General features: G+C 73.0%; 55 protein-coding genes (2 of these 55 cut by a window edge). 42 read left to right on the forward strand and 13 right to left on the reverse strand.

The genetic code is table 11. The features are described from left to right. A protein-coding gene (locus Sfr03f_RS12115; RefSeq protein WP_108953848.1) for an AAA family ATPase crosses the window boundary here: on the reverse strand, positions 1-124 show its start. 860 nt of this gene lie to the left of the window's left edge; the window shows 124 of its 984 coding nt (coding positions 1-124); the start codon lies at positions 122-124; the stop codon falls past the left edge of the window. A 270-nt stretch (positions 125-394) separates the two neighbouring features. Then, positions 395-946 (reverse strand): beta-class carbonic anhydrase, encoded by a 552-nt coding sequence (locus tag Sfr03f_RS12120; RefSeq protein WP_108953849.1) that lies wholly within the window; start codon positions 944-946, stop codon positions 395-397. Between the two features lie 428 nt (positions 947-1374). Here Sfr03f_RS12120 and rsmH point away from each other — a divergent pair, with 428 nt between their 5' ends. From rsmH to Sfr03f_RS12200, 16 genes are all read left to right on the forward strand, one after another. Next, a complete protein-coding gene (gene rsmH / locus Sfr03f_RS12125; RefSeq protein WP_108953850.1) occupies positions 1375-2340 on the forward strand; it encodes a 16S rRNA (cytosine(1402)-N(4))-methyltransferase RsmH in 966 nt (321 codons plus the stop codon). Between the two features lie 25 nt (positions 2341-2365). Further along, a complete protein-coding gene (ftsL, locus tag Sfr03f_RS12130; RefSeq protein WP_245967529.1) occupies positions 2366-2929 on the forward strand; it encodes a cell division protein FtsL in 564 nt (187 codons plus the stop codon). Continuing rightward, positions 2926-4908, forward strand: coding sequence for a peptidoglycan D,D-transpeptidase FtsI family protein (locus Sfr03f_RS12135; RefSeq protein WP_108953851.1), 1983 nt, complete (start codon positions 2926-2928; stop codon positions 4906-4908). Before ftsL ends, Sfr03f_RS12135 begins: the two co-directional genes overlap by 4 nt. Positions 4909-4952: 44 nt before the next feature. Further along, positions 4953-6626 carry a UDP-N-acetylmuramoyl-L-alanyl-D-glutamate--2,6-diaminopimelate ligase gene (locus Sfr03f_RS12140; RefSeq protein WP_174721574.1) on the forward strand — a complete coding sequence of 558 codons (1674 nt, stop codon included), beginning with the start codon at positions 4953-4955 and terminating at the stop codon, positions 6624-6626. A gap of 4 nt (positions 6627-6630) precedes the next feature. Further along, complete coding sequence (locus tag Sfr03f_RS12145) at positions 6631-8049, forward strand: UDP-N-acetylmuramoyl-tripeptide--D-alanyl-D-alanine ligase (protein ID WP_108953852.1); 1419 nt, start codon at positions 6631-6633, stop codon at positions 8047-8049. Beyond that, a complete protein-coding gene (gene mraY, locus Sfr03f_RS12150; protein WP_174721583.1) occupies positions 8049-9119 on the forward strand; it encodes a phospho-N-acetylmuramoyl-pentapeptide-transferase in 1071 nt (356 codons plus the stop codon). Before Sfr03f_RS12145 ends, mraY begins: the two co-directional genes overlap by 1 nt. Further along, positions 9101-10561: a UDP-N-acetylmuramoyl-L-alanine--D-glutamate ligase gene (gene murD, locus Sfr03f_RS12155; protein ID WP_108953854.1), complete on the forward strand. Its 1461-nt coding sequence runs from the start codon at positions 9101-9103 to the stop codon at positions 10559-10561. Before mraY ends, murD begins: the two co-directional genes overlap by 19 nt. A gap of 149 nt (positions 10562-10710) precedes the next feature. Next, positions 10711-12084: a putative lipid II flippase FtsW gene (gene ftsW / locus Sfr03f_RS12160; RefSeq protein WP_108953855.1), complete on the forward strand. Its 1374-nt coding sequence runs from the start codon at positions 10711-10713 to the stop codon at positions 12082-12084. Between the two features lie 6 nt (positions 12085-12090). Then, positions 12091-13185, forward strand: coding sequence for an undecaprenyldiphospho-muramoylpentapeptide beta-N-acetylglucosaminyltransferase (gene murG / locus Sfr03f_RS12165; protein ID WP_108953856.1), 1095 nt, complete (start codon positions 12091-12093; stop codon positions 13183-13185). Positions 13186-13252: 67 nt separating this feature from the next. Further along, on the forward strand, positions 13253-14071 hold the full coding sequence (locus Sfr03f_RS12170) for a cell division protein FtsQ/DivIB (protein WP_108953857.1): 819 nt from the start codon (positions 13253-13255) through the stop codon (positions 14069-14071). Positions 14072-14350: 279 nt separating this feature from the next. After that, positions 14351-15589 carry a cell division protein FtsZ gene (ftsZ, locus tag Sfr03f_RS12175; RefSeq protein WP_108953858.1) on the forward strand — a complete coding sequence of 413 codons (1239 nt, stop codon included), beginning with the start codon at positions 14351-14353 and terminating at the stop codon, positions 15587-15589. A gap of 10 nt (positions 15590-15599) precedes the next feature. Further along, entirely contained in the window at positions 15600-16340 is a 741-nt protein-coding gene (gene pgeF / locus Sfr03f_RS12180) for a peptidoglycan editing factor PgeF (RefSeq protein WP_108953859.1), read from the forward strand. An 11-nt stretch (positions 16341-16351) separates the two neighbouring features. After that, positions 16352-17071 (forward strand): YggS family pyridoxal phosphate-dependent enzyme, encoded by a 720-nt coding sequence (locus Sfr03f_RS12185; RefSeq protein ID WP_108953860.1) that lies wholly within the window; start codon positions 16352-16354, stop codon positions 17069-17071. A 128-nt stretch (positions 17072-17199) separates the two neighbouring features. Next, the gene (locus Sfr03f_RS12190; protein WP_108953861.1) at positions 17200-17859 is read left to right on the forward strand and encodes a cell division protein SepF; all 660 of its coding nucleotides are present in this window, start codon (positions 17200-17202) and stop codon (positions 17857-17859) included. Positions 17860-17906: 47 nt separating this feature from the next. Beyond that, positions 17907-18191, forward strand: coding sequence for a YggT family protein (locus tag Sfr03f_RS12195; protein ID WP_108953862.1), 285 nt, complete (start codon positions 17907-17909; stop codon positions 18189-18191). A gap of 55 nt (positions 18192-18246) precedes the next feature. Further along, on the forward strand, positions 18247-19455 hold the full coding sequence (locus Sfr03f_RS12200) for a DivIVA domain-containing protein (RefSeq protein WP_108953863.1): 1209 nt from the start codon (positions 18247-18249) through the stop codon (positions 19453-19455). A 248-nt stretch (positions 19456-19703) separates the two neighbouring features. Here the strand turns inward: Sfr03f_RS12200 and ileS are convergent, their stop codons facing one another. Then, positions 19704-22856, reverse strand: coding sequence for an isoleucine--tRNA ligase (ileS, locus tag Sfr03f_RS12205; protein WP_108953864.1), 3153 nt, complete (start codon positions 22854-22856; stop codon positions 19704-19706). A 648-nt stretch (positions 22857-23504) separates the two neighbouring features. Between ileS and Sfr03f_RS12210 the strand changes: the two genes are divergently transcribed. The 4 genes from Sfr03f_RS12210 (at position 23505) to Sfr03f_RS12225 (ending at position 26118) form a co-directional block, all read left to right on the forward strand. Further along, complete coding sequence (locus tag Sfr03f_RS12210; protein WP_108953865.1) at positions 23505-23960, forward strand: TraR/DksA family transcriptional regulator; 456 nt, start codon at positions 23505-23507, stop codon at positions 23958-23960. A 68-nt stretch (positions 23961-24028) separates the two neighbouring features. Further along, positions 24029-24607, forward strand: a complete 579-nt coding sequence (gene lspA, locus Sfr03f_RS12215; protein ID WP_108953866.1) for a signal peptidase II — start codon at positions 24029-24031, stop codon at positions 24605-24607. 87 nt (positions 24608-24694) lie between these two features. After that, positions 24695-25639, forward strand: coding sequence for an RluA family pseudouridine synthase (locus Sfr03f_RS12220; RefSeq protein WP_108953867.1), 945 nt, complete (start codon positions 24695-24697; stop codon positions 25637-25639). Then, positions 25636-26118, forward strand: a complete 483-nt coding sequence (locus Sfr03f_RS12225; protein ID WP_245967531.1) for a GNAT family N-acetyltransferase — start codon at positions 25636-25638, stop codon at positions 26116-26118. Before Sfr03f_RS12220 ends, Sfr03f_RS12225 begins: the two co-directional genes overlap by 4 nt. A 40-nt stretch (positions 26119-26158) precedes the next feature. Here the strand turns inward: Sfr03f_RS12225 and Sfr03f_RS12230 are convergent, their stop codons facing one another. After that, entirely contained in the window at positions 26159-27280 is a 1122-nt protein-coding gene (locus Sfr03f_RS12230) for a mechanosensitive ion channel family protein (RefSeq protein ID WP_108953868.1), read from the reverse strand. Positions 27281-27340: 60 nt separating this feature from the next. On the opposite strand from Sfr03f_RS12230, the gene Sfr03f_RS12235 reads away from it, so the two are divergent. Next, positions 27341-27910, forward strand: a complete 570-nt coding sequence (locus Sfr03f_RS12235; RefSeq protein ID WP_108953869.1) for a dienelactone hydrolase family protein — start codon at positions 27341-27343, stop codon at positions 27908-27910. A 19-nt stretch (positions 27911-27929) separates the two neighbouring features. Here the strand turns inward: Sfr03f_RS12235 and Sfr03f_RS12240 are convergent, their stop codons facing one another. The 4 genes from Sfr03f_RS12240 to Sfr03f_RS12255 all read right to left on the reverse strand — a co-directional run bounded on the left by Sfr03f_RS12240 (position 27930) and on the right by Sfr03f_RS12255 (position 32772). After that, the gene (locus tag Sfr03f_RS12240) at positions 27930-28907 is read right to left on the reverse strand and encodes a zinc metalloprotease (protein WP_108953870.1); all 978 of its coding nucleotides are present in this window, start codon (positions 28905-28907) and stop codon (positions 27930-27932) included. 331 nt (positions 28908-29238) lie between these two features. After that, positions 29239-30918 (reverse strand): alkaline phosphatase D family protein, encoded by a 1680-nt coding sequence (locus Sfr03f_RS12245; protein WP_108953871.1) that lies wholly within the window; start codon positions 30916-30918, stop codon positions 29239-29241. A gap of 123 nt (positions 30919-31041) precedes the next feature. Next, positions 31042-31866 carry a thioredoxin domain-containing protein gene (locus tag Sfr03f_RS12250; RefSeq protein ID WP_108953872.1) on the reverse strand — a complete coding sequence of 275 codons (825 nt, stop codon included), beginning with the start codon at positions 31864-31866 and terminating at the stop codon, positions 31042-31044. Between the two features lie 216 nt (positions 31867-32082). Continuing rightward, on the reverse strand, positions 32083-32772 hold the full coding sequence (locus Sfr03f_RS12255; protein WP_108953873.1) for a hypothetical protein: 690 nt from the start codon (positions 32770-32772) through the stop codon (positions 32083-32085). Positions 32773-32949: 177 nt separating this feature from the next. Between Sfr03f_RS12255 and dnaE the strand changes: the two genes are divergently transcribed. Next, a complete protein-coding gene (gene dnaE, locus Sfr03f_RS12260; RefSeq protein WP_108953874.1) occupies positions 32950-36489 on the forward strand; it encodes a DNA polymerase III subunit alpha in 3540 nt (1179 codons plus the stop codon). 90 nt (positions 36490-36579) lie between these two features. Here the strand turns inward: dnaE and Sfr03f_RS30610 are convergent, their stop codons facing one another. Continuing rightward, entirely contained in the window at positions 36580-36747 is a 168-nt protein-coding gene (locus tag Sfr03f_RS30610; protein WP_170145068.1) for a hypothetical protein, read from the reverse strand. Between the two features lie 263 nt (positions 36748-37010). On the opposite strand from Sfr03f_RS30610, the gene Sfr03f_RS12265 reads away from it, so the two are divergent. The 4 genes from Sfr03f_RS12265 to Sfr03f_RS12285 all read left to right on the forward strand — a co-directional run bounded on the left by Sfr03f_RS12265 (position 37011) and on the right by Sfr03f_RS12285 (position 41318). Continuing rightward, positions 37011-38330 (forward strand): NYN domain-containing protein, encoded by a 1320-nt coding sequence (locus tag Sfr03f_RS12265; protein ID WP_108953875.1) that lies wholly within the window; start codon positions 37011-37013, stop codon positions 38328-38330. A gap of 130 nt (positions 38331-38460) precedes the next feature. Next, complete coding sequence (locus tag Sfr03f_RS12270) at positions 38461-39432, forward strand: ABC transporter ATP-binding protein (protein ID WP_108953876.1); 972 nt, start codon at positions 38461-38463, stop codon at positions 39430-39432. A gap of 214 nt (positions 39433-39646) precedes the next feature. Continuing rightward, positions 39647-40489 carry an ABC transporter permease gene (locus tag Sfr03f_RS12280; protein ID WP_108953878.1) on the forward strand — a complete coding sequence of 281 codons (843 nt, stop codon included), beginning with the start codon at positions 39647-39649 and terminating at the stop codon, positions 40487-40489. A 34-nt stretch (positions 40490-40523) separates the two neighbouring features. Further along, the gene (locus Sfr03f_RS12285; protein WP_174721575.1) at positions 40524-41318 is read left to right on the forward strand and encodes an AAA family ATPase; all 795 of its coding nucleotides are present in this window, start codon (positions 40524-40526) and stop codon (positions 41316-41318) included. 376 nt (positions 41319-41694) lie between these two features. Here the strand turns inward: Sfr03f_RS12285 and ybaK are convergent, their stop codons facing one another. The 3 genes from ybaK to Sfr03f_RS12305 form a co-directional block, all read right to left on the reverse strand. Beyond that, a complete protein-coding gene (gene ybaK / locus Sfr03f_RS12295; RefSeq protein WP_108953879.1) occupies positions 41695-42195 on the reverse strand; it encodes a Cys-tRNA(Pro) deacylase in 501 nt (166 codons plus the stop codon). 153 nt (positions 42196-42348) lie between these two features. Next, entirely contained in the window at positions 42349-43089 is a 741-nt protein-coding gene (locus Sfr03f_RS12300; protein WP_108953880.1) for an LON peptidase substrate-binding domain-containing protein, read from the reverse strand. Positions 43090-43233: 144 nt separating this feature from the next. Beyond that, a complete protein-coding gene (locus Sfr03f_RS12305) occupies positions 43234-44826 on the reverse strand; it encodes an oxidoreductase (protein ID WP_174721576.1) in 1593 nt (530 codons plus the stop codon). A gap of 190 nt (positions 44827-45016) precedes the next feature. Here Sfr03f_RS12305 and hisD point away from each other — a divergent pair, with 190 nt between their 5' ends. The 8 genes from hisD to hisF are packed head-to-tail and all read left to right on the forward strand — an operon-like array spanning position 45017 to position 50812. Beyond that, complete coding sequence (gene hisD, locus Sfr03f_RS12310; RefSeq protein ID WP_108953881.1) at positions 45017-46342, forward strand: histidinol dehydrogenase; 1326 nt, start codon at positions 45017-45019, stop codon at positions 46340-46342. Next, positions 46339-47487, forward strand: coding sequence for a histidinol-phosphate transaminase (locus Sfr03f_RS12315; RefSeq protein WP_108953882.1), 1149 nt, complete (start codon positions 46339-46341; stop codon positions 47485-47487). Before hisD ends, Sfr03f_RS12315 begins: the two co-directional genes overlap by 4 nt. Beyond that, the gene (hisB, locus tag Sfr03f_RS12320) at positions 47487-48080 is read left to right on the forward strand and encodes an imidazoleglycerol-phosphate dehydratase HisB (protein ID WP_108953883.1); all 594 of its coding nucleotides are present in this window, start codon (positions 47487-47489) and stop codon (positions 48078-48080) included. The genes Sfr03f_RS12315 and hisB overlap by 1 nt, the downstream gene beginning before the upstream one ends. A 4-nt stretch (positions 48081-48084) precedes the next feature. Beyond that, positions 48085-48240 carry a CG2302 family histidine operon protein gene (locus Sfr03f_RS30615; RefSeq protein ID WP_170145069.1) on the forward strand — a complete coding sequence of 52 codons (156 nt, stop codon included), beginning with the start codon at positions 48085-48087 and terminating at the stop codon, positions 48238-48240. Between the two features lie 4 nt (positions 48241-48244). Beyond that, positions 48245-48886 (forward strand): imidazole glycerol phosphate synthase subunit HisH, encoded by a 642-nt coding sequence (gene hisH / locus Sfr03f_RS12325; RefSeq protein ID WP_108953884.1) that lies wholly within the window; start codon positions 48245-48247, stop codon positions 48884-48886. 2 nt (positions 48887-48888) lie between these two features. Beyond that, positions 48889-49623 (forward strand): bifunctional 1-(5-phosphoribosyl)-5-((5-phosphoribosylamino)methylideneamino)imidazole-4-carboxamide isomerase/phosphoribosylanthranilate isomerase PriA, encoded by a 735-nt coding sequence (gene priA / locus Sfr03f_RS12330; protein WP_108953885.1) that lies wholly within the window; start codon positions 48889-48891, stop codon positions 49621-49623. Next, positions 49620-50015, forward strand: coding sequence for a RidA family protein (locus Sfr03f_RS12335; RefSeq protein ID WP_108953886.1), 396 nt, complete (start codon positions 49620-49622; stop codon positions 50013-50015). The genes priA and Sfr03f_RS12335 overlap by 4 nt, the downstream gene beginning before the upstream one ends. Before the next feature lie 41 nt (positions 50016-50056). Beyond that, positions 50057-50812 (forward strand): imidazole glycerol phosphate synthase subunit HisF, encoded by a 756-nt coding sequence (hisF, locus tag Sfr03f_RS12340; protein ID WP_108953887.1) that lies wholly within the window; start codon positions 50057-50059, stop codon positions 50810-50812. A gap of 75 nt (positions 50813-50887) precedes the next feature. On the opposite strand, the gene Sfr03f_RS12345 is transcribed toward hisF, so the two are convergent. After that, positions 50888-51520 (reverse strand): TIGR03085 family metal-binding protein, encoded by a 633-nt coding sequence (locus tag Sfr03f_RS12345; RefSeq protein WP_108953888.1) that lies wholly within the window; start codon positions 51518-51520, stop codon positions 50888-50890. A gap of 106 nt (positions 51521-51626) precedes the next feature. Here Sfr03f_RS12345 and hisI point away from each other — a divergent pair, with 106 nt between their 5' ends. The 8 genes from hisI to trpB all read left to right on the forward strand — a co-directional run. Beyond that, positions 51627-52046: a phosphoribosyl-AMP cyclohydrolase gene (hisI, locus tag Sfr03f_RS12350; protein ID WP_108954085.1), complete on the forward strand. Its 420-nt coding sequence runs from the start codon at positions 51627-51629 to the stop codon at positions 52044-52046. An 11-nt stretch (positions 52047-52057) separates the two neighbouring features. Continuing rightward, positions 52058-53551 (forward strand): anthranilate synthase component I, encoded by a 1494-nt coding sequence (locus Sfr03f_RS12355; RefSeq protein WP_108953889.1) that lies wholly within the window; start codon positions 52058-52060, stop codon positions 53549-53551. A gap of 78 nt (positions 53552-53629) precedes the next feature. Beyond that, a complete protein-coding gene (locus Sfr03f_RS12360) occupies positions 53630-54283 on the forward strand; it encodes a TIGR02234 family membrane protein (protein WP_108953890.1) in 654 nt (217 codons plus the stop codon). 99 nt (positions 54284-54382) lie between these two features. Then, positions 54383-54613, forward strand: a complete 231-nt coding sequence (locus tag Sfr03f_RS12365) for an HGxxPAAW family protein (RefSeq protein ID WP_108953891.1) — start codon at positions 54383-54385, stop codon at positions 54611-54613. Between the two features lie 384 nt (positions 54614-54997). After that, on the forward strand, positions 54998-55378 hold the full coding sequence (locus tag Sfr03f_RS30940) for a DUF2752 domain-containing protein (RefSeq protein ID WP_108954086.1): 381 nt from the start codon (positions 54998-55000) through the stop codon (positions 55376-55378). A 158-nt stretch (positions 55379-55536) separates the two neighbouring features. Continuing rightward, entirely contained in the window at positions 55537-56346 is an 810-nt protein-coding gene (gene trpC, locus Sfr03f_RS12375; RefSeq protein ID WP_108953892.1) for an indole-3-glycerol phosphate synthase TrpC, read from the forward strand. A gap of 62 nt (positions 56347-56408) precedes the next feature. Continuing rightward, positions 56409-56666, forward strand: coding sequence for a tryptophan biosynthesis modulator TrpM (gene trpM / locus Sfr03f_RS31795; RefSeq protein ID WP_372514422.1), 258 nt, complete (start codon positions 56409-56411; stop codon positions 56664-56666). Between the two features lie 13 nt (positions 56667-56679). Then, positions 56680-57008, forward strand: partial view of a tryptophan synthase subunit beta gene (trpB, locus tag Sfr03f_RS12385; protein WP_108953893.1) — the start only. 958 nt of this gene lie beyond the right edge of the window; only the first 329 of its 1287 coding nucleotides appear in the window; its start codon is at positions 56680-56682; its stop codon lies off the right edge, out of view.

A 57008-nucleotide genomic window follows, 5' to 3' on the forward strand; every position in this document is an offset into this window, starting at 1 on the left:
GCACCGTCAGCGCCAGCCGCACGACGTCCGGTTTGCCCTCGATCACCCGCTCCACCGCGCCGCGAATCCGCTCCGTCGTCGCGGTCAGATCGGAAAGGTTCCCTCGGTCGTCGTACGTCGTCACCCCGGCCCCCTTCGGCCCCAATGTCGTGTCCCCTGAGCAACGGCCGGTTCCCGTGCCCCCGTCCGCATTCTTGTTCGCCGGAGTCCTGCCTGTCAGGGCCTGTGGACAAGACCGGTCCGGACCAGGGGCGGCCTGTGGACAACTCGGGCGACTTTCGCAGGATTTGCCACCCGTACGGGGGACGCCGAACGCCCGGCCCGGGAAGGATCCCGGACCGGGCGCTGCGGAAACACGGAGGCACGGGGCGGACGGGACGCCCGCACCGGGCCGTCAGGCGGCGTCGATCTCCCGCAGCAGACCCGTCTTCACGTCGAAGACGAAGCCGCGGACGTCGTCGGTGTGGAGCAGGAACGGCGAGGTGCGCACCTTCTGCATGGACTGCCGGACGTCCTGGTCGACGTCGCGGAAGGCCTCCACCGCCCAGGTCGGACGCTGGCCGACCTCCAGTTCCAGCTCGTGCCGGAACTCCTCGGTCAGGGACTCCAGGCCGCAGCCGGTGTGGTGGATCAGCACGATGCTGCGGGTGCCCAGGGCGCGCTGGCTGATGGTCAGGGAGCGGATCACGTCGTCGGTGACCACGCCGCCCGCGTTGCGGATGGTGTGGCAGTCGCCCAGGTCGAGACCGAGCGCCGCGTGCAGGTCGAGGCGCGCGTCCATGCACGCGACGACTGCCACGCGCAGCACCGGACGGGCGTCCATTCCGGGGTCGGTGAAGGCCGCGGCGTAGTTCTGGTTCGCCTCGACCAGGCGGTCGGTCACGGAGCCGGAGGTGTCGGCACCGGGGGAGGGGGCGGCGGAGCCGGCGGAAGCAGAAGTCGACATGAGGAAGACGTTACTGGCCACTTCCCGCCCCGACACTTGCGGAAGGGGACAAACGGAACCGTCGATCTTCTGTGTGAGGTAACCCACAGGGGTGGAGTGCACTGCGCCGCACGGGTGATTCCTGTAGGGCGGGGACGGCCCCGCCCCTCCGCTGGACGACGCGCAGGGCAGTTGATTGACCGGCAGACAGGGTGGACTAAAGTGACGCGAAGCGGGAGGCGGGACACGCCACGCCCTCCCCGCTGGACCGAATTCCGGAGAACCCGGGCCGAGGACGCCCGGGACCTCCCCACGTGCGCGGCGCGTACGTGCGGCTCGGCCTCCTCCCGCTCCCGGCCGGCCGACGCTCCTGGCGCCGGCAGGCCTCCCCTTCGCGGGCGGGCGGGGACCCGGTTGCGCGTATCGCCACGCGGACCTGAGAGGGCCCCTTGAGCGAGAGCCGACATGTCCCTGTGATGCTCCGGCGGTGCCTGGACCTCCTGGCGCCCGCCCTGGAGCGGCCGGGAGCGGTCGTGGTCGACTGCACCCTCGGCCTCGGCGGGCACAGCGAGGCCATGCTCACCCGGTTCCCCGAGGTCCGGCTGATCGGCCTGGACCGCGACAAGGAGGCGCTGCGCCTGTCCGGCGAGCGGCTCGCCCCCTTCGGCGAGCGCGCCACCCTGGTGCACGCCGTCTACGACGAGCTCCCCGAGGTCCTCGACCGCCTCGGCATCCCCCGCGTGCACGGCGTCCAGGGCGTCCTCTTCGACCTCGGCGTCTCCTCCATGCAGCTGGACGAGGCCGACCGGGGCTTCGCCTACGCCCAGGACGCCCCCCTGGACATGCGCATGGACCAGAGCACCGGCATCAGCGCCGCCGAGGTCCTCAACACCTACCCGCCGGGCGAACTGGTGCGGATCCTGCGCGCGTACGGCGAGGAGAAGCAGGCCAAGCGGATCGTCTCCGCCGTGGTGCGCGAGCGCCAGAGGGAGCCGTTCACCAACAGCGCCCGGCTGGTCCAGCTGATCCGCGACGCCCTGCCGCAGGCCGCCAAACGCACCGGCGGCAACCCCGCCAAGCGGACCTTCCAGGCCCTGCGCATCGAGGTCAACGGCGAGCTGAGCGTCCTGGAGCGGGCGATCCCCGCCGCGGTGAAGGCCCTCGCCGTCGGCGGCCGGATCGGCGTGCTGTCGTACCACTCGCTGGAGGACCGGCTGGTCAAGCAGGTCTTCGCGGCCGGCGCCGCCTCCACGGCACCGCCCGGACTGCCGGTCGTCCCCGAGGAGTACCAGCCCCGGCTGAAGCTGCTCACCCGCGGGGCCGAGCTGCCCACCGAGGAGGAGATCGCCGAGAACCGGCGGGCCGCCCCGGCCCGGTTCCGCGGGGCGGAGCGCGTCAGGGAGGACGTCAAGTGACCACCGAGGGCCAGGGGGAGGTCGGATGAGCGGGAAACCGCAGCTGCGGGGACGCGCCGCACGGCTGGCGGCGCTGCTGCCCACCCGGGGCAGCCAGGCCGCCCGCACGCCGTTCGTGCTGCTGGTGGTCGCCCTGCTGGGCGGCGGGCTGATCACCCTGCTGCTGCTCAACTCGGCGCTCAGCGAGGGCTCGTTCCGCCTCTCCGACCTGCGCCGCGAGACCAAGGCCCTGACCGACGACGAGCAGGCCCTGCAGCGCGACGTCGACGCCCACGCGGCGCCCGACGCGCTGGCCCGCCGCGCCCAGGAACTCGGCATGGTCCCCGGCGGCGACCCCGCCTTCCTGCAGCCCGACGGCACCGTCCGCGGCAGGCCGCAGGCCGCCACCGGCATCCCCTCGCCGCCCGCCCAGGCCTCGCCGTCCGTCTCCGCGACGGCGGCCGCCACCCCGGTCTCCCCCTCCGGCAGCGGGGAACCGGCGGCCTCCGGCCCGGCGTCCCCCACCGCGCCGGGAGCCGCGGCCGGGGCGGCCACGTCCTCCCCGGACGCCGCCTCCACCGACCCGAGTTCTCTTACCCCCGGCAGGTGACGGAAGTGCCCGACAGGCAAGCCCAGCGACGCCGCGTCCCCGCGCCCGGCCGGCAGGCCCGGTCCGCCGGGCAGGCCGGCCGCCGCCCGTCCGGGTCCGGCGGCCGCGGCGGCGGACGGCCCACGCCCCCGCGCCGCCCGTCCGGCCCCGAGCCGCTGCGGCTCGGCAGCCCGCGCCCCCGGCTCCGCCTGATCGGCCTCGCCCTGACCCTGGTGCTGTCCGCCTTCCTGGTGAGGCTGCTCCAGGTCCAGGCGGTGGACGCCAGCACCTACACGGCCAAGGCCCAGCAGAACCGCTACGTCGACCAGAAGGTCGAGGCGCAGCGCGGCGACATCACCGACCGCAACGGCGTCGCCCTCGCCAGCAGCGTCGACGCCGACGACATCACCGCCGACCCGACGATGTTCACCCGCAAGGCCACCGGCATCGACGACGCCCCCGAGCGGGCCGCCGAGCTGCTGGCCCAGGTGCTGGGCGGCGACGACGAGGAGCAGGCGGAGATCGCCCGCAAGCTGCGGACGAAGAACACCATGTACGTGCTCCTGGCCCGCCGCCGCACCCCGCAGGAATGGCAGCAGATCGCCGACCTGAAGGCCGAACTGGCCCGCCAGGAGAGTGAGGACTCCGGCGTGGTCAACGTGCTGGCCGGCGTCTTCTCCGCGCCCAGCAGCAAGCGCGTCTACCCCAACGGCGACCTGGCCGCCTCGGTGCTGGGCTGGGTCGACGCCGAGGGCGCCGGCAGCGGCGGCATCGAGCGGCAGATGCAGGAGACCCTGGCCGGCCGGGACGGGAAGATCCGCTACGCGCAGTCCGGCGGACGGCAGGTGCCCACCGCGGGACTGAGCGAGAAGCCCGCCGTGCCCGGCTCCACCGTCGAGCTCACCATCGACCGCGACATCCAGTGGGCCGCCCAGAGGGCCATCGGCGACCAGGTGGCCGCCTCGAAGGCCGACCGCGGCTACGTCATCGTCCAGGACACCCGCACCGGCGAGATCCTGGCCATGGCCAACGCTCCCGGCTTCGACCCCAACGACCTCTCGAAGGCCGACCCCGAGGCGCTGCGCAACGCCGCCGTGGAGGACGCCTTCGAACCCGGCTCCACCGCCAAGGTGATCTCCATGGCGGCGGTGCTCGACGAGGGCGTGGCCACCCCGGGCACCCACGTCACGGTCCCCAACCGGCTGCACCGCGGCGACCGGCTCTTCCGCGACGACATCGACCACGAGACCTGGCACCTCACGCTCAACGGCGTGCTCGCCAAGTCCAGCAACATCGGCACCATCATGGCCACCGGCCAGCTCGGCGACACGCAGAAGGAGGCCAACGAGGTCCTCCACTCCTACCTGCGCAAGTTCGGCCTCGGGCAGCCCACCGGACTCGGTCTGCCCGGCGCCACCTCCGGCATCCTCGCCCCGCCCGGGGACTGGTCCACCTCGCAGCAGTACACGATCCCCTTCGGCCAGGGCGTGTCCGTCAACGCCCTGCAGGCGGCCTCCGTCTACTCCACGGTCGCCAACGACGGCGTGCGGGTGCAGCCCACCCTGGTCCGCGGCACCCGCGGCCCCGACGGCAGTTTCACCCCGGCGGAGGAGCCCGAGAAGACCCGGGTGATCAGCGCGAAGACCGCCAGGACCCTCGCCCGGATGCTGGAGTCGGTGGTCGACGACGAGGAGGGCACCGGGACCAAGGCCCGCATCCCCGGCTACCGGGTGGCGGGCAAGACGGGCACCGCCAACCGGGTGGATCCCAAGACCGGGAACTACAGCGGCTACACGTCCTCCTTCGCCGGGTTCGCCCCCGCCGACAAGCCGCGGATCACCGTCTACTGCGTCATCCAGAACCCCACCGAGGGCAGCCACTTCGGCGGACAGATCTGCGGCCCCGTGTACAAGCAGGTCATGGAGTTCGCCCTGAAGACCCTCCAGGTCCCGCCCACCGGGAAGGAACCCGCCCGACTGCCCGTCACCTTCGAGCCCTGAGCCGCCGCACACCGTCAGCACGACCCAGAACAGCAGGAACGCCCGTGACGACGATCACCTCCGGTCCCGGCCCCGCCGACGGATCCGGTCACGCCCCGCCCGGCCCCTCGCTTCGCTCCGGAACCCCCGCGCCCGGTACGCTCACCGCCGTGCCACAAGCTGATCAGTCCCCCCACAACCAGAAACCCGCGGGGCCGCCGAGGCCCGCGCGGGTCGCCGCGACCCCCCTCGGCGAGCTGGCCCGGGCGCTCGGCGCCCCGGACCCGGCGAGCGGCGCCGAGGTCACCGGCATCACCCACGACTCCCGTGCGGTGCGGCCCGGCGACCTGTACGCGGCCCTGCCGGGCGCGCGCGCCCACGGCGCGGACTTCGCCGCCCAGGCCGCCGCCCTCGGCGCGGCCGCAGTGCTCACCGACCCGGCCGGCGCCGACCGCGCCGCGGCCACCGGGCTGCCGGTCCTCGTCACCGAGGACCCGCGCGGCCGGATGGGCGAACTCGCCGCCACCGTGTACGGCCGCCCGGGCGACGCCCTGCTGCAGATCGGCATCACCGGCACCTCCGGCAAGACCACCACGGCCTACCTGGTCGAGGGCGGCCTGCGCACCGCGCGCTCCACCGGGCTGATCGGCACGGTCGAGATGCGCATCGGCGACGAGCGCATCAAGTCCGAGCGCACCACCCCCGAGGCCACCGACCTGCAGGCCCTCTTCGCGGTGATGCGCGAACGCGGCGTCGAGGCCGTCGCCATGGAGGTCTCCAGCCACGCCCTGGTGCTGGGCCGGGTGGACGGCTGCGTCTTCGACGTGGCCGTCTTCAACAACCTCAGCCCGGAACACATGGAGTTCCACCGGGACATGGAGGACTACTACCAGGCCAAGGCGAGCCTGTTCACCCCGGAACGCAGCCGGCTGGGCGTGGTCAACACCGACGACGAGTACGGCCGCCGCCTCGCCCGTGAGGCCGGCGTCCCGGTGATCACCTACTCCGCCGACGGCAGCCCCGACGCCGACTGGCGCGCCGAGGACGTCCGCACCGGCGCCATGGACTCCGTCTTCACCGCGGTCGGCCCCGAGGGCGAGCGGATCACCGCCCGCGCCCCGCTGCCGGGCTGGTTCAACGTGGCCAACACCCTCGCCGCGATCGTGGCGCTGTCCGCCGCCGGACTCGACCCGCAGGCCGCCGCCGACGGTGTCGCCGCGGTGCCCGGCGTCCCCGGCCGCCTCGAGCGCGTCGACGCCGGCCAGCCCTACCTGGCGGTCGTCGACTACGCCCACAAGACCGACGCCGTCGAGTCGGTGCTGCGCGCCCTGCGCCAGGTCACCGAGGGCCGCCTGCACGTGGTCATCGGCTGCGGCGGCGACCGCGACGTCACCAAGCGCGGCCCGATGGGCGCCGCCGCGGCCCGTCTCGCCGACACCGCCCTCCTCACCTCCGACAACCCCCGCTCCGAGGACCCCCTGGCGATCCTCGCCGCCATGCTGGAGGGCGCCGCCTCGGTGCCCGCCCACGAGCGCGGCGAGGTCCGGGTCTTCGAGGACCGGGCCGCGGCCGTCGAGGCCGCCGTCGCCCTCGCCGGGCCCGGCGACACCGTGCTGGTCGCCGGCAAGGGCCACGAGCAGGGCCAGGACATCGCCGGGGTCGTCCGGCCCTTCGACGACCGCCAGGTCCTCCGCGAAGCCGTCCAGAAGACCCAGGCACCCCAGAAGACCCAGGGATGAACCAGTGATCGCCCTCTCCCTCGCCGAGATCGCAGAAGCCGTCGGCGGGCAGACGCACGACATACCGGATCCGTCCGTCCAGGTCACCGGACCGGTCGTCCGCGACTCCCGTGACGTGACGCCAGGAAGCCTCTTCGCCGCCTTCACGGGCGAACGCGTCGACGGCCACGACTTCGCGGCGCAGGTCGTCGAGGCGGGTGCGGTCGCCGTCCTGGCGTCCCGTCCCGTCGGCGTGCCCGCGGTCGTGGTGGACGACGTCCAGGCCGCCCTCGGCGCGCTCGCCCGCCACGTCGTGACCCGCCTCGGCGCCACCCTGGTCGCCCTGACCGGATCCGCCGGGAAGACCAGCACCAAGGACCTCATCGCCCAGGTGCTCGGCCGCAAGGCGCCCACCGTCTGGACGCCGGGCTCGCTCAACAACGAGATCGGACTCCCGCTCACCGCGCTCAGCGCCACCGAGGAGACCCGTTTCCTGGTGCTGGAGATGGGCGCCCGCGGCATCGGCCACATCCGCTACCTCTGCGGCCTCACCCCGCCCCGGATCGGCGTCGTGCTCAACGTGGGCAGCGCCCACATCGGCGAGTTCGGCGGCCGGGAGCAGATCGCCCAGGCCAAGGGCGAGATGGTCGAGGCGCTGCCGTCCGCCGAGGACGGCGGGATCGCCGTGCTCAACATGGACGATCCGTACGTCAAGGCCATGGCCTCCCGGACCACGGCGAAGACGGTCTTCTTCGGCGAGTCGGACGAAGCGGACGTCCGTGCCGAGAACGTCCGACTCACGGACACCGGACGCCCCGCGTTCCGTCTCCACACACCCTCCGGGTGCAGCGATGTGACAATGCGCCTGTACGGTGAGCACCACGTGTCGAACGCGCTCGCCGCGGCCGCCGTCGCCCATGAGCTGGGCATGTCCGCGGAAGAGATCGCCCTCGCGCTCTCCGAGGCGGGCTCCCTCTCCCGCTGGCGGATGGAGGTCACCGAGCGCCCGGACGGCGTGACCGTCGTCAACGACGCCTACAACGCGAACCCCGAGTCCATGCGAGCCGCCCTGCGCGCGCTCGTCGCCATGGGTGAGACCGCACGGGCCAAGGGGGGCCGTACGTGGGCGGTGCTCGGCCAGATGGCCGAGCTCGGGGACGAGGCTCTCGCCGAGCACGACGCCGTCGGACGGCTCGCCGTCCGGCTCAATGTCGGCAAGCTCGTCGCGGTCGGTGGCCAGGAGGCCCGCTGGCTGCAACTGGGCGCATACAACGAGGGTTCGTGGGGTGAGGAGTCGGTGCACGTGTCCGACGCAGAGGCGGCGATCGACCTGTTGCGCAGCGAGCTGCGACCGGGGGACGTCGTCCTGGTGAAGGCTTCCCGGTCGGTGGGGCTCGAGAAGGTCGCCGAGGCGCTGCTCGAGGGTGAGGTCGCCGCCCGATGATGAATCAGATCCTGTTCGCGGGAGTCATCGGCCTCTTCCTGACTCTGATCGGCACCCCGCTGCTGATCAAGCTGCTGGCCAAGAAGGGCTACGGCCAGTACATCCGCGACGACGGGCCGCGCGAGCACCACAGCAAGCGCGGTACGCCGACCATGGGCGGCATCGCCTTCATCCTGGCGACGATCGTCGCGTACTTCGCGGCCAAGCTGATCACCGGCAACGAGCTCACGCTCTCCGGTCTGCTGGTCCTCGGCCTGATGGCCGGCATGGGCCTGGTCGGCTTCCTCGACGACTACATCAAGATCGTCAAGAGGCGTTCGCTCGGCCTGCGGGCCAAGGCGAAGATGGCCGGCCAGCTCATCGTGGGCGTCGCCTTCGCGGTGCTCTCGCTGCAGTTCGCGGACATCCGGGGCAACACCCCCGCCTCCACCCGGATCTCGTTCGTCGAGGACTTCGGCTGGTCGATCGGCCCGGTGCTGTTCGTGGTCTGGGCGCTGTTCATGATCCTGGCCATGTCGAACGGCGTGAACCTCACCGACGGCCTCGACGGCCTCGCCACCGGCGCCTCGGTGATGGTCTTCGGCGCCTACACCTTCATCGGCATCTGGCAGTTCCAGGAGTCCTGCGCCAACGCGGAGACGCTGACCAACCCCGGCGCCTGCTTCGAGGTACGGGACCCCTTGGACCTCGCGGTGGTCGCCGCGGCCCTGATGGGCTCGTGCTTCGGCTTCCTGTGGTGGAACACCTCGCCGGCGAAGATCTTCATGGGCGACACCGGCTCGCTGGCCCTCGGCGGCGCGCTGGCCGGCCTCGCGATCTGCTCCCGCACCGAGCTGCTGCTCGCGCTGCTGGGCGGTCTGTTCGTCCTCATCACCATGTCGGTGGTCATCCAGGTCGGCTCCTTCAAGCTGACCGGCAAGCGGGTCTTCCGGATGGCGCCGCTGCAGCACCACTTCGAACTCAAGGGCTGGTCCGAGGTCCTGGTCGTGGTCCGGTTCTGGATCATCCAGGGCATGTGCGTGATCGTCGGACTGGGTGTCTTCTACGCGGGATGGGCGGCCAACAAGTGACCCACGGCCAGGAGCGGCGGGGCCTGCGGCAGGGAGAGGATCTCCGGGGGAAGAACGTCACGGTCGCCGGGCTCGGAGTCTCCGGCGTCCCGGCGGCCAAGGTCCTCGCGGGCCTGGGCGCGCACGTCACCGTCGTCAACGACGGCGACGACGAGCGCGCCCGCGCCCAGGCGGCCGAGCTCGCCGGGCTGGGCGTCACCGTCCGCCTCGGCGACGGCGACACCCTGCCGGACGGCGCCGAACTGATCGTCACCGCGCCCGGCTGGCGGCCCGACAAGCCGCTGTTCGCCGCCGCCCGCGAGGCCGGCGTGCCGGTCTGGGGCGACGTCGAGCTCGCCTGGCGCCTGCGCGACCTCGACGGCCGCACCCCCGCCCCCTGGCTCTGCGTCACCGGCACCAACGGCAAGACCACCACCACCCGGATGCTCGCCTCCATCCTGGAGGCCGCCGGACTGCGCACCGCCGCCGTCGGCAACATCGGGGTCTCCCTGCTGGACGCCGTCCTCGGCGACACCGAGTACGACGTGCTCGCCGTCGAGCTCTCCAGCTACCAGCTGCACTGGGCGCCCTCGCTGCGCGCCCACTCCGCCGCCGTCCTCAACCTGGCGCCCGACCACCTCGACTGGCACGGCTCCATGGAGGCGTACGCCGCCGACAAGGGCCGTGTCTACGAGGGCAACCAGGTCGCCTGCGTCTACAACGTGGCCGACAAGGCCACCGAGGACCTGGTGCGCGAGGCCGACGTCGAGGAGGGCTGCCGCGCCATCGGCTTCACCCTCGGCACCCCCGGTCCCTCCCAGGTCGGCGTGGTCGACGGCATCCTGGTCGACCGGGCCTTCGTCGAGAACCGGCAGAAGAACGCCCAGGAACTCGCCGAGGTCTCCGACGTGAGGCCGTCGGTGCCGCACAACATCGCCAACGCGCTGGCCGCCGCCGCGCTGGCCCGCGCCTTCGGCGTCCCGGCCGGCGCGGTCCGCGACGGGCTGCGGGCCTTCCGGCCCGACGCCCACCGCATCGCCCACGTCGCCGACGTGGACGGCGTCGCCTACGTCGACGACTCCAAGGCCACCAACACCCACGCGGCGGAGGCATCCCTGGCCTCCTACGAGTCCGTGGTGTGGATCGCCGGCGGACTCGCCAAGGGCGCCACCTTCGACGAGCTGGTCACCAGGGCCGCGAAGCGCCTGCGCGCCGTGGTGCTGATCGGCGCCGACCGCGCGCTGATCCGCGAGGCGCTCGAGCGTCACGTGCCCGAGGTGCCGGTGGTCGACCTCGACCGCACCGACGAGGGCGCGATGGCCGCCGCGGTCGCCGAGGCCCGCGCCCTCGCCCAGCGGGGCGACACGGTGCTCCTGGCGCCCGCCTGCGCCTCGATGGACATGTACGCCAACTACAACGCCCGGGGCGAGGCGTTCGAGAGGGCCGTCGGCGAACTGGCCTGATCCGGAGGGCGGCCGCGGGGACTTCCCGGCCGCCCTCCGCTGTTCGCCGCGCCGGCCGGAGCCGGCCGGCGCCCACCGCGCGTCCGGCGGGTCGGGCACGGGCGCCGGGGAAGGCGTGGTTGGATCGGTCGCCGATCGGAAGGGGTGCCATGGAACGCAACGGGACGAAGCGGCCCGCGGGCCCGGGCCGCGGCAGCGCCCGCGTGCCGGCGCCCGCCGCCAGGCCCGTCGAGCCGGTGCGGGAGAACCCGGTGCGCCGCGCCGTGGGCCGCGCCCGCAAGGCCTGGGACCGGCCGCTGACCGCCTACTACCTGATCCTGGGCGGCAGTTCGCTGATCACCGTGCTCGGCCTGGTGATGGTCTACTCGGCCTCCCAGATCACCGCGCTGCGCTACTCGCTGCCCGGCGCCTACTTCTTCCGCAAGCAGCTGCTCGCCGCCGTCATCGGCGGCGTGCTCCTGCTCGCCGCCTCCCGGATGCCGGTGAAGCTGCACCGGGCGCTCGCCTACCCGATCCTCGCCTGCTCCGTCGCCCTGATGGTCCTGGTGCAGATCCCCGGGATAGGGGTGGCGGTCAACGGCAACCAGAACTGGATCCCGCTGGGCGGCAGCTTCCAGATCCAGCCCAGCGAGGTCGGCAAACTGGCCCTGGTCCTGTGGGGCGCCGACCTGCTGGCCCGCAAGCAGGACAAGCGGCTGCTGACCCAGTGGAAGCACCTGCTGGTCCCGCTGGTGCCGGTGGCCTTCCTGCTGCTCGCCCTGATCATGATCGGCGGGGACATGGGCACCGCCATCATCCTCACCGCGGTCCTCTTCGGCCTGCTGTGGCTGGCCGGGGCGCCCACCCGGCTGTTCGCCGGGGTGCTGTCCGTCGCGGGCGCCATCGGCGTCTACTTCATCACCAGCAGCGACAACCGGATGGCCCGCCTCGCCTGCCTCGGCGCCACCGATTCCGGCCCCGGCGACCGGTGCTGGCAGGCGCTGCACGGCCTCTACGCCCTCGCCAACGGCGGCCTGTTCGGCTCGGGCCTGGGCGCGAGTGTGGAAAAATGGGGACAACTGCCGGAAGCCCACACGGACTTCATCTTCGCCGTCACCGGCGAGGAACTGGGTCTGGCGGGGACGCTGTCGGTGCTCGCCCTCTTCGCCGCTCTAGGCTATGCGGGCATCCGCGTGGCCGGACGCACGGAGGACCCCTTCGTACGGTACGCCGCGGGAGGCGTGACCACCTGGATCACGGCCCAGGCCATGATCAACATCGGTGCGGTGCTCGGCCTGCTGCCGATCGCCGGCGTCCCCCTCCCGCTGTTCTCCTACGGCGGATCCGCCCTGCTGCCGACCATGTTCGCCGTCGGGCTGCTGATCGCGTTCGCGCGTGACGAGCCCGCCGCGCGGGCGGCGCTTGCGATGCGCCAACCCCGCTTTGGTAAAAAGCGTGCGGGGAAGAACCGGCCCGTCCGGGAACCCCGTAGATGGAACACGATGCGACGGCGCGCCACGGCGCGTTCGTCCGGAGAGCGGTGAATTTCGGTGCATGTCGTACTCGCCGGCGGAGGAACCGCGGGCCACATCGAGCCCGCGCTCGCCCTCGCGGACGCCCTGCGCAGGCAGGACCCGACCGTGGGCATCACGGCCCTGGGCACGGAACGCGGTCTGGAGACGCGCCTGGTGCCCGAACGCGGCTACGAGCTGGCGCTGATCCCGGCGGTCCCGCTGCCGCGCAAGCCCACCCCGGAGCTGATCACCGTCCCCGGCCGGCTGCGCGGCACCATCCGGGCCGCCGAGGAGGTCCTGGAGGGCACCAAGGCGGACGCCGTGGTCGGGTTCGGCGGTTACGTCGCGCTGCCCGGCTACCTGGCCGCCAAGCGCCTGGGCGTGCCGATCGTCATCCACGAGGCCAACGCCCGCCCGGGCCTGGCCAACAAGATCGGCTCCCGGTACGCCTCCCGCGTCGCCGTCGCCACCCCGGACAGCAAACTGCGCGGCGCCCGCTACATCGGCATCCCGCTGCGCCGCTCCATCGCCACCCTGGACCGCGCCGCCGTGCGCGCCGAGGCGCGCGCCGCGTTCGGGCTCGACCCCAACCTGCCCACCCTGCTGGTGACCGGCGGCTCCCAGGGCGCCCGCCGGCTCAACGAGGTGGTCCAGCGGATCGCCCCGCGCCTGCAGCAGTCCGGCGTCCAGATCCTGCACGCCGTCGGCCCGAAGAACGAACTCCCGCAGGTCCAGCAGATGCCGGGGATGCCGCCGTACGTCCCGGTGAGCTACCTGGACCGGATGGACCTCGCCTACGCGGCCGCGGACATGATGCTCTGCCGCGCCGGCGCGATGACCGTCGCCGAGCTCTCCGCCGTCGGGCTCCCGGCCGCCTACGTCCCGCTGCCCATCGGCAACGGCGAACAGCGGCTCAACGCCCAGCCGGTGGTCAAGGCGGGCGGCGGCCTGCTGGTCGACGACGCGGAGCTGACGGAGGACTGGGTCCTGCAGAACGTCATGCCCGTGCTGACCGACCCGCACCGGCTCTACCAGATGTCCCGCGCCGCCGCCGAGTTCGGCCGCCGGGACGCCGACGAACTCCTCGTCGGCATGGTGTACGAGGCCATCGCCGAGGCCCGCCGCGCCTGACCGCCCGCGGGCGGTGGGGCGGGCAGCGGACCGTACGCACGACGCAGCACGACGGAGGGCAGGGAGCGTGGCCGCACCGACGACCGAGGCCGAACGCGGTGAACGCCGCCCGGGCCGGGCCGGGGACGTCCCGCCGGGCGGGACGTCCTGGCGCGGCCGCCTCCCCGCCCCGCCGAGCCGGCGCACCCTGGTGGTCGCCGGCGCGGTGGCGGCGGTGCTGGCCGCCGGCATCGTCTGGCTGCTGTACGGCTCGTCGTGGCTGCGGGTCGGCGAGGTGGGCGTCGCCGGCACCCGCGTGCTCGGCGAGGACGAGGTGCGCCGCGCGGCCGCCGTCCCCGACGGGCTGCCCCTGGCCTCCGTGGACACCGAGGAGGTCGAGGCGCGGGTGCGCCGGGCGCTGCCCCGGGTGAAGTCGGTGGAGGCGGACCGGGACTGGCCGCACGGCGTCACCCTGCGGGTCACCGAGCGCACCGCCGTGCTGATCCTCGCCGAGCGCGGCGGCTTCACCGAGGTCGACGCCACCGGCGTCCGGTTCGCCACCCTGCCCGAGGCCCCCGGCTCCGTGCCGCGGCTCGAACTCGACCCGGCCTCCGCGCGGTCCGCCGCCGCCACGTTGCGCCGCTTCGGCCGGGACCGGCTGGTGCGCGAGGCGGTCCGGGTCGCGGGCGACCTGCCGGACCCGGTCGCCCGCTCCACCCGGACGGTCAAGGTCCGTACCTTCGACGCCTACTCGCTGGAACTGAAGGACGGGCGCACCGTCCGCTGGGGCAGTCCGGAGGGCGGCCCGGCGAAGGCCCGTACCCTGCTGGCCCTGATGAAGGCAACCCCGCAGGCCCGCCACTTCGACGTCAGCGTCCCCTCCGCGCCTGCGTCATCAGTGAGTTGACGCACATCAGCGCAGGCCAGCACCCGGACTGGGCAGTCGCGCGCTTGATCACATAGGGTGAAAAGAAAAGCGGGAGGTTCGGCGTGTTCGTTGAACGTGCGCCACTTGTCGACCTAGTGTCCTGTTCGGAATAGTCCAGGGAACAGACACACTGGTAACCCTAAACTTCACCGTTAGGGTTCGGGTCGGCGTTCGGACCGTCCCATTCGGCATCAGCCGGCGCTTCGCGGGGAACCTGCGAGGCGTCCGGCACGTAACTCGAGGCGAGAGGCCTTCGACGTGGCAGCACCGCAGAACTACCTCGCAGTCATCAAAGTCATCGGTGTCGGCGGCGGTGGTGTCAATGCCATCAACCGGATGATCGAGGTCGGTCTCAAGGGCGTCGAGTTCATCGCCATCAACACGGACGCTCAGGCGCTGTTGATGAGCGACGCCGACGTCAAGCTCGACGTCGGCCGCGAACTCACCCGCGGACTCGGCGCCGGCGCCAACCCGGCGGTCGGCCGCAAGGCCGCCGAGGACCACCGCGAGGAGATCGAGGAGGTCCTCAAGGGGGCCGACATGGTCTTCGTGACAGCCGGCGAGGGCGGCGGCACCGGCACCGGCGGCGCGCCCGTCGTGGCCAACATCGCGCGTTCGCTGGGTGCGCTGACCATCGGCGTGGTCACCCGCCCGTTCACCTTCGAGGGGCGCCGGCGCGCCAACCAGGCGGAGGACGGCATCGCCGAGCTCCGCAACGAGGTGGACACCCTCATCGTCATCCCCAACGACCGGCTGCTGTCCATCTCGGACCGCCAGGTCTCGGTCCTGGACGCCTTCAAGTCGGCCGACCAGGTCCTGCTCTCCGGTGTCCAGGGCATCACCGACCTGATCACCACCCCGGGTCTCATCAACCTCGACTTCGCCGACGTCAAGTCCGTGATGTCCGAGGCGGGCTCCGCCCTGATGGGCATCGGCTCCGCCCGCGGCGACGACCGCGCGGTGGCCGCCGCCGAGATGGCGATCTCCTCGCCGCTGCTCGAGGCGTCCATCGACGGCGCCCGCGGCGTCCTGCTCTCCATCTCCGGCGGTTCCGACCTCGGCCTGTTCGAGATCAACGAGGCGGCCCAGCTGGTCAGCGAGGCGGCCCACCCCGAGGCGAACATCATCTTCGGCGCGGTCATCGACGACGCGCTCGGCGACGAGGTCCGGGTCACCGTGATCGCGGCCGGGTTCGACGGCGGCCAGCCGCCCGCCAAGCGGGAGAACGTCCTCGGCTCGGCCTCCGCCAAGCGCGAGGAGCCGGCCGCCCCGTCGCGGCCCGCCGAGCCGGCGCGCCCCTCCTTCGGGTCGCTCGGCAGCGTGACCCCCAAGGAGGAGACCCCGGCCCCCGCCGCCCCGGCCCCCGCCCCCGAGCCGGTGGCCGAGCAGCGTCCGGCCCCCGCCCCGGTGACGCCGGTCGTCCCCCCGCTTCCGCAGTCCCGCACCTACCCGGACAGCATGGCCGAGGAGCTGGACGTCCCGGACTTCCTGAAGTGACACGCCAGAAGTGATAGATCAGCGCGAGAGCGTCAGCGGCGCGCACTTCGCCTTCACCGACAGGTGGGGCGGGGTGAGCGCCGCTCCGTATGAGGAGCTCAACCTCGGCGGCGCGGTCGGCGACGACCCGGCCGCCGTCCTTGCCAACCGCGGCCGGGCCGCGGACCGTCTCGGTCTCGACGCCGGCCGGGTGGTCTGGATGAACCAGGTCCACGGCGCCGACGTGGCCGAGGTCGGCGGACCCTGGGGCGAGGACACCGACATCCCGTCGGTCGACGCCCTGGTCACCGCCCGGGCCGGCCTGGCCCTGGCGGTCCTCACCGCCGACTGCGTCCCCGTGCTGCTCGCCGACCCGGTGGCCGGCGTCGCCGCCGCGGCGCACGCCGGACGGCCGGGCATGGTGGCGGGCGTCGTCCCGGCGGCGGTCGAGGCGATGACGAAGCTGGGCGCCGACCCGTCCCGGATCGTGGCCCGCACCGGGCCGTCGGTGTGCGGGCGGTGCTACGAGGTGCCGGAGCGGATGCGCGAGGAGGTCGCCGCCGTCGAGCCGGCCGCGTACGCCGAGACCTCCTGGGGCACGCCCGCGGTCGACGTGGCCGCCGGGGTGCACGCGCAACTGGCGCGACTGGGGGTGCGTGACGCCGGGCGTTCCCCGGTGTGCACCATGGAGTCGCGTGATCATTTCTCGTACCGCCGCGACCGGACCACCGGTCGGCTCGCGGGGTACGTCTGGCTGAGCGAAGAGGCATGACGGAACGCGGTATGAGCGAACGCGGCGAGGAACTCGCGGCGAACCTGGCCCGGGTGCGGGACCGGATCGCCGCCGCGTGCGACGCCGCGGGGCGGGCACGTGAAGAGGTGACCCTGATCGTGGTCACCAAGACCTATCCGGCGAGCGACGTGCGGATCCTGGCGGAGCTCGGGGTCCGGCAGGTGGCCGAGAACCGGGACCAGGACGCCGCCCCGAAGGCGGCGGCCTGCGCCGATCTGCCCCTTTCCTGGCACTTCGTCGGTCAGTTGCAGACCAACAAGGTCCGATCCGTGGCCGGTTATGCCGACATGGTGCAGTCCGTCGACCGCGCCCGGCTCGTCACCGCCCTCTCCAAGGAGGCGGTGCGCCGCGGCCGGGAGATCGGCTGCCTGATCCAGGTGGCGCTGGACGCGGAGGAGCGGGAGCGCGGGGAGCGCGGCGGCGTGGCGCCCGGCGGGATCGAGGAGTTGGCCGCGCTCATCGCCTCTTCCGAGGGTCTTCGCCTCGGCGGACTGATGACCGTCGCCCCGCTCACCGGACAATATGCGGGGCGTCAACGGGCCGCGTTCGACAGACTGATGGATTTGTCGACTGCGCTGCGCCGGGCCCATCCGACTGCAACCATGGTGTCGGCAGGGATGAGTGCGGACCTGGAGGAAGCCGTGGCCGCCGGAGCGACACACGTACGCGTCGGCAGCGCGGTGCTCGGAGTCCGTCCGAGGCTCGGGTAACGTCGCCAAGAGTCGGACCACAACAGAAAATATGGTCTTTACCGCCGAATGGCGGGCAGAACGACCTCGTGGATCGCGGGGACGTGGCAGTCGTCAGCCGATCCACCACAGAGCGGAGGACTCAGAGCATGGCCGGCGCGATGCGCAAGATGGCGGTCTACCTCGGCCTCGTGGAGGACGATGGGTACGACGGCCGGGGTTTCGACCCCGACGACGACTTCGAACCGGAGCTCGATCCCGAGCCGGAGCGTGACCGTCACCGACACGAATCAGTACACACGTCGCACAGTTCACACTCGTCCCATGGTTCGCACCAGCCCCAAAGGGAAGAATCGGTGCGAGTGGTGCAGCCCCCGGCACCGCGTGAACCGGCTCCGGTGACCGTCGCCCCCGCGGCGGAAACCAGCCGACCGGCGCGGATCGCCCCCGTGGCGTCCATCACACAGGAACGTCAGAGTCTGGAGAAGAGCGCGCCGGTGGTCATGCCCAAGGTCGTGTCGGAGCGGGAGCCCTACCGGATCACCACTCTTCACCCGCGGACCTACAACGAAGCCCGTACCATCGGGGAACACTTCCGTGAGGGCACGCCGGTGATCATGAATCTGACTGAGATGGATGACACAGACGCGAAGCGACTTGTCGACTTTGCGGCCGGTTTGGTGTTTGGTCTTCACGGCAGCATCGAGCGGGTGACGCAGAAGGTGTTCCTCCTGTCTCCTGCTAACGTCGATGTCACGGCGGAGGACAAGGCCCGCATCGCAGAGGGCGGGTTCTTCAACCAGAGCTGAGACATATCGGGTGACGCAGGACACAGGGGAGAGGGAAGCAGCAAATCATGAGCGTGTTCTGGGACGTGGTCTACATCGCGCTGATGTGCTTCCTCCTTGTGCTGATCTTCCGGCTGGTCATGGACTACGTGTTCCAGTTCGCCCGCTCGTGGCAGCCCGGAAGGGCGATGGTGGTCGTTCTGGAGGCCACCTACACTGTCACCGATCCACCGCTCAAGCTTCTGCGGCGGTTCATCCCGCCGTTGCGTCTCGGGGGCGTGGCGCTCGATCTGTCCTTCTTCGTACTGATGATCATCGTCTACATCCTGATCTCCGTCGTGAGCCGGCTGTGAGCGCGATGTGAATGACGTTCCTGCCGAAAGCCGACGACTACGTTGAGGTGAAGAGATGCCGTTGAGCCCCGAGGACGTGCGGAACAAGCAGTTCACGACCGTCCGCCTCAGGGAAGGCTACGACGAAGACGAGGTCGATGCCTTCCTCGATGAGGTCGAAGCCGAACTGACCCGACTGCTCCGGGAGAACGAGGACCTGCGCGCCAAGCTGGCCGCGGCGACCCGTGCCGCCGCGCAGAACCAGCAGGGCATGCGCAAGGGTCCCGACGGACCCGGCGGCCCGCAGGGCCCCGGCGGCCCCCAGGACCAGGGTCAGGGCATGCGCGGTCCGGGTGGGCCTGTTCCCGCCGGGATATCAGGACCCCCGCAGCAGCACGGCGGCCCCATGGGTGGCCCGCCGCAGCTGCCGAGCGGTGCCCCGCAGCTTCCCGCCGGCCCGGGCGGCGGCCCTCAGGGCCACGGCGGTCCCCAGGGCCACGGCGGCCACGGTCCGCAGGGTCCCGGCCCGATGGGCCAGGGCGGCCCGGGGCCGATGGGCCAGGGTGGTCCCGGCCCCATGGGTCAGCCGATGCACGGCCCCGGTCCGATGGGCGGCCCCATGGGCGGTCCCGGCGGCCCGATGGGCGGCCCCGGCCAGGGTCCCGGTGGCGACAGTGCCGCGCGCGTCCTGTCGCTGGCCCAGCAGACCGCCGACCAGGCGATCGCCGAGGCCCGCTCCGAGGCCAACAAGATCGTCGGCGAGGCCCGCAGCCGCGCCGAGGGTCTGGAGCGTGACGCCCGTGCCAAGGCCGACGCGCTGGAGCGGGACGCGCAGGAGAAGCACCGCGTCGCGATGGGCTCCCTGGAGTCCGCCCGCGCCACGCTGGAGCGCAAGGTCGAGGACCTGCGCGGCTTCGAGCGCGAGTACCGCACGCGGCTGAAGTCCTACCTGGAGTCGCAGCTGCGTCAGCTGGAGTCCCAGGCGGACGACACGCTGGCTCCGCCGCGGACGCCGGCTCCGACGGGCGCCCCGTCGCTGCCGCCTCCGCCGCCGGCCCCGTCCATGGCTCCGGCCGGTGCCGGGTCCGCGTTCGGCGGCGGTCCGGGGATGAACGGCGGTCCGGGTCCGTCCTCCGCCTTCGGCGGTGGTCCGGGCAACGGGCAGCCGCAGATGTCCCCGGCGATGACGCAGCCGATGGCGCCGGTGCGGCCGCAGGGTCCCGGCCCGATGGGCCAGGCTCCCTCGCCGATGCGCGGGTTCCTGATCGACGAGGACGACAACTGACGGCCCGCGGTTAGCGGTACGGCACGCCTGTCGTCGGCGTAAAAAGGGCGGTGCCCCGAACCCTGGTGGTTCGGGGCACCGCCCTTTCGCCGTGCGGGTGGAACACCCTGCGGGCCATCGTGCCGCTGGGGCGGCACGGGTGGGCGCAGGCCCTCGCGTTCACGCGTGACGGTGCGCTCAGTGGGCCCGGAGTGCGGCGAGGCCCGGCCCCCCGGGCGGGGAAACCGGGCCTCGGTGCAGCGGGAGGGTTACGCCTTGCGGAGGCGGAAGGTGAGGGAGAGGCCCTCGTCGGTGAAGTCCGCGCCGAAGGTGTCGTCGGCCTCACCCCGGGCGAAGTCCGTGGCCAGCACCTCGTCGGAGACCAGCCCCGCGTGGGCGGTGAGCGCCTCGACGACCGCGGCGTCCGCGGAGGTCCACCGCAGCGCGATGCGGTCCGCGACGTCCAGGCCGCTGTTCTTGCGGGCCTCCTGGATCAGCCGGATCGCGTCACGGGCCAGGCCCGCACGCCGCAGCTCCTCGGTGATCTCCAGGTCCAGGGCGACCGTCGCGCCGGAGTCGGACGCCACCGACCAGCCTTCACGCGGGGTCTCGGTGACGATGACCTCCTCGGGGGAGAGGGACACCGTCTCGCCCTCGACGTCCACCGAGGCGGTGCCCGTCTCCCGCAGCGAGGCGGACAGCGCCGCCGCGTCCGCCGCGGCGATCGCCTTGGCGACCTCCTGCACCCGCTTGCCGAACCGCTTGCCCAGCGCGCGGAAGTTGGCCTTCACCGTGGTGTCGACCAGCGAGCCGCCCACCTCGGACAGCGAGGCCAGCGCGGCCACGTTGAGCTCCTCGGTGATCTGCGCCCGCATCTCCTCGCCGAGCCGCTCGAAGCCGGAGACCGCGACCAGCGCCCGCGAGAGCGGCTGGCGGGTCTTGACGCCCGACTCGGCGCGCGTGGCGCGGCCCAGCTCCACCAGGCGGCGCACCAGCGTCATCTGCTGGGAGAGCTCGGCGTCCACCGCGTCCAGGTCGGCCTCGGGCCAGGCGGACAGGTGGACCGACTCGGGGGCGTCCGGGACCACCGGGACGACCAGGTCCTGCCAGACCCGCTCGGTGATGAACGGGGTGAGCGGCGCCATCAGCTGGGTGACCGTCACCACCACGTCGTGCAGGGTCCGCAGGGCGGCCTTGTCGCCCTGCCAGAACCGGCGGCGGGAGCGCCGGACGTACCAGTTGGACAGGTCGTCCACGAAGGCCGACAGCAGCTTGCCGGCCCGCTGGGTGTCGTAGGCCTCCAGCGCCTTCGTCACGCCGTCGGTGAGCGCGTGCAGCTCGGACAGCAGCCAGCGGTCCAGGATCGGCCGCTCGGCCGGCGCCGGGTCCGCCTCGCTCGGCGCCCAGCCGGCGGTGCGGGCGTACAGGGCCTGGAAGGCGACGGTGTTCCAGTAGGTGAGGAGCGTCTTGCGGACGACCTCCTGGATGGTGCCGTGGCCGACCCGGCGGGCCGCCCAGGGGGAGCCGCCGGCCGCCATGAACCAGCGCACCGCGTCGGCGCCGTGCTGGTCCATCAGCGGGATCGGCTGGAGGATGTTGCCCAGGTGCTTGGACATCTTGCGGCCGTCCTCGGCGAGGATGTGGCCCAGGCAGACCACGTTCTCGTACGAGGACTTGTCGAAGACGAGCGTGCCGACCGCCATCAGCGTGTAGAACCAGCCGCGGGTCTGGTCGATCGCCTCGGAGATGAACTGCGCCGGGTAGCGGCTCTCGAACAGCTCCTTGTTCCTGTACGGGTAGCCGTACTGCGCGAACGGCATGGAACCCGAGTCGTACCAGGCGTCGATGACCTCGGGGACGCGGACCGCGGTGTGCCCGCAGCCTTCCTCGGGGCAGCCGAAGGTCACGTCGTCGATGTACGGGCGGTGCGGGTCCAGCCCGGACTGGTCGGCGCCGGTGAGCTCGGACAGTTCGGCGCGGGAGCCGACGCAGGTCAGGTGGCCCTCCTCGCAGCGCCAGATCGGCAGCGGGGTGCCCCAGTAGCGGGAGCGGGAGAGCGCCCAGTCGATGTTGTTGTTCAGCCAGTCGCCGAAGCGGCCGTGCTTGACGTTCTCGGGGAACCAGTTGGTCTTCTCGTTCTCCTCGATCAGCCGGTCCTTGACCGCGGTGGTGCGGATGTACCAGGACGGCTGCGCGTAGTAGAGGAGCGCGGTGTGGCAGCGCCAGCAGTGCGGGTAGCTGTGCTCGTACGGCAGGTGCAGGAAGAGCAGGCCGCGCTCCTGCAGGTCCGCGGTGAGCGCCTCGTCGGCCTTCTTGAAGAACACGCCGCCGACCAGCGGCAGGTCCTCCTCGAAGGTGCCGTCGGGGCGGACCGGGTTGACCACCGGCATGCCGTAGCCGCGGCAGACCTTGAGGTCGTCCTCACCGAAGGCGGGGGACTGGTGGACCAGACCCGTGCCGTCCTCGGTGGTGACGTACTCGGCGTTGACGACGTAGTGGGCCTCGGACCCGGCCGGGAACTCCACCAGGTCGAAGGGCCGCCGGTAGGTCCAGCGCTCCATCTCGGCGCCGGTGAAGCGCTCGCCGGTGGTCTCCCAGCCCTCGCCGAGCGCCTTGGCGACCAGCGGCTCGGCGACGACCAGCTTCTCCTCACCGTTCGTGGCGACCACGTAGGGCACCTCGGGGTGGGCGGCGACCGCGGTGTTGGAGACCAGCGTCCAGGGGGTGGTCGTCCACACCAGGAGCGAGGCCTGGCCGGCCAGCGGGCCGGAGGTCAGCGGGAAGCGGACGTAGACGGAGGGGTCGACGACCGTCTCGTAGCCCTGGGCCAGCTCGTGGTCGGACAGGCCGGTGCCGCAGCGGGGGCACCAGGGGGCGACGCGGTGGTCCTGGACCAGGTGGCCCTTCTTGAAGATCTCCTTCAGCGACCACCAGACGGAGTCGACGTACTCCGGGTCCATGGTGCGGTACGCGTCGTCGAGGTCGACCCAGTAGCCCATGCGGGTCGTCAGCTCGGTGAAGGCGTCGGTGTGGCGGGTGACGGACTCGCGGCACCGGGCGTTGAACGCGGCGATGCCGTAGTTCTCGATGTCCTTCTTGCCGGTGAAGCCGAGTTCCTTCTCCACCGCGAGCTCCACGGGCAGGCCGTGGCAGTCCCAGCCCGCCTTGCGGGCCACGTGGTAGCCGCGCATGGTGCGGAAGCGGGGGAAGACGTCCTTGAAGACGCGGGCCTCGATGTGGTGGGCGCCGGGCATGCCGTTCGCGGTGGGCGGGCCCTCGTAGAACACCCACTCCGGGCGGCCCTCGGACTGCTCCAGCGACTTGGCGAAGATCTTCTGGTCCTGCCAGAAGTCGAGCACGGCGTGCTCGAGCGCGGGCAGGTCGACCTGTGCGGGAACCTGGCGGTACGTCGGCGCTGTCATCAGCGGCTTCCTCCAACGGACATTGCTGCCTTCCGTCGGAGGGACGAGAGCCGTGCGCCGTCGGCGCGGTCCCGCGGTACCACCCTCCTTGGCCGCCGGTGCCCGCTCACGCGCGCCCGGTGACCCCCTCATTCGGGTCACGACTGCCGGGTCTACCGGCCCGGGCCCCTTCGCACTGTCCGCGGGGTTCCGGGCGTTCTTCCGGCGGCTCCGGGGTGATCTTCACGTCGTGCTCGCCCCCGGGCTCCCACCGTCCCCGGGTCGCTCTGGGCTGCGGGCGACGCTACTCGTCCCATCCACGCCTTGTCGCTGGGGCCAGTGTAAGGGGCCACGGCGGGTGACGGTGACGGCTTTTCCGCGGGCCCCGGGGGCGCCCGCCGGCCGGGGCACCCGTTCGGCCCCCGTGCCGCGCATACCGGGGCCGCAGATGGGCACAACGCATGCAGCGGCGAGCCCCGTTGCCGCCGGTGCCGGGCCGATCTATGGTCCCAGCACGATGCGCGAGCAGGATCACAGCACGTGAGGGGGCCGCGGACGACTGAACCGCGGCAGGGCGGGAAGAAGGGCGCCGCCGCGTGAGCGGCGGCCGGCGAAGCGGGTCGGCAGCGTGGTGCGGCGTCCGCCGCGCCCGGGACGAGAGGCAGGCGCGTGACCAACGGGAAGAGTGCGGCCACGGCGGCGACGGTGGCGAAGGCGCCGGTGGAACCGGGAGACCTGGCGGTCCGCCCCGGCGAGGACCCGTGGACCCGGGAAGAGGTCGAGGAGGCCCGCTCGGAACTGGAGGGCGAGGCCGCGAGACTGCGCGAGGAGATCGCCTCGGCGGAACGCGCCCTGGCCCGGCTGATGCGCGACTCCGGCGACGGGGCCGGCGACGACCAGGCCGACACCGGGGCGAAGAACATCACCCGCGAACACGAACTGGCGCTGGCGTCGGCGGCCAACGAGACGCTGACCCAGACCGAGCACGCCCTGGAGCGGCTGGACGCCGGCGCCTACGGCCTGTGCGAGAGCTGCGGGAACGCCATCGGCAAGGCCCGCATGCAGGCCTTCCCGCGCGCCACCCTGTGCGTCGAGTGCAAGCAGAAGCAGGAGAGGAGGCACTGACCACAGCGGTCGCCGCGGCCGTGCCGTACGCTCTCCTTCCAGTCAGGTAACCAGGCCGAAGGACTCACGTGGCAGAGGCGGAGCGCATCATCGGTACGCCGGAGACTCCGGACGAGGCGGCAGCCCCACAGGAGAGCGAGGAGCAGCAGCCCCCGCGGGGCAAGCGGCGCATCACCGTGCTCGTCCTCGTGGCCGTGCTGGCGTACGTCCTCGACCTGGTCAGCAAGCTGATCGTGGTGGCCGAGCTGGAGCCGGGCAACCGGTCCGTCGAACTGCTCGGCGAGTGGCTGCGCCTGGACGTGATCCGCAACCCGGGCGCCGCCTTCGGCTTCGGCGAGGCGTTCACCATCATCTTCACGGTGATCGCGGCCGCCGTGATCGTGGTGATCTTCCGGCTCGCCCGCAAGCTCTACAGCGCGCCGTGGGCGGTGGCCCTCGGCCTGCTGCTGGGCGGCGCGCTGGGCAACCTCACCGACCGCATCTTCCGCTCGCCGGGCGTCTTCGAGGGCGCGGTGGTCGACTTCGTCGCCCCCAAGCACTTCGCGGTGTTCAACCTGGCGGACTCGGCGATCGTCTGCGGCGGCATCCTGATCGTGCTGCTCTCCTTCAAGGGCCTGGACCCGGACGGCACCGTCCACAAGGACTGAGGCGCGAGGCGGCGGCCGCCCTCCCGCGGGGAGCGGCCGCACAAGGCCGCGCGCCGTTCGCCGTCACCCGTCCGGCATACTCGACGGGTGAGCACGATTCCCGAGATCCGAAACCTGCCCGTGCCGGACGGCCTGGAGGGCGAGCGCGTCGACGCCGCCATCTCCCGGATGTTCGGCTTCTCCCGCACCAAGGCGGCCGAGCTGGCCGCGGCGGGCAAGGTGCAGGTCGACGGGGTGGTCGTCGGCAAGTCCGAGCGGGTCTCCGGCGGCGCCTGGCTCGAGGTGGAGATGCCCCAGGCCCCGGCGCCCGTGCAGGTGGTCGCCGAGCCCGTCGAGGGCATGGAGATCGTGCACGACGACGACGACATCGTCGTGATCGTCAAGCCGGTCGGCGTGGCCGCGCACCCCTCGCCCGGCTGGAACGGCCCCACCGTGATCGGCGGGCTGGCCGCGGCCGGCTACCGGATCTCGACCTCCGGCGCCGCCGAGCGCCAGGGCATCGTGCACCGCCTGGACGTCGGCACCTCCGGCCTGATGGTCGTCGCCAAGTCCGAGCACGCGTACACCTCGCTCAAGCGCCAGTTCAAGGAGCGCACGGTCGACAAGCGCTACCACACCCTGGTGCAGGGCCACCCGGACCCGACCAGCGGCACCATCGACGCCCCCATCGGCCGTCACCCCAGCAGCGACTGGAAGTGGGCGGTCACCGCCGAGGGCAAGCCGTCGGTCACCCACTACGACCTCATCGAGGCCTTCCGCGCGGCGTCCCTGCTGGACGTCAAGCTGGAGACCGGGCGCACCCACCAGATCCGCGTGCACATGTCGGCCCACCGGCACCCCTGCGTCGGCGACCTCACCTACGGGGCGGACCCGACGCTGGCCAGGCGGCTCGGCCTGACCCGTCAGTGGCTGCACGCCGTGCGGCTCGGCCTGGAGCACCCCGGCACCGGCGACTGGGTCGAGTTCGCCAGCGAGTACCCGGAGGACCTGCGCAAGGCCCTCGACAAGGTGAGTGAGGAGACCTACGCGTGAGCGCCCCCGCCGCAGGGTCCGTCGTGGTCCGGGTCGCCGAGGACCCGGGCGGGCGTGAGGCCTGTTTCCGGGTCCGCAACCAGGTCTTCGTCGTCGAGCAGGGCGTCCCCGAGGACATCGAGTACGACGCGCTGGACGCCCACGCCGTGCACGTGCTGGCCGTCCGCGAGGAGGACGGTCTTCCGCTGGGCACCGGCCGACTGCTGTACGGCGAGGTGGCCGCGAAGAAGACCGGCGGGGACCCGTCGGTCGGCTCGCTGGGCCGGCTCGCGGTACTGCCCGAGGCACGCGGTCTCGGCGTCGGCGTGGCGCTGGTGCGGGCCATCGAGGACGCGGCGCGGGAGCGGGGGCTGGGCGTGGTCGACCTCGGCGCGCAGGTGCACGCCCTGGGCTTCTACGAGCGGCTCGGCTACCAGGCCTACGGGCCGGTCTTCGAGGACGCCGGCATCCCGCACCGGTCGATGCGGCGCACGCTGTAGCCCGACGGGGCCGCCCCGGGGCGGCCCTCCCGGCCCCGGCTCACTTCTCGAGCCGGGGCCTCGGCACGCCGTCGCGCGCGGCGGGGGCCGGCTGCCCGGCCCGCTCGGCGGTGGGCAGGGGCAGGCTGATCGGCGTCTCCGGCGTGGCCGTGACGATGCGCGGCAGCGCGTAGGGGTGCTCGGCCGCCAGCCAGCGCAGCATCTCCTCGCGGACGGTGACCCGGACCGTCCAGATGTCGTCCGCGTCCTTGGCGGTGACCAGCGCCCGGACCTCCATGGTGGTCGGCGTGGTGTCGGTGACCTGCACGCCGTGGGCCCGGCCGTCCCAGGCGGGGCAGTGCCGCAGGATGTCGCGGAGCTTGTCGCGCATCGCCTCCACCGGGGCCCGGTGGTCCAGGTGCCAGTAGACGACGCCGGTCATCCGGCTGCCGCCGCGGGACCAGTTCTCGAACGGCTTGGACGTGAAGTACGACACCGGCATCGTGAAGCTGCGCTCGTCCCAGGTGCGCACGGTCAGGAAGGTCAGGGTGATCTCCTCGACGGTGCCCCACTCGCCCTCGACGACCACGGTGTCGCCGATGCGGACCATGTCGCCGAAGGCGATCTGCAGACCGGCGAAGACGTTGCTCAGGGTGGACTGGGCGGCGACGCCGGCGACGATGCCGAGGACTCCGGCGGAGGCCAGCAGCGAGGTGCCCGCCGCGCGCATCGCCGGGAAGGTCAGCAGCATCGCCGAGACGGCGACCACGCCGACGATCGCGGTGACCACCCGCATGATCAGCTCGACCTGGGTCCGCACCCGGCGGACCCGTGCCGCGTCGTGGTGGACCCTGGCGTACCGGTCGTAGGTGGCCTCCACGATCGCGGCCGCGATCCGGATCAGCAGCCAGGCGGTGGCCCCGATGAGGACCAGGGTGATGCCGCGGCCGATCAGCACCCGGTACGGGCCGCCGATCTGCGCCTCGTCGTAGGTGGCGCGCAGCAGGGCGACGCACAGGGCGATCTGGTAGGGGATACGGGCACGCCTCAGCAGACCCCAGGCCGGGGTCTCCGGGTGGCGTTCGTCGGCCTTGCGGAGCAGCAGGTCCGTGGCCCACCCGATGACGAGGGTGAGGAGGACCGAGCCGCCGAGGACGATGAGCGGGCGCATGACGTTCTCCATTCGGCGCGCTTATCCCGGACCGGGAGGAGCCGAACGCGAAGGTCGTGTGAGCATTGACTCATGAACGTGATGCTCTTCCACTCGACCTACGGCCTGCGCCCCGCCGTCCACGAGGCGGCCGACCGGCTGCGCGCGGCGGGCCACCAGGTGTGGACCCCGGACCTCTTCGGGGGCAGGGTCTTCGACACGGTGGAGGAGGGCATGGACCACCATGCCGCGATCGGCGCGGACGAACTGCTGAAGCGGGCGGTGCTGGCGGCGGCGCCCTACTCGGAGCGCGGGCTGGTGTACGCCGGCTTCTCGCTGGGAGCGGCCACCGCGCAGACCCTGGCGCTGGGCGACGACAAGGCGCGCGGTCTGCTGCTCCTGCACGGAACCTCCGACCTCGCGGCGAACACCGCGGTGGACGAACTGCCGGTGCAGCTCCACGTGGCGGAGCCCGATCCGTTCGAGACGGACGACTGGCTGAGCTCCTGGTACCTGCAGATGCGCCGGGCCGGCGCGGACGTCGAGATCTACCGGTATCCCGGGGCCGGTCATCTCTACACCGACCCCGGTCTTCCGGACCACGACGCCGAGGCGGCCGAGGCCACCTGGAGGGTGGCGCTCGGCTTCCTCGACGCGCTCTAGTCCGCGCCCGGGCGCTGGGTCAGCCCGCGCGGTAGGCGGTCCACGCCTGCTGCATGCGGGTCACCTGGCCGGCGGTGAACTGGTACATGCAGGAGTCGTAGGTGTAGTCCATGAAGTTGTGGATCGGGTCCGCGCCCGCGGACTTGGTGCAGGTGTCGCGGCCGGTCGGGCACTCGTAGGCCGGGCTGGCCTCGGGGGCGGTGTCGGAGACGTAGTCGCCGTTGCCGTTGCAGCCGCCCTGGAAGGTGTGGTAGAGGCCCAGCCAGTGGCCGACCTCGTGGGTGGCGGTGTCGCCCTGGTTGTAGTTGGCCGCGGAGCCGCCCGGCAGCGACTCGTCCAGGAGGACGACGCCGTCCTGCGAGCCGATGTTGGAGGTCGGGAAGGTCGCCCAGCCGAGCAGGCCGCCGCCGAGGTTGGCGGAGTAGATGTTGAGGGCGTTCTTGCCGCCCTTGCGCAGGGCCGTCTTCATGGCCTTCTCCGCGGCGGAGCCGGAGCTCACGTTGTACCAGGTCGCGTTGTTCGTGTAGTCGACGCCGGCCAGCGAGAAGGAGAAGCCGGTGGCGACGTTGCCCGTGCCCTGCCCGGCGTAGGCGTTGTTCAGCACGCTGATCTGGTTGTTGATCTCGGTCGACGTCAGGTTGCCCTTGGTGCCGTCGGTGATCACGTGGAAGTACACCGGGATGGTGGCGGAGACCGCGGCGGCCGACGGGGCGGTGCGCTTGTCGGCGAGCGCCTTCTCCAGGTCGGCCTGCATGGCCTTGGCCTTGGCGGCGGTGACCTGGTTCGGGTCGGCGGCGCCGTGCTCGTGGCCCTTCGCCTGACGGGCCGCGGAGGCCGTGGTGTCCTCGCAGTGGTCGGCGGTGGCGACCTTGGCGGCGGGGGCCGCGGCCAGCGTCGTGGGGGCGGAGACCGGGGCGAGGACGAGAGATCCGGCCACGGCGGCGGCACCGAGGAGACGGCGGCGCGTCTGGGGGGATATCCGGGCGAACGCACGCATGGTGAGCTCCTTGCTCGTGCGGAGGGACGGGGCGCGCGCAGGGGTCTACCTGGCCGCTGCCCGGACATTACGTGGACATGGCGAGACGACGAGAGTGCGGATCCGGCCTGATGAGGCGGGGTGCAGACCGGGGCAATCGGGCACGCCGGACGCCGCCGCCCCCCGTGGAGGGAGGCGGCGGCGTGACGTGGAGCGCACGCGGGCGGTCCAAGTGTCCGGATTGGTTCGGTGACGACGGAAAGCTGGTCCGGACCTGCTGTGCGCCCGCGCCGGACGAAGCGTCCTCGGTCTCAGTGGCTGAAAATCGCTCCTGGCGTGTTACGCGCGTCGACTACACCGGGTCATAGGTCCGCTCCGCCTTCTGCGTGCCGCTGAGCGTGCGGTACGAGCGCACCCAGTGGGAGGTGGCGGCCGGATCCGTGCGGTCGGAGACCCGGTAGTAGTCCATCTGCGCCCGCTCGGGCGTCACCGAGAACACGCCGTAGCCGTGCTGGTCGGTGTCGACGAACTTCACGTGCCGGTTCAGGGTGCGGATGGCCGGGGCGGCGACCGACGTGATCGCCCCCTCCGCCACCCCCACGTAGTCGTTCAGGTTGTCCGAGGTCACCGAGGTGACCACGAACTCGGTGGCCGCGGAGGCGGTCAGCGGGTAGGTGGTGGCGTTGACCGGCACGTCGTTGGCGAAGGCCATGTGGACGTCGCCGGTCAGGAAGACCGTGTTGCGGATGGAGCCGGCGCGCAGGTGGGAGATGAGCTCCTTGCGGTCGGCGGTGTAGCCGTCCCACTGGTCCACGCTGATGGCGAGGTCCGGCAGGCCCAGCAGCTCACCGAGCGGCTCGCGCACGAACTCCGGCAGCTGCGCCACCGAGAACGGCGCGATCATCACGGAGTTGCCCACCAGCCGCCAGGTGGTGTCCGAGGCGGAGAGGCCGGATTTCAGCCAGTCCATCTGGGCGCGGCCGGTGAGGGTGCGGTCCGGGTCGTCCACCGCGCCGCCGGTTGAGGACACCTGCTGGGAGCGGAAGCTGCGCAGGTCCAGCAGCGAGAGGTCGGCGAGCTTGCCGAAGCGCAGCCGGCGGTAGGTGGTCCCGGCGATCGCGGGCCGGACCGGCATCCACTCGAAGTAGGCCTGTTTGGCGGCGGCCCGGCGGGCCTCCCAGGTCCCCTCGGCGCCCTCGGTGTGGTTCTCGGCGCCGCCGGACCAGGTGTCGTTGGCGATCTCGTGGTCGTCCCAGATGGCGACGCAGGGTGCGGCCGCGTGCAGCGCCTGGAGGTCCGGGTCCGTCTTGTACCGGGCGTGGCGCATCCGGTAGTCGGCGAGGGAGAGGATCTCGTGCTCGGGCCGGTGCGGGCGGACCACCCCGCCGAAGGCGTAGTCGCCGCTGGCGTACTCGTAGATGTAGTCGCCCAGGTGCAGCCAGGCGTCCAGGTCACCGCGGCCGGCCAGGTGCCGGTACGGCGAGAAGTAACCGGACTCGTAGTTCGCGCACGAGACCACGCCGAAGCGCAGGCCGGTCACCGCGGCGTCGGCGGCGGGCGCGGTGCGGGTGCGGGCGACGGGGGAGTGGACGCCACCGGCGGTGAAGCGGAAGAAGTAGTCGGTGGCCGGGCGCAGCCCGCGTACGTCGGCCTTCACGGTGTGGTCGGAGGCGGCCGTGGCGGTGACCGTGCCGCGGGCCACCACCCCCGACAGCGCCCGGTCGGTGGCGATCACCCATTCCACCGGGGTGTCCGCCCCCGCCCCGGACCCGGGCGTCGCGTCGGGCGAGGGGGTGACCCGGGTCCACAGCAGGACGCCGTCGGGCAGCGGGTCGCCCGAGGCCAGGCCGTGCAGGAAGGCGGGGGCGGCGGTGGCGGCCCGGGCCGGCACGGCGGCGGCCAGGGGCGCGGCCAGCACGGCGCCCGCCGCGGCCGCCTTGACCACCGTGCGGCGGCTGGGCGAGAGGGCGGCGGAGGAGTGCGGGAGGACGGCGGAGGGGGAGGCGTCGGAGGTCGGTCTCTGTCGGCTCATGGGCCGGAGGCTACTGACGCGTACATGCAAGAGCGAGCGAACTCACAAGAGTTCGCCCGATCTTCCACAGCTATTCGGCCACCGGCCGCGGCCGGCCCGGAATCAGCCCTTCAGGACCTCGTCTCAGCCCTTCAGGGCCTTGTCGATGGCAGTGGTGAAGTCCTCGGCCGTCATCGGCGCGTTCTGGCCGTTGGCGTCGGTGACGATCTTGCCGTCCATGACGAGGGACGGGGTGCCCTTGAAGCCGTACTTCTCGCCGTCGGAGTTGAACTTCTTGCTCATCTCCAGCGCCCAGCGGTCGAAGGTGCCGTCCGTGACGTCCTTCTCGAAGTCCTTGTTGCCCTTGAGGGCGTCCACCGAGTTGGCGATCTTGACCAGGTAGTCGTCGTCGGCGAACTTGTCGGTGGACTCCTCCGGGTGGAACTTGGCGGAGTACAGGGCGGCCTTGTAGTCGAGGAACGCCTCCGGGCTGACGTCCAGCGCGGCGCCCAGGGCGCTCAGGGCGTTCTTGGAGCCCTCGCCCGTGAGGTTGCCGTCGAGGAAGGTGGCGCCGACGAACTGCACCTTGTACTTGCCGTCCTCCATGCCCTTGCGGAGCGTCTCGCCGACGCTCTGCTCGAAGGCGGCGCACACCGGGCAGCGCGGGTCCTCGTAGACGGCCAGGGTCTTCTTCGCCCCGGCCTCGCCGATGACGACGTTCAGGCCGTTCTTGCCCTCGGTGTTGGCGGGCGCGACCAGCTTCGCGGTCTCGGCCGCCTCCCAGGCGGAGGGCTTGTTGGCCTGGGCGATGCCGTAGGCGACGCCGCCGGCTATCGCGAGGCCGGCCACGACGGACACGGCCACGACGACCTGGCGCTTGGTCTTCGCGCGCTTGGCCTCGCGCTCGCGCTCCTGACGCAGGCGCTCGCGGGCGGCGGTCTTGGCGGCCTGGGAGTTGCGCTGGCTCATGGGGTTCTCCTGGTAAGTGGGAAAGAAGACGCTGAGAAAACTGGAAAAGGCTGAAAGCGGGACAAGCCGAAGACCCGCGGAAGCGGAGGAGGCCGACGGGGCACGCGGGCGCGCGGGCACGTCACGGGGCGCTCGCGGGCGGCAGGCGGCACGGGGCCCGAACTCCGGCGGCGGGGCCGGGCCGGGGAACCGCGAGAGGCCCGCGGGCGCCGCGGGTCAGGCGGCGGCGACGGCGGCGTGCGGGGCGGGAGGCCCGCGCAGCCCCAGGGAGCGCACCAGGTACCGGATCCGCGGCGCGGCGGCCGCGGTGGCGCGGACGGCGGGCCGCGGCACGCGGACGGCGGGCGCGGCGACGGTGGCGAAGGCCACCAGCAGCGGGCGGAAGGTGGTCGCGGCGACGGCGCGCAGCACCTGGGCCAGCGCGCGCTCGCCGCGGCTCAGCCAGGCGGCGGCCAGCAGCCCCACCCCGACGTGGCAGGCGAGCAGCGCCCAGGCCGCGCCGGGCCCGCTCTCGGCCAGCACCGCGGCGGCGCCCTCCGGGGAGGCGGCGGGCGTCAGGGACGTGCCCACCGGGGTGCCGGCGCAGAGCAGGTCGAGGCCGACGGAGTGCAGCGGACCGGTCACCGGGCCGCCGGCCGCGCCGTAGCAGGCGTGCTGGCCGGAGGTGAAGACCGTGTCGACGGCCAGTTCGAGGGGGACGAGCAGGGCCGCGATCGACCCGAAGCGGCGCTCCCGGCCGGCCAGCGCCCAGGCCGCCACGAAGACGGCCGCGCAGACCGCGGCCACCGTGGACAGCGGGAGCGGCGCGCCCGAGAGCAGCACGTGGGACGCGCTGCCGACCGTCACGGCCAGTGCCGTGAACAGCACCGCGCGCGCGGCTCTCAGGGGGGCCCGGGACATGTCCATCTCGCGGAAAGTCTGGCACGCCGCAGGTTAAAGGACTGGTAAAAGGTGACGGCGGCCACCGGCCCGGGCCGGGAAGGTTCCCGATGCCCCGGCTTGTCGGCGGCGGGGCATAGACTTCGAGACCGACAAGCGGACCACGCGCACCCCCCGACCCGTGCTCCTCAGGAGGCCCCACCCGTGTCGAAGCCGCCCTTCACGCACCTGCACGTCCACACCCAGTACTCCCTGCTGGACGGTGCCGCGCGGCTCAAGGACATGTTCCAGGCCTGCCAGGACATGGGGATGACGCACATCGCGATGTCCGACCACGGCAACCTGCACGGCGCCTACGACTTCTTCCACACCGCGAAGAAGTCCGGGATCACGCCGATCATCGGCATCGAGGCGTACGTCGCCCCCGAGTCGCGGCGCAACAAGCGCAAGATCCAGTGGGGTCAGCCGCACCAGAAGCGCGACGACGTCTCCGGTTCCGGCGGTTACACCCACAAGACCATCTGGGCGGCGAACGCCACCGGTCTGCACAACCTCTTCCGGCTCTCCTCGGACGCCTACAAGGAGGGCTGGCTGCAGAAGTGGCCCCGGATGGACAAGGAGACCATCTCCCAGTGGTCCGAGGGCCTGATCGCCTCCACCGGCTGCCCCTCCGGCGAGGTCCAGACCCGGCTGCGGCTCGGCCAGTTCGACGAGGCCGTCAAGGCGGCCGCCGACTACCAGGACATCTTCGGCAAGGACCGGTACTTCCTGGAGCTGATGGACCACGGCATCGACATCGAGCACCGGGTCCGCGAAGGCCTCCTGGAGATCGGCAAGAAGCTCGGCATCCCGCCGCTGGTCACCAACGACTCGCACTACACCTACGCGCACGAGGCCACAGCCCACGACGCGCTGCTGTGCATCCAGACCGGCAAGAACCTCTCCGACCCCGACCGCTTCAAGTTCGACGGGACCGGCTACTACCTGAAGTCGACGGACGAGATGTACGCCATCGACTCCTCCGACGCCTGGCAGGAGGGCTGCCGCAACACCCTCCTGGTCGCCGAACAGATCGACACCACCGGCATGTTCGAGAAGCGCGACCTGATGCCGAAGTTCGACATCCCGGAGGGCTACACCGAGGTCACCTGGTTCCAGGAGGAGGTCCGCCGCGGCATGGAGCGCCGCTACCCGGGCGGCATCCCCGAGGACCGGCAGCGGCAGGCCGACTACGAGATGGACGTCATCATCCAGATGGGGTTCCCCGGCTACTTCCTGGTGGTCGCCGACTTCATCAACTGGGCCAAGGACAACGGCATCGCCGTGGGCCCCGGCCGAGGCTCCGCGGCCGGTTCGATCGTCGCCTACGCGATGGGCATCACCGACCTCGACCCCATCCCGCACGGCCTGATCTTCGAGCGCTTCCTCAACCCCGAGCGCGTCTCCATGCCCGACGTCGACATCGACTTCGACGAGCGCAGGCGCGTCGAGGTGATCCGGTACGTCACCGAGAAGTACGGCGCCGACAAGGTCGCCATGATCGGCACCTACGGCACCATCAAGGCCAAGAACGCCATCAAGGACTCCGCCCGCGTCCTGGGCTACCCGTACGCGATGGGCGACCGCATCACCAAGGCGATGCCCGCCGACGTCCTCGGCAAGGGCATCCCGCTCTCCGGCATCACCGACCCCAAGCACCCCCGTTACTCGGAGGCCGGCGAGGTCCGGTCGATGTACGAGAACGAGCCCGACGTCAAGAAGGTCATCGACACCGCCAAGGGCGTCGAGGGCCTGGTGCGGCAGATGGGCGTGCACGCCGCCGGCGTCATCATGTCCAGCGAGACCATCACCGACCACGTCCCGGTCTGGGTCCGGCACACCGACGGCGTCACCATCACGCAGTGGGACTACCCGAGCTGTGAGTCGCTCGGCCTGCTGAAGATGGACTTCCTCGGCCTGCGCAACCTGACGATCATGGACGACGCCGTCAAGATGGTGAAGGCCAACAAGGGGATCGACATCGATCTCCTGAGCCTCCCGCTCGACGACCCGAAGACCTTCGAACTGCTCCAGCGGGGCGACACCCTCGGCGTCTTCCAGTTCGACGGCGGCCCCATGCGCTCCCTGCTGCGCATGATGAAGCCCGACAACTTCGAGGACATCTCCGCCGTCTCGGCCCTGTACCGGCCGGGCCCGATGGGCATGAACTCGCACATCAACTACGCGCTGCGCAAGAACAAGCAGCAGGAGATCACGCCGATCCACAAGGAGCTGGAGGAGCCCCTCGAGGAGGTCCTCGCGGTCACCTACGGCCTGATCGTGTACCAGGAGCAGGTGCAGAAGGCCGCGCAGATCGTCGCCGGCTACTCGCTCGGCGAGGCCGACATCCTGCGCCGCGTGATGGGCAAGAAGAAGCCCGACGAACTGGCCAAGAACTTCACCATCTTCCAGGCCGGCGCCCGCAAGAACGGCTACAGCGACGAGGCGATCCAGGCGCTGTGGGACGTGCTGGTGCCCTTCGCCGGCTACGCGTTCAACAAGGCCCACTCCGCCGCCTACGGCCTGGTGTCCTACTGGACGGCCTACCTCAAGGCCAACCACCCGGCCGAGTACATGGCCGGTCTGCTCACCTCGGTGAAGGACGACAAGGACAAGTCCGCGGTCTACCTCAACGAGTGCCGCCGCATGGGCATCAAGGTGCTCCCGCCGAACGTCAACGAGTCCGAGCCCAACTTCGCGGCCCAGGGCGACGACGTGATCCTCTTCGGCCTCTCCGCGGTCCGCAACGTCGGCTCCAACGTCGTCGACTCGGTGATCAGGACCCGCAAGGCCAAGGGGAAGTTCTCCTCCTTCCCCGACTACCTCGACAAGGTCGAGGCCGTGGTCTGCAACAAGCGCACCACCGAATCGCTCATCAAGGCCGGCGCCTTCGACTCCCTCGGGCACACCCGCAAGGGCCTGATCGCCCAGTACGAGCCGATGATCGACAACGTGGTCCAGGTCAAGCGCAAGGAGGCCGAGGGCCAGTTCGACCTCTTCGGCGGCATGGGCGACGAGGGCGCCGACGAACCCGGCTTCGGACTGGACGTCGAGTTCACCACCGACGAGTGGGAGAAGACCTACCTCCTCGCCCAGGAGCGGGAGATGCTCGGCCTGTACGTCTCCGACCATCCGCTCTTCGGTCTGGAGAACGTCCTGTCCGACAAGGCGGACGCCGGCATCGCCCAGCTCACCGGCGGCGACTACGGGGACGGCGCCGTGGTCACCATCGGCGGCATCATCTCCGGCATCCAGCGCAAGATGACCAAGCAGGGCAACGCCTGGGCCATCGCCACCGTCGAGGACCTCGCCGGCTCCATCGACTGCATGTTCTTCCCCGCCACCTACCAGCTGGTCTCCACCCAGCTCGTCGAGGACGCCGTCGTCTTCGTCAAGGGCCGCCTCGACAAGCGCGAGGACGTGCCGCGGCTGGTCGCCATGGAGCTGATGGTCCCCGACCTGTCCAACGCCGGGACCAACGCGCCGGTGGTGCTGACCATCCCGGCGGTGAAGGTCACCCCGCCGATGGTGACCCGGCTCGGGGAGATCCTCTCCAGCCACAAGGGCGACAGCGAGGTGCGGATCAAGCTGCAGGGCCCGCGGAAGACGACCGTCCTGCGCCTGGACCGGCACCGGGTGAAGCCCGACCCCGCCCTCTACGGCGACCTCAAGGTGCTGCTCGGCCCGTCCTGCCTGGCGGGCTGACCCCCGGCGGAACGCTTCAGGGGCCCGCCTCGGCTCGCGGTGCGAGCCCGGGCAGGCCCCTCAGGGCGCGACGCGCGCGCCGGACGTACGTCAGTTGTGGCCGAAGCGGCGCTGCTTGTTGCGCGCGACGTCCGCCGGGCTGCCCTGGACCTGGGCGACCGTGGACTGGTGCGGGGCGGCCTCGTCCGAGCGCTGCTGCGGACGGTCCGACCGGGCGGCGCGCTGGGCCGGCTTGCGGGTGTTCTTGTTCTTGGCCATGGTGATCTTCCTCCTGCGGGGGAATCGGTGGGCCAGAGCCGAATTCAGACTCACACAGGCCGCTCACGCACGCATGTCGGACGACTACCGTCTGTGACAGGCCCGTTGGGGCGCCGCGGCGTCACGGGCCCGCGGCGGCCCGGCGCCGCACGGCCAAACGCCACGCCGAAGATCGAGTTCGGGCCGTGTGGACCCTCGTGCTGGGGCAGACTCGAACCGAGCCCGAAGCACACCTCCCCGGACAGAGGAAAGAGGGTGACCGCGTGGACCGCTGCATCGTCCTGGTGGACGCCGGATATCTGCTGGGTGCCGCCGCCAGCCTCCTCGCCGGAGAACCCTCGCGGTCCCGCATCTCCGTCGACCACGCCGCCCTCGTCCAGGGCCTGCGCGAACGCGCGGAGGCCGACACCCGGCAACCCCTGCTGCGCATCTACTGGTTCGACGGCGCCCCCGACCGGGTCCCGCAGCCGGAGCACCGAAGACTGAGGGTGATGCCCAGGGTCACCGTCCGCCTCGGCGCCCTCACGCGCTCCGACGGACGCTGGGCGCAGAAGGGCGTCGACGCGGCCATGCACGCCGAACTGACCGAACTGGCCCGCAACCGCGCCTGCTCCGACATCGTCCTGGTGACCGGCGACGGCGACCTGCTGCCCGGGATGATGTCCGCCAAGGAGCACGGCGTCGCCGTCCACCTCTGGGCCGTGCAGGCCGCCGACAACAACTACAACCAGTCCGAGGACCTGGTCGCCGAGGCCGACGAACGCCGCGTCCTCGACCGGGCCTGGATCACCCAGGCCGTCCGGGCCCGCGACCTCGCCGGAGCCTGCCCGCCGCAGCCCGCGCCGCGGCCCGAGATCGCCGCCATCCTCTCCGCCCCGCCCGGCGAACCCCCCGCCCAGGGCGACCGGCAGCCCCCCGCCCGCGACGGCTCCCACCCCGCCTCCGTCGACGCAGGCCCCCTCGACGGACACCCTCTCGACGGGCGCCCCCTCGAAGGCCATCCCCTCGACGGACGGCCCCTCAACGGCGCCGCCGTCAACGGTCACGGCGACGGCGGCGCCGACCGGGCGCAGGCCACCAGGGGCGTGCCCACGCCGAAGGACCTCGCCGCCCTGCGGACCCCCGGCCCCCCGGCCGCCGCCCCCGCGCCGCAGCCCGCCACCGCCACCCTGCGCTGGTCCTCCGACCGCGGCTGGGTCGAGCGCCCCGGCACACCGCCCGAGTCCCCGGAGGCAGCCACCCTGCCCACGCTGGCCCAGCTCACCAGCGCCGAGCAGCGGTGGGCCGACCACGAGGAGGACATCACCAGCGTCGGCGGCGACGCCTACGAGGTCGGCCAGGTCTTCGCCCGCCGGTGGATCCAGCGCGTCACCGACACCGCCTGCCTGGGCAAGCTCTCCGCGGAGTACCCCCGCATCCCGCACCGCATCGACGGCGAACTGCTCCGCTACGCCGCCCGCTTCGGACTGCTGGCGCACAAGGACGACCAGATCGACGAGCACGACCGCTACGCCATCCGTGCGGGTTTCTGGCGCGAGGTCGACAGCCACACCGGGGCCGAGCGCCCGGCCGTCGCCGAGTGAACCGCCCCCTGCCGGGCGCACGGCGGGGCGCCGAAGGCGGCGGGGTTGATTTTCGGGCCGAGTCGGGCACCCCGTAGGCTCATCCCTTGTGAACGCACGCTCCGCACCGCCGTCCCCTCACCCCGAGGCCGTGTGCGCGGTGCGTGACCTCACCAAGACCTACCCGGCCGGCCGCGGCCGCCGGGGCGCGCCCGGCACCCCCGAGGTGCGGGCCACTGACGCCGTCAGCCTGGAGATCCGGCGCGGCGAGATCTTCGGCCTGCTCGGCCCCAACGGCGCCGGCAAGTCCACCCTGGTCCGGCAGATCACCGGGCTGATGCGGCCCGACCGCGGCAGCGTCACCCTCTACGGCCACGACGTCGTCCGCCACCCCGAGCGCGCCTCGCGGATCCTCGCCTACCTCGGCCAGGAGTCGACCGCCCTGGACGAGCTGACCGTCTCGCTGGCCGTGGAGACCACCGGCCGGCTGCGCGGGCTCGACGTGCGCGCCGCGCGCGCCGAGCGGGACGCCGTCCTCGACGAACTCGGCCTCACCCCCCTTGCCGGCCGCCCCCTGCGCAAGCTGTCCGGGGGCCAGCGCCGGCTCGCCTGCTTCGCCACCGCGCTGGTCGGCGAGCGCCCCCTGCTGGTCCTCGACGAGCCCACCACCGGCATGGACCCGGTCGCCCGCCGCGCCGTCTGGTCCGCCGTCGACCGCCGCCGCGCCGAACGCGGGGCGACGGTGCTGCTGGTCACCCACAACGTCATCGAGGCGGAGACCGTGCTGGACCGGGTCGCCGTGCTCGACCGGGGCCGGGTCATCGCCTGCGACACGCCCTCGGGCCTCAAGGAGCGCGTCGCCGACGAGGTCCGCGTCGACCTGGTCTGGCGGGAGAGCGCCCCGCTGCACGTGCCCGAGGTGGCCGCGCTGCGCGGCCGCGCCGTCGAGTCCGGCCGCCGCTGGACGCTGCGGCTCGGCCCCGACGAGGCGCGGGCCGCCGTCGGCGCGGTCACCGGCGGGGCCGCCTTCGCCGCGCTGGACGACTTCACGCTGGCCACGCCGAGCCTGGAGGACGTCTACCTGGCGCTCGGCGGCGAGGCCCGGGGACTGGTGAAGGCATGAGGAGCGGCGACTGCGTCCGCGCCGGGAACGGCACGAGGGGCGGCGACGCGGTCGGCACCGGTGACGGCGCCCGCACCGGGGGCGGCACGGGGGCCGATGAAGGCGTCCGCACCTGGGGCGGCACGAGGGCCGGTGACGGCGCCCGCGCCGGGGACGGGACGAGCGGCGCCGGGAGTGCCGGGCGGACGACCGCGTCGACGATGAGGAGCAGCCTGTGAGCGTCGTACCCGCCGAGACCCGGCCGGCCACGGTACCGGCGCCCGCCGCGGCCCCGCGGCCGACGGCCGCCGCCCCCATGCCGTGCGCCGAGCTGGGACCCAGGACCCGGCTGTGGCCGGCCCTCGACGCCGTCTACCGCGCCCAGCTCTCCCGGGCCCGGGTCGCCCGGATTCCGCTGCTGTTCGTGGCGACCTTCCAGTCCGTCGGCATCATGATCCTGATGCGCGGCGTGGTGGACGGCGGCGACGAGGCGCGCGCCGTGGTCGCCGGCTCCTCGGTCCTGGTCGTCGCCTTCGTGGCGCTCAACCTGCTCTCCCAGTACTTCGGGCAGCTGCGGGCCGGCGGCGGGCTCGACCACTACGCCACCCTGCCCGTGCCGCCCGCCGCGGTGGTGCTGGGCGCGGCCGCCGCCTACGCCTCGTTCACCGTGCCGGGGACCCTGGTCACGGCGGTCTTCGGGTGCCTGCTCTTCGGCCTGCCGCTCACCCACCTGTGGGTGCTGGCCGCCGTGGTCCCGCTGGCCGGGGCCGCCCTCGCCGGGCTCGGCGCGGCCTGCGGGCTGCTCGCGCCCCGGCCCGAGCTGGCCACCCTGCTGGGGCAGCTCGGCATGTCCGCGGCGCTGCTGCTCGGCGTGCTGCCCGCCTCCCGGATGCCGCAGGCGGTCGCCCTGGCCCGGGACCTGCTGCCCTCCACCTACGCGGTCGAGGCGTTCACCCGCTCCTTCGGGGCGCGGCCGGACTGGGCCCTCGTGCTGGGCGACCTCGCCGTCTGCGCCGCCGTCGGCGTCGTCTCGCTGGCCGTGGCCACCTGGGCCTACCGCAGGGCCGCCGTCCGGTGACGCGCCGTCCGGCCCGGCCTGGCACGATGTCAGGGTGACCGCACCCCTGACTCCTCCTCCGCATCCGCAGTCCTCCTCCCAGGACGGCACTGCCCAGGACGGCACTGCCCACGGCGCCACGGTGCACGGCGCCTCCCCGGTGTCCGACGGGTCGCAGGCATCCGAGCGGCACGGCGAGGGCGCGACGGCCGCCGAGCCGGCCGGCGGCTCCCACCGGTACACGCCGCGCTCGGCGCTGCGGGCCTACCTGGAGGGCGGCCCCGGCCTGCGCACCGAGCTGCGCCAGGCGGCGCTGGTGCTGGGCTCGCTCACCGCGGCCGGACTGCTGCTGGGGCTGCTCTGGTACTGGCTGGCGCCGCGGGTGCCGCTGGTGGGCGACGTGACCGACGGCCGGTGGGTCGCCTTCCTCGCCGACATCGAGGGCGAGCAGGCGGTCGGCGCGGACGGAACGTTCACCCTGCTGGCCGCGGCCTTCGGGCTGGTCGGCGCGGTGCCGGTGTTCCTCCTCGCGCGGCGCGGCGGCGTCCCGGTGGTCGCGGGGCTGTGCCTCGGCGGGCTGCTCGGATCGCTGGTGGCGTGGCAGGTCGGCATGTCGCTCGGCCCCACCCGGGACGTGGCGGCGCACGCCCGCCAGGTGGGCGAGGGCGTCCGGTTCGACGCGCCGCTGGAACTCCACGCGATCAGCGCGCTGGCCGCCTGGCCGGTGGTGGCCCTGCTGACCCACCTGACCCTCACCGCGCTCCTGGTGCCGCGCGAGGACGAGGAGCCGGGAGGCGACCTGCGCGACGACGGCGACGAACCGGCGGCAGCCGTGAACCTCCGGAAGTAGGCCGCGCCCAGGCCCCGGGCCCCCGGCCCTCAGGCCCCGCTGGGCCCCCGGGCCCACGCCGCGCCCAGGCCCCGGGCCCCCGGCCCTCAGGCCCCGCTGGGCCCCCCAGGCCCACGCCGCGCCCAGGCCCCGGGCCCCTGGCCCCCAGGCCCCGCTGGGCCCCCGGCCTCCGGGCCCACGCCGGGCCCCAGGTCCCCTCACCCCGGGCCCACGCCGGGCCCCAGGTCCCCTCACCCCGGGCCCACGCCGGGCCCCAGGCCCCCTCACCCCGGGCCCACGCCGGGCCCCAGGCCCCCTCACCCCGGGCCCACGCCGGGCCTCGACCCCGACCGGCTCCCACGCCCGCCCCGGCCGGGTGGGCGCGTCTCCGGGTCGCCTAGGCCCGGCCGATCGGCGCGAGCACCGCGGAGGTCAGGGAGGCCAGGTCCTTCGGGGCCAGTTCGACCTCCAGGCCGCGCCGGCCGGCGGAGACGCAGATCGTCTCGTGGCCCTCCGCGGAGGCGTCCAGCACCGTGGGCAGCCGCTTGCGCTGGCCCAGCGGCGAGATCCCGCCCCGGACGTATCCCGTGGTGCGCTCGGCCAGCCCGGGGTCGGCCATCGCCGCCCGCTTGCCGCCCACGGCGGCGGCCAGCGCCTTCAGGTCCAGCGACCCCGCCACCGGCACCACGGCCACCACCAGCGAGCCGTCCACGTCCGCGACCAGGGTCTTGAACACCCGCTCCGGCGACACGCCCATCGCCTCGGCGGCCTCCTCGCCGTACGAGGGGTGCGAGGGGTCGTGCTCGTAGGCGTGCACGGTGAACGCCGTGCCGGCCTCGGTCAGCGCGACCGTGGCGGGCGTCCCGCCGGACTGCTGCTTCTTCGACTTCTTCGCCATCTTCCCGTCCTCCGCGGATCCACCGGCCCGCCGAGGGGCCGGGATGCGTCCCCGCGCAGCGTAGTGCCGGGTTGCGGGGACGCGTGGCGCCGTCCACCGGGGGCACGTGGCGCCGTTCGCGGTGCGGGCCGTGCGCACCGGTGCGGCGGCGGGTCAGTTGAGGCTGGTGGGGGCGCGGGTCAGGTCGCCGGCCGGGAGGGAGGGGAGGCTCCGGATGATCGAGGCCTCCTGGCGCAGCAGCCGCAGCTCGTCCCGCAGCCGCGACGCCGTGTCGGGCGTCTGCAGCAGCCGCTGCTTGGTCGGCGTGTCCAGCACCATCGCCGCCGCGACCAGGTACGACACCACGGACGGCTCGTCCGGCAGCTCGGCCGCCGAGGTCAGCGACCGCTCGCTCGCCCCCGCCAGCCGCTTCTGGTACTGCCGGAAGGAGCGCAGCACCCCCTCGGCGAGCGTCCCGGCCCCGTCGCCCTCCTCCTCCGGCAACTCCTCCAGCTCGCCCGTCAGGTACGGCCCGGAGGCGTCCACGGAGAGCAGCCTGGCCCGCTTCGTGCCGGTGGCCAGCACCTCGTAGGTGCCGTCGGCGCGCTCGCGGATGGTGGCCACGTCGGCGACACAGGCCACCGCGTGGAAGGAGTTGGCCGGCTCCGGGGCGAAACCGGCGGCCGGGCCGTGTTCCGGCGGCGCCGTCGGGTCGGGCATGCCGGGAGCGCTGGGCGCCACCTCGTGGCCGTCCCGGATGGCGACCACGGCGAACCGGCGCGGCGCCTCCTCCGGCACCAGGAGCAGGTCGCGCATCATGGCGCGATACCGCTCCTCGAAGACGTTCAGAGGAAGCACGAGCCCGGGGAACAGGACCATGTTCAGGGGAAACAGCGGCAGCCGCAGGGTGGTCACGGCGCAAAAGCCTAATGCGCGCGGCGGCCGCGGCCCGCGTCGCGGTCGGCCGCCCGCCGCGCCGGGCGGCCCGCACGGCGCCGGACGGGCGCCGCGGCCCCGGTCCCACCGGCCCTGAACCCACCGGCCCCGGTCCCACCGGCCTCAGTGCCGCCCCAGCAGCCGGGTGGCCCCGGCGGCCACCGCGGTGGCCATCACCCAGCCCAGCAGGATCAGCACGGCGGCCAGCCACTGCCAGACGCCCCGCAGATGCCAGGCGGTGGCCTGCCCGAGGTCGATCACCGGCAGCAGCAGGTCCAGCGAGAACAGCGCAGGACTCCACTCCGGGTGCTCCTCCGCCCGGGCCGGGGTCGGCTCGGAGCGGGAGAACAGCAGGGTGCTGGCCGCCCACAGCACCGCCAGCCAGGTCGCCGCCCGGGCCGGGCGGTAGCCGTAGGCGACCGCGATGTCCTGCAGGTACCCCCACAGCTTCGCGGCCGGCGGCAGGGTCTCCCGGCGGCGCCGGTGCTTGGCCAGCAGCACCTCGCGGGCGTCCTCGTCCTCGCCGCCGCCGCGCAGCACGCCGGCCAGCAGCTCGTAGGGCTCCGGGCTGTACTCGGGGGTCGCCGCGACCAGCCACTCCAGGCGCTGCTCCAGGGTGAAGGGGCCCTGGGGCACCAGGTTCTCGTAGCAGAACCCGCCCATGTGCAGGCGGCCCGGCCCCGGCCAGCTCTCCGCCCGGTCCACCAGGTTCACCACCCGCGCCCCCGACAGCACCACCCGGCCCCGCCGCGGCCGCACCGGCAGGAACCGCAGCTCCGGCGTCTGCACCCGGAGCAGTGACAGCTCCTGCTCGGCCGTGAGGGTGAACCGGGCGGCCCGCAGGTCCACCGAGTCGCCGAACCGCCCGTCGTCGAGGCGGACCCCGCCCAGGCACTCGAACGGCTGGACCCGGATGCCGCGCGCCGGGGTGTTCCCGCCGAGCTGGGCCGTACCGACCCCGCCGGGCGTCAGGTACAGGGCGCGGCCCACCGTCAGCTGGGGCGCGTTGAGCGCGAGCCGCGCGTAGGGATTGGCCAGGCGCGCGCCGCGCAGGCTCAGCGAGGCGCCCACCTCCACCGAGCGCAGTTTCAGCTCGCCGTGCGACTCCAGCAGGTCCGCCTGCAGGTCCTGGCCGACCTTCATGCCGTCCGCGGAGAGCGAGCGCCCGTGCCGGTCGTGCCGCACCACGGCCTGGCTGAGCAGCAGGTCGGTGCCGATGCGGGCGTCGGTGAGCCGGATGCCGCGGGCGAAGCGGCAGCGCGGCAGGTGCAGGTCGCCCTCGGTGTGCAGGCGGGCCGCCTCCAGGCGGGGGATCGCGCAGTTCTCCAGCCGCACGGTGGTGAACTTCGCCTCCGGGAGGAGGATCTCGTCGTCGAAGCGGCAGTCCGCCATCTCCACGTAGGGCTGGACCGTGCCGCCCGCCAGGTCCAGGGAGCCGGTGACCCGCACCCCGACCAGCTTCAGCGCGGCCACCCGGCCGGCCAGGGCGGGCGGGCCGTCCAGCAGGAGCCAGCAGACGACGCGGGCGCGGACGGTGCGCCCGGGACCCCACGGGTGACGGCCGTGCGGGTCGTCGACCACGGGGTCGCCGTGGCGCAGGTCGTAGACGCTGCCGTCGCGGAACGCCAGCCACATCCCCGACTCCGCCGCCGTCAGGTCGCGCGGCGGGCCGGTCTCGCGGATCCCGTCGGGAACGACGGGGCCACCCTCGGTCACGGCACTCACTCCCTCCTCCCGGTGCCCCCTGGTCGTACAGCCGTCATGCCCGAACGTGACCGGGCGGACACCTTGCGTAACGGTGATCTTTTGTCCGCCGTACGGCCGCGCCCGCAGGGCTCGCGGCGCGCCGTATCAGCGGTTGATACGTGGCGTCGTTCCGCCTTTCGGGTCTGAGAGAATTGGACCCGTGATCTCCCGAATCGATCTGCGCGGCGACGCCCTCCCCGAGGGTCCCGCCCTGCGCGCCCTGCTGCCCCGAGCCGACTTCGACGTGTCCGCCGCCCTCGAGAAGGTGCGGCCGATCTGCGAGGACGTGCATCATCGGGGCGACGCGGCTCTGATCGACTTCGCCGAGAAGTTCGACGGCGTGCGCCTGGACTCCGTGCGCGTCCCGGCCGCCGCGCTCACCGAGGCGCTGGAGGGCCTGGACCCTGAGGTCCGCGCCGCCCTCGAGGAGTCGATCCGCCGCGCCCGCATGGTCCACCGCGCCCAGCGCCGCACCACGCACACCACCCAGGTCGCCCCCGGCGGCACGGTCACCGAGAAGTGGGTGCCGGTGCAGCGGGTCGGCCTGTACGCGCCCGGCGGCCGCTCGGTCTACCCGTCCTCCGTGATCATGAACGCGGTGCCGGCCCAGGAGGCGGGCGTCGAGTCGATCGCCCTGGCCTCCCCGGCCCAGGCGGAGTTCGGCGGCCTGCCGCACCCCACCATCCTCGCGGCCTGCGCCCTGCTGGGCGTCGACGAGGTCTACGCGGCCGGCGGGGCCACCGCCGTCGCCATGTTCGCGTACGGCACCGAGTCCTGCGCGCCCGCCGACATGGTCACCGGCCCGGGCAACATCTGGGTCGCCGCCGCCAAGCGGTACTTCACCGGGAAGATCGGCATCGACGCCGAGGCCGGCCCGACCGAGATCGCGATCCTCGCCGACCGCACCGCCGACCCGGTGCACGTCGCCGCCGACATGATCAGCCAGGCCGAGCACGACCCGCTGGCCGCCGCGGTGCTGGTCACCGACTCCGAGGTGCTGGCCGAGGCGGTGGAGCGCGAGCTGAAGCCGCAGGTCGAGGCGAGCAGGCACGTCGCCGAGCGGATCGCCCCGGCGCTGGCCGGCCGCCAGTCCGCGATCGTGCTGGTCGAGGACGTCGAGGACGGCCTGAAGGTGGTCGACGCCTACGGCGCCGAGCACCTGGAGGTCATGACCGCCGACGCCGCCGCCCTCGCCGACCGGGTGCGGAACGCCGGCGCGATCTTCGTCGGCCCCTGGTCCCCGGTCTCCCTGGGCGACTACGCGGCCGGCTCCAACCACGTGCTGCCCACCGGCGGCTGCGCCTGCCACTCCTCGGGCCTGTCCGTGCAGTCCTTCCTGCGCGGCATCCACATCGTCGACTACACCCGCGACGCGCTGGCCGACGTGGCGCACACCGTCGTCACCCTCGCCGAGGCCGAGGACCTGCCCGCGCACGGCGCGGCGGTCAAGGCGCGGTTCGACTGGAAGGTGCCGGGGAGCAAGTGAGCGAGATCCGCATCGACGACCTGCCCGTACGCGAGGAGCTGCGCGGCAAGTCCCCGTACGGCGCGCCGCAGCTCGACGTGCCGGTGCGCCTGAACACCAACGAGAACCCCTACCCGCTGCCCGACGCGCTGGTCGAGCGCATCGCCGAGCGGGTCCGCGAGGCCGCGCGCCACCTCAACCGCTACCCGGACCGGGACGCGGTCGAGCTGCGTACCCGGCTCGCGCAGTATCTCAACGACACCGCCCTGACCGGCGCCGGAGGGCGCTCGCTCGGCACGGAGAACGTCTGGGCCGCCAACGGCTCCAACGAGGTCCTGCAGCAGCTGCTGCAGACCTTCGGCGGGCCCGGCCGCACCGCGATCGGCTTCGAGCCCTCGTACTCGATGCACGCCCTGATCGCCCGCGGCACCGGCACCGGGTGGATCTCCGGCCCGCGCAACGACGACTTCACCATCGACGTCGCCGCCGCCGAGAAGGCCATCGCCGAGCACCGGCCGGACGTGGTGTTCGTCACCACGCCCAACAACCCCACCGGCAACGCCGTGCCGGCCGAGGCGGTGCTCGCCCTGTACGACGCCGCGCAGGCCGCCAGGCCCTCGATCGTGGTCGTCGACGAGGCCTACGTCGAGTTCAGCCACGGCAGCTCGCTGCTGCCGTTGCTGGAGGGACGTCCGCACCTGGTGATCTCCCGGACCATGTCCAAGGCGTTCGGCGCCGCGGGCCTGCGCCTGGGGTACTTCGCGGCCCACCCGGCCGTGGTGGACGCCGTGCAGCTGGTCCGGCTGCCCTACCACCTGTCGGCCGTCACCCAGGCGACCGCGCTCGCCGCTCTGGAGCACACCGGCACCCTGCTCGGCTACGTCGAGCAGCTCAAGGAGGAGCGCGACCGCCTGGTCGCCGAACTCCGCGGGCTCGGGTACGAGGTGACCGACTCCGACGCCAACTTCGTCCAGTTCGGCCGGTTCGAGGACGCGCACGCCACCTGGCGGAGCATCCTCGACCACGGCGTGCTGGTGCGGGACAACGGCGTTCCCGGGTGGCTGCGGGTGACCGCGGGAACGCCTGCGGAGAACGACGCGTTCCTGGAAGCGGTACGCACACTCGCAAAAGACCACGTGAAGCAGCAAAACAAGGAGCACAACTGATGAGCCGCGTCGGGCGCGTCGAGCGCACCACCAAGGAGACCAAGGTCCTGGTCGAGATCGACCTCGACGGCACGGGACGCACCGACATCTCCACCGGCGTCGGCTTCTGGGACCACATGCTCGACCAGCTCGGGCGGCACGGCCTGTTCGACCTGACCGTGCGGACCGAGGGCGACCTGCACATCGACTCGCACCACACGATCGAGGACACCGCCCTCGCGCTGGGCGCCGCCTTCAAGCAGGCGCTCGGTGACAAGGTCGGCATCTACCGGTTCGGCAACTGCACCGTGCCGCTGGACGAGTCCCTCGCCCAGGTCACCGTCGACCTCTCCGGCCGCCCCTACCTGGTGCACACCGAGCCGGAGAACATGGCGCCGATGATCGGCTCCTACGACACGACGATGACCCGGCACATCCTGGAGTCCTTCGTCGCCCAGGCGCAGATCGCCCTGCACGTCCACGTGCCCTACGGGCGCAACGCCCACCACATCGTGGAGTGCCAGTTCAAGGCGCTGGCCCGCGCCCTGCGCTACGCCTCCGAGCGCGACCCGCGCGCCGAGGGCATCCTGCCGTCCACGAAGGGCGCGCTGTAGAGCGATGAACGGACTTTCCACCGCGCTGATCATCCTCGGCCTCTTCCTGCTCGGCGGAGTGATCTCCTTCGCCAAGCAGAAGATGCCCACGAGCCTGATCGCCGTCCTCTCCATCGGCGCCGCCATCAGCATCATCGCCGGCGTCCTGTACTGGAAGTAGGAGCATGAGCAGCCCCAAGAAGATCGTCGTCTTCGACTACGGGTTCGGCAACGTCCGCTCCGCCGAGCGGGCGCTCGCCCGGACCGGCGCCGACGTCGAGATCACCCGCGACTACGACACGGCGATGAACGCTGACGGTCTCCTGGTCCCCGGCGTCGGCGCGTTCGCCGCCTGCATGCAGGGCCTGAAGGAGGCGCGCGGCGACTGGATCGTCGGCCGCCGGCTCGCCGGCGGCCGCCCCGTCATGGGCATCTGCGTCGGCATGCAGATCCTCTTCGCCCGCGGCATCGAGCACGGCGTGGAGGCCGAGGGCCTCGACGAGTGGCCCGGCACCGTCGAGCCGCTCCAGGCCGACGTCGTCCCCCACATGGGCTGGAACACCGTCCAAGCCCCCGAGGACACCGAGCTGTTCGCCGGGCTCGACCCGGACGAGCGGTTCTACTTCGTGCACTCCTACGGCGTCCACGACTGGGCGCTGGAGTCGCACAACCCGTCCATCGCCGCGCCCAAGGTCACCTGGACCACCCACGGCAAGCCGTTCGTCGCCGCCGTGGAGAACGGCGCGCTGTGGGCCACCCAGTTCCACCCCGAGAAGTCCGGCGACGCCGGAGCGCAGCTGCTGACCAACTGGATCGGAACCCTCTAGACATGGCTGACACCGCCAAGCTCGAACTGCTCCCCGCCGTGGACGTGCGCGACGGCCAGGCCGTCCGCCTCGTCCACGGCGAGTCCGGCACCGAGACGTCCTACGGCTCCCCGCTGGAGGCCGCCCTCGCCTGGCAGTCGGCCGGCGCCGAGTGGCTGCACCTCGTCGACCTCGACGCCGCGTTCGGCACCGGCGACAACCGGGAGCTGATCTCCGAGGTCGCACGGGCGATGGACATCAAGGTGGAGCTCTCCGGCGGCATCCGCGACGACGACTCGCTCGCCGCCGCGCTCGCCACCGGTGCCACCCGCGTCAACATCGGCACCGCCGCGCTGGAGGACCCCGAGTGGGTCGCCAAGATCATCGCGGAGCACGGCGACCAGATCGCCGTCGGCCTCGACGTGCGCGGCACCACCCTGCGCGGCCGCGGCTGGACCCGCGACGGCGGCGACCTCTACGAGACGCTGGCCCGCCTGGACTCCGAGGGCTGCGCCCGCTACGTCGTCACCGACATCGCCAAGGACGGCACGCTGCAGGGCCCCAACCTGCAGCTGCTCAAGGACGTCTGCGCCCGCACCGACCGGCCGGTCGTCGCCTCCGGCGGGGTCTCCTCGCTGGAGGACCTCCGCGCCATCGCCGAGCTGGTCCCGCTCGGCGTCGAGGGCTCCATCGTCGGCAAGGCGCTGTACGCCAAGGCGTTCACCCTGGAAGAGGCCTTGGAGGCCGTGTCCCGATGACCGAGGCCGTGCGGCGCGCGCAGAGTCCGGAACCCACCCCCTGGGAGGAGGAGATCGGCTTCGCACGCGCCGTCGCGGCAGGCGACCGCGTGCTGGTGGGCGGCACCACCGCCTTCCGGGGAGGCGTCCTCACGGGCGAGGGCGACCCCTACGAGCAGGCGCGGGCCGCCTTCGGCAACGCGCTGCGGGCGATCGAGGAGTTCGGGCTCGGCCCGGACTCCGTGATCCGCACGCGGCTGTACCTCACCCACCGCCGGGACGTCGACGCGGTGGGCCGCGCCCACCGCGAGGTCTTCGGCGCGGTGCGGCCGGTGACGACCCTGGTGGTCGTCGAGGGGTTCGTCGACCCGCGCATCCTGGTCGAGGTCGAGCTCGAGGCGTACCGCGCCTGACGTTTTTTCGTTCTTCTCGTTCTTTTAGGAGCCGTGGATCCATGACCCTGGCGGTCAGAGTCATCCCCTGCCTGGACGTCGACAACGGCCGGGTCGTCAAGGGCGTCAACTTCCAGAATCTCCGCGACGCCGGCGACCCGGTGGAGATGGCGAAGGTGTACGACGCCGAGGGCGCCGACGAGTTGACCTTCCTCGACATCACGGCCTCCTCCGGCGACCGGGAGACCACCTACGACGTGGTGCGGCGCACGGCGGAGCAGGTGTTCATCCCGCTCACCGTCGGCGGCGGCGTGCGCACGGCCGACGACGTGAACAAGCTGCTGCGGGCCGGCGCCGACAAGGTGGGCGTCAACACCGCGGCCATCGCGCGGCCCGAGCTGATCCGGGAGATCGCCGAGCGGTTCGGCCGGCAGGTGCTGGTGCTGTCGGTCGACGCGCGGCGCACGGACGACGGCTCCTTCGAGGTCACCACGCACGGCGGACGGCGGGGCACCGGCATCGACGCGGTCGAGTGGGCGCACCGGGCGGCCGAGCTGGGGGCGGGGGAGATCCTGCTCAACTCCATGGACGCGGACGGCACGAAGGACGGGTACGACCTGGAGATGATCACCGCCGTGCGCAAGCACGTGACGGTGCCGGTCATCGCGTCCGGCGGGGCGGGGCGGCTGGAGCACTTCGCCCCCGCGGTGCGGGCGGGGGCGGACGCGGTGCTCGCCGCCTCCGTCTTCCACTTCGGCGACCTCCGCATCGGCGAGGTCAAGTCCGCCCTCCGCGAGGACGGCCACCCCGTCCGCTGACCGCGCCCGGCAGGCCTGCGGGCAGCCGGCGCGTGCCGCCCCCGGCGTGGGGGCCGGCACGCGCCGGGCTCCCGGTCAGATGCCCAGGGGCGTGGTGTGGGCCTTGGTGACGGCGTCGGGGTCGCCGTCGAGGACGACGTCGGCGACGTCCTGGCGGCCGAAGGCGAACAGCAGCAGCTCCGACGGCTCCCCGGTGACCGTGACCACCGGCGCCCCCCGGTTCGCCACCGCCGTCCGGCCGTCCGGCCTCCGCAGCACCAGACCCACCGGCGCCCGCCGCCCCAGCAGCCGCGCCATCCGCTCCAGGCGGCTCCACAGCGCGTCCTGGAAGACGGGGTCCAGTTCCCGCGGCGTCCAGTCCTTGGCCGCCCGGCGCACGTCCTCGGTGTGGACGTAGAACTCCACGGTGTTGGACGCCTCGTCCACCTGCTTCAGGGAGAACGGCGACATCCTCGGCGGGCCGGTGCGGATCAGCTGGATCAGTTCCTCGTACGGCTTCGCGGCGAACTCCGCCCGCACCCGCTCCAGGCGGTCCGCCAGGGCCTTGATCAGTATGCCGCCCGCCGCGTCGGCCCGGCGCTCGCGCACCACCACGTGCGCGGCCAGGTCGCGGGCCGTCCACTCCCCGCACAGCGTCGGGGCCTCGGGCCCCGCCGTCTCCAACAGGTCGGCCAGAAGCAGCCGTTCACGCTTGGCAAACGTCGACATGCCCCCACCCTACGGGGGCGGGCCCGCGCCGCACAGGACGCGTCGCCGGGTCCGGCCCCCGGACGCCGCGCCCGGACCACCGCCCGGGCGCGGCAGAATGGACCCCATGAGCAGCAGCGCCACCCCCGCAGCCCCCACCGGCCTCGACCCCGCCGTCGCCGCCCGGCTCAAGCGCACCGCCGACGGCCTGGTCCCCGCCATCGCCCAGCAGTACGACACCGGCGAGGTGCTGATGCTCGGCTGGATGGACGACGAGGCCCTGCACCGCACCCTCACCACCGGCCGCTGCACCTACTGGTCGCGCAGCCGCCGGGAGTACTGGGTCAAGGGCGACACCTCCGGGCACGTCCAGCACGTGAAGTCGGTCGCCCTCGACTGCGACGGCGACACCCTGCTGGTCCGCGTCGACCAGACCGGCGCCGCCTGCCACACCGGCGACCGCACCTGCTTCGACGCCGACATGCTGCTCGCCGAGGACGTGTTCACGGAGGAAGACGGGCGGGCGGGCGCCGCCGCGGATCAGTAGGGTCCACGGCCATGGACCTCGAGACGTTCCGCACCCTCGCCGCCGACCGGCGGGTCATCCCCGTCACCCGCAAGCTGCTCGCCGACGGCGACACCCCGCTCGCGCTGTACCGCAAACTCGCCGCCGAGCGCCCCGGCACCTTCCTGCTGGAGTCCGCCGAGAACGGCCGCTCCTGGTCCCGCTACTCCTTCGTCGGCGTCCGCAGCGCCGCCACCCTCACCGAGCGCGGCGGCCAGGCCCACTGGCTCGGCACGCCGCCCGTCGGCGTCCCCGCCGAGGGCGACCCGCTGGCCGCCCTGCGCGCCACCGTGGAGAGGCTGCACACCCCGCGCCAGGACGGGCTGCCGCCGTTCACCGGCGGCATGGTCGGGTACCTCGGCTACGACATCGTGCGCCGCCTGGAGAAGATCGGCCCCGGCGAGCGCGACGACCTCAAGCTGCCCGAGCTGACCATGCTGCTCACCAGCGACCTGGCGGTCCTCGACCACTGGGACGGCACCGTCCAGCTCATCGCCAACGCCATCAACCACAACGACCTCGACACCGGCGTCGACGAGGCGTACGCCGACGCCGTCGCCCGCCTCGACGCCATGGAGACCGACCTCGCCCGCCCGCTCGCCCAGCCGCCCGTCGCCCTGCCCGACGCCGAGCTGCCCGAGTACACCGCGCTGTGGGGCGGCGTCGAGTACCAGAAGGCCGTCGAGGACATCAAGGAACGCATCCGGGCCGGCGACGCCTTCCAGGTCGTCCCCTCCCAGCGCTTCGAGACCCCCTGCACGGCGAGCGCCCTGGACGTCTACCGGGTGCTGCGCGCCACCAACCCGTCGCCCTACATGTACCTCTTCCGCTTCGACGGCTTCGACGTCGTCGGCTCCAGCCCCGAGGCGCTGGTCAAGGTCGAGGACGGCCGCGCCGTGGTGCACCCCATCGCCGGCACCCGCCACCGGGGCGCCACCCCGCAGGAGGACCAGGCCCTCGCCGACGAGCTGATGGCCGACCCCAAGGAGCGGGCCGAGCACCTGATGCTGGTCGACCTCGGGCGCAACGACCTCGGCCGGGTCTGCGAACCGGGCTCCGTCGAGGTCGTCGACTTCATGTCGATCGAGCGCTACTCGCACGTGATGCACATCGTCTCCACCGTCACCGGACGCGTCGCCCCCGGCCGCACCGCCTTCGACGTGCTCACCGCCTGCTTCCCGGCCGGCACCCTCTCCGGAGCGCCCAAGCCCAGCGCGCTGCGGATCATCGACGAGCTGGAGCCCTCGCGGCGCGGCCTGTACGGCGGAGCGGTGGGCTACCTGGACTTCGCCGGCGACTCCGACACCGCCATCGCCATCCGCACCGCGCTGCTGCGCGACGGCACCGCCTACGTGCAGGCCGGCGCCGGAGTCGTCGCCGACTCCGACCCGGTGGCCGAGGACACCGAGTGCCGCAACAAGGCCGCGGCGGTGCTGCGCGCCGTCCACAGCGCCAACCGGCTGGGGGCGGGCCGGACCGGCGCGTGAGGTGATGTCGCTCTCACCTGGCCCCCGGGCGGCCCACCGGAGGCATACGGGCGGGCTCCGCGGGGCCATAGTGGAGGGGTGACCTCCAGTGCTGACTCCCGCCCCGAAACCGCCGCGTCCGCCCGCCCGGGCCGCCGCAGTCTCGCTGTCGCCCTGTTCAGCGGGGCCGTCGGCGCGGCCGTGGCGCTGCTCGCCAGCCGGCAGCCCTGGGCCGAGGGCGCCGCGGAGGTGGCCGGCGGCGCGTTCCCGCTGACCGCCACCGGCAGCGACGTCACCGGCGCGCCCGCAGCCCTCGCGATAGTGGGGCTGGCCGCGATGGTCGCCGTCTTCGCCGTCCGCCGCGCCGGCCGCGTCCTGGTGGCCGCCCTGCTCGCCCTGTGCGGCGCGGGCATCGTCGCCGCGGCCCTGCTCGGGGCCTCCGACCGGTCCGCGCTCGACGACAAGGCCGCCCAGGTCTCCGGCGACGCCACCGCCGCGGTCACCGGCCTCGCCCACACCTCCTGGCCGTACGTCGCCGCGGTCGGCGGCGCGCTCGTCCTGACCGCCGGGCTGCTCGCGCTGTGGCGCGGCGGCAGCTGGCCGGGCATGTCCTCCCGCTACGAGCGCGGCACCGGCGTCCCGCGCCCCCGCCGTGCCGCCGGCGCGGCGAAGCCCGCGGCGCCCGCCGACCCCGAGCGTCCGGAGGACCTGTGGAAGGCCCTCGACCGCGGCGAGGACCCCACCGGGGCCTGACCGCGCCCACCCCGGGACGCGCCCTCCGGTACGGGTGGGGAAGAATGTGACGTGAGCGTCCCGCTCACCACACGTACACGCGTCAACGAGGAGCAAGTCATGGCGGGCAGCAACCACGGTCACACCCCGGCCGCCTGGACCGGCGTCATCATCGCCTTCGTCGGGTTCTGCGTAGCATCCGTCTTCATCGTGATGGCGCAGCCGGTCGGTTTCTGGGTCGGCATCGGCCTGACGCTGGCCGGTGCGGTCGTCGGCGGGCTGATGCGCCGCGCCGGCCTCGGCCAGCCGGAGCACGTGCACCCGGTGCACCAGGTCGCCGAGAACGCCTGAGCCGCGCCGGGCGCGCCAGCGCCTCGTCGACCTCGCGACACCGCCGATCAGGGGCGGTCCGTACCCCGGACCGCCCCTGACGCGTTCGCGCACCCCGCGTGGCGCGCCGGTCCGGGGCACAATGCCCGGGTGACCACCGGCACCCCGCGCCCCCTCGTCCAGTCGCCCGGCGGCCCGTCGGATCCGCCGCCCGCCACACCGTCCGCCACGCCGTCCGGTGACGCGCCCACGTCCACCGGGGCCGCGTCCCCCGGCGACGGCAGCGGTGACGGCAGCGGCGACGGCACCGGCGCGAGGCCGGCGGACGCAGGGCCCGGGCAGGGGAGTGCCGGGCCGGCCCGGGCAGCCTCCGAGGGCTCCCCGCCCGGGCCCCCGTGGCGGCGGCTGGTCCCGCCGGTCGCCGTGCTCGGCGCCGTCGTCGGGGCCTTCGCGTACGTGCGGGCCGTGGACCCGAACCGGCCCGGGCACTACCCCGCCTGCCCGCTGCTCGCCCTCACGGGCGTGTACTGCCCCGGCTGCGGCGGCCTGCGCAGCGCCCACGCCTTCGCCCACGGCGACCTGGTCGCCGCGCTGCACGCCAACGCCCCGGCCGTCGCCGGCTACCTGCTGTTCGCGGTGGCGTGGAGCGTGTGGGCGGCGCGGACCGCCCGGGGGCTGCCGACGCGCGTCACGGTGCGGCCCGCGCACCTGTGGGCCTCCGGGAGCGTGCTCGCGGTGTTCACCCTGGTGCGCAATCTGCCGTTCGGCGGATGGCTGCACCCATGAGGGTGGGGCCGCACACCTGATGCCTGCGGGCGGAAGACGTCCAGGTAGTGGGACCGGACGCCGCCTGATGCGGGAGGTGCGGTCCCCTGCGGATACCATCGCAAGTGACCATCGGTATCGAACGGAACCGACCACCGTCACGGAAGGGGGCCGCTCGCGTGAGTGTGCTCGACGAGATCATCGACGGAGTGCGGGCCGACCTCGCGGAGCGGCAGGCGCGCGTCGGCCTCGACGAGCTCAAGGAGCGCGCGGCCAAGGCCCCCACCGCCAAGGACGGCGCCGCCGCACTGCGCGGCGACGGCGTCAAGGTCATCTGCGAGGTCAAGCGGTCCAGCCCCTCCAAGGGCGCGCTGGCCGCCATCGCCGATCCGGCCGCTCTCGCCGCCGACTACGAGGCGGGCGGCGCCGCCGTCATCTCCGTGCTGACCGAGAAGCACCGGTTCGGCGGATCGCTGGCGGACCTGGAGGCGGTCCGGGCGCGGGTGGACATCCCCGTGCTCCGCAAGGACTTCATCGTCTCCTCCTACCAGCTGTGGGAGGCGCGGGCCCACGGCGCCGACCTGGCGCTGCTGATCGTCGCCGCCCTGGAGCAGGACGCCCTGGAGTCGCTGATCGAGCGGGCCGCGTCCATCGGGCTCACCGCGCTGGTCGAGGCGCACGACGAGGACGAGGTCGAGCGCGCGGTGGACGCCGGCGCCAAGGTCATCGGCGTCAACGCCCGCAACCTCAAGACCCTCGAGGTGGACCGCTCCACCATCGAGCGGGTCCTGCCGGAGATCCCTCCGCACATCGTGAAGGTCGCCGAGTCCGGTGTCCGCGGGCCGCACGACCTGATCGCCTACGCCAACGCCGGCGCCGACGCCGTGCTGGTCGGCGAGTCGCTGGTGACCGGCAAGGACCCCAGGACCGCGGTGGCCGACCTGGTGGCCGCGGGCGAGCACCCGGCCATCCGGCACGGGCGCGCCTGAGGGAGCCCCGCGTGACCGAGCCCCGCGTGACCACCGCCGTGCAGCCGCCGACCGGGGACCGTGTGTCCGAGGGTGCGGGCCGTCAGGCCCGCAGCCCGGAACCGGGCCCGGTTCCTGGCTGCCCGGCGGAGCCCGGCGAGGGGCGCTTCGCGCGGCTGGCCCGCGGCTGCAGGCCGCGCGGGTGCAGGGCGCCGGCCCGGCGCGTCCACGGCCGACGGGTCCGGTACGTCATCGGGGACGAGCCCGGACAGGTGAACGGGATGCGATGGCGCGGGGGAAGGCCCCGACGCCCGTCCGGCATCATCCGTGATCACCTGTGAGGTAATCCTTCGCATGTCCAGTCAGTTCTTCGTGCCCGATCCCGAGGGCACCGTTCCCACCGCCGCCGGCTACTTCGGCGACTTCGGCGGCAAGTTCATCCCGGAGGCGCTGGTCGCCGCCGTCGACGAGGTCGCCGTCGAGTACGACAAGGCCAAGGCCGACCCTGAGTTCGCCCGCGAGCTCGACGACCTGCTGGCGCACTACACCGGCCGTCCCAGCGCCCTCACCGAGGTCCCCCGCTTCGCCGAGCACGCGGGCGGCGCGCGGATCTTCCTCAAGCGCGAGGACCTCAACCACACCGGCTCCCACAAGATCAACAACGTGCTCGGCCAGGCCCTGCT

It is taken from the genome of Streptomyces fragilis, from assembly GCF_003112515.1.
GTDB lineage: Bacteria > Actinomycetota > Actinomycetes > Streptomycetales > Streptomycetaceae > Streptomyces > Streptomyces fragilis.

Excerpts from the sequence above, each read along its gene's own strand:
- Sfr03f_RS12200 (WP_108953863.1), top strand. The coding sequence starts at position 18,247 with ATGCCGTTGAGCCCCGAGGACGTGCGGAACAAGCAGTTCACGACCGTC.
- Sfr03f_RS12355 (WP_108953889.1), top strand. The coding sequence starts at position 52,058 with ATGGACCTCGAGACGTTCCGCACCCTCGCCGCCGACCGGCGGGTCATC.
- priA (WP_108953885.1), top strand. The coding sequence starts at position 48,889 with ATGGCTGACACCGCCAAGCTCGAACTGCTCCCCGCCGTGGACGTGCGC.
- Sfr03f_RS12190 (WP_108953861.1), top strand. The coding sequence starts at position 17,200 with ATGGCCGGCGCGATGCGCAAGATGGCGGTCTACCTCGGCCTCGTGGAG.
- Sfr03f_RS12235 (WP_108953869.1), top strand. The coding sequence starts at position 27,341 with ATGAACGTGATGCTCTTCCACTCGACCTACGGCCTGCGCCCCGCCGTC.
- ileS (WP_108953864.1), bottom strand. The coding sequence starts at position 22,856 with ATGACAGCGCCGACGTACCGCCAGGTTCCCGCACAGGTCGACCTGCCC.
- murD (WP_108953854.1), top strand. The coding sequence starts at position 9,101 with ATGGGCGGCCAACAAGTGACCCACGGCCAGGAGCGGCGGGGCCTGCGG.
- Sfr03f_RS12195 (WP_108953862.1), top strand. The coding sequence starts at position 17,907 with ATGAGCGTGTTCTGGGACGTGGTCTACATCGCGCTGATGTGCTTCCTC.
- hisB (WP_108953883.1), top strand. The coding sequence starts at position 47,487 with ATGAGCCGCGTCGGGCGCGTCGAGCGCACCACCAAGGAGACCAAGGTC.
- hisF (WP_108953887.1), top strand. The coding sequence starts at position 50,057 with ATGACCCTGGCGGTCAGAGTCATCCCCTGCCTGGACGTCGACAACGGC.
- ftsL (WP_245967529.1), top strand. The coding sequence starts at position 2,366 with ATGAGCGGGAAACCGCAGCTGCGGGGACGCGCCGCACGGCTGGCGGCG.
- Sfr03f_RS12185 (WP_108953860.1), top strand. The coding sequence starts at position 16,352 with ATGAGCGAACGCGGCGAGGAACTCGCGGCGAACCTGGCCCGGGTGCGG.
- Sfr03f_RS12335 (WP_108953886.1), top strand. The coding sequence starts at position 49,620 with ATGACCGAGGCCGTGCGGCGCGCGCAGAGTCCGGAACCCACCCCCTGG.
- hisI (WP_108954085.1), top strand. The coding sequence starts at position 51,627 with ATGAGCAGCAGCGCCACCCCCGCAGCCCCCACCGGCCTCGACCCCGCC.
- hisH (WP_108953884.1), top strand. The coding sequence starts at position 48,245 with ATGAGCAGCCCCAAGAAGATCGTCGTCTTCGACTACGGGTTCGGCAAC.
- mraY (WP_174721583.1), top strand. The coding sequence starts at position 8,049 with ATGAATCAGATCCTGTTCGCGGGAGTCATCGGCCTCTTCCTGACTCTG.
- Sfr03f_RS12245 (WP_108953871.1), bottom strand. The coding sequence starts at position 30,918 with ATGAGCCGACAGAGACCGACCTCCGACGCCTCCCCCTCCGCCGTCCTC.
- Sfr03f_RS30610 (WP_170145068.1), bottom strand. The coding sequence starts at position 36,747 with ATGGCCAAGAACAAGAACACCCGCAAGCCGGCCCAGCGCGCCGCCCGG.
- Sfr03f_RS12250 (WP_108953872.1), bottom strand. The coding sequence starts at position 31,866 with ATGAGCCAGCGCAACTCCCAGGCCGCCAAGACCGCCGCCCGCGAGCGC.
- Sfr03f_RS12230 (WP_108953868.1), bottom strand. The coding sequence starts at position 27,280 with ATGGAGAACGTCATGCGCCCGCTCATCGTCCTCGGCGGCTCGGTCCTC.
- Sfr03f_RS12365 (WP_108953891.1), top strand. The coding sequence starts at position 54,383 with ATGGCGGGCAGCAACCACGGTCACACCCCGGCCGCCTGGACCGGCGTC.
- ybaK (WP_108953879.1), bottom strand. The coding sequence starts at position 42,195 with ATGGCGAAGAAGTCGAAGAAGCAGCAGTCCGGCGGGACGCCCGCCACG.
- Sfr03f_RS12120 (WP_108953849.1), bottom strand. The coding sequence starts at position 946 with ATGTCGACTTCTGCTTCCGCCGGCTCCGCCGCCCCCTCCCCCGGTGCC.
- Sfr03f_RS30615 (WP_170145069.1), top strand. The coding sequence starts at position 48,085 with ATGAACGGACTTTCCACCGCGCTGATCATCCTCGGCCTCTTCCTGCTC.
- ftsW (WP_108953855.1), top strand. The coding sequence starts at position 10,711 with ATGGAACGCAACGGGACGAAGCGGCCCGCGGGCCCGGGCCGCGGCAGC.
- Sfr03f_RS12345 (WP_108953888.1), bottom strand. The coding sequence starts at position 51,520 with ATGTCGACGTTTGCCAAGCGTGAACGGCTGCTTCTGGCCGACCTGTTG.
- Sfr03f_RS12255 (WP_108953873.1), bottom strand. The coding sequence starts at position 32,772 with ATGGACATGTCCCGGGCCCCCCTGAGAGCCGCGCGCGCGGTGCTGTTC.
- Sfr03f_RS12240 (WP_108953870.1), bottom strand. The coding sequence starts at position 28,907 with ATGCGTGCGTTCGCCCGGATATCCCCCCAGACGCGCCGCCGTCTCCTC.